Here is a 57671-nt window from a genome sequence, read left to right on the forward strand (position 1 = left end):
ACGGTTCCTGAGGGGCGCCCGCGACGAAGGAGCCAGCGCCCACGAAGGACGGTTCCTGAGGGGCGCCCGCGAGGGGGCGCTGGGCCCGCCGTCGTCTGGCGGCTCTGAGTTGACTGCGGGATTTGTCGGCGTCCACGCCGAAGAATCCCGCAGCTCGTCACGGGGCCAGGTTCCAGTGCGGGATTTGTCGGCATGGACGCCGAAGAATCCCGCAGCCGCGCCGACGACGTCCCTGAGCCGGGCGCCCAGCGCCCGGTGGAAGGGCCCCAGGCGACACGACGACGTTGACCGTGACCTTGCTGGTCCTTCGACCGCTCGTAGAACTCGCGGCTCAGGAAACGGCGGCACCCGGAACGGGTCCTCAGATGGTGGCCAAGCCCACGTTGCTCAGCGCGCCGTTGTAGTGCTTGCTGATCTCCAGCTTTCGCTCCAGGTCCTCGATCACCGCCACGGCGAAGTGTTCGTCGTACAGCGCAGCGCAGGAGCCGAGGCCGCCGGGGCTGAACACGTTGACCTCCATCAGCTTGTCGCCCACGATGTCGAGGCCGACGAGGAACATGCCATCTGCCACCAGCTTCGGCCGCACCACGTCGACCATCGCCAGCATCTCGTCGGTCACCTTCACGGCCACGGCCTTGCCGCCGGCCGACATGTTCGAGCGCATGTCGGAGCCGCTCGCCTTGCGGCGGAACGCGGCGTACTTGCCGTTCATCATCAGCGGCTTGCCGTTCATCACGAACATGCGCACGTCGCCGTTCTTCGCCTCCTCGAGGTACTCCTGCACCACGACGTAGCCGTCGCGGGAGATGGCCTCGATGATCTGGTTCATGTTCGGCGACTCGTCGGTGTTGACCAGGAACACACCGCTGCCGCCCGAACCCTGCAGCGGCTTGAGCACGGCGCGGCCGCCGAGTTCCTTGACGAAGTCGACGATCTGCTCCTGGTCACGCGAGATCAGGGTGGTGGGCCGCACGATCTCGGGGAAGTGCTGGAAGTACGCCTTCGACAGCGCGTTGGCCAGGCTGGAGGGGTCGTTGACCACCAGCACGCCGGTGGAGGCGATGAGCTGCCCGAAGGCGACCCCGGCGTTGTTCGCCCACGCGGCACCCTGCGCGTCGTCGGCCGGGTCGGAGCGCAGCATGACGACGTCGAACTCGCTCAGCGGCAGACGCTCCTCGGCCGTGGGCTTCTGCACGTCCTCGATGTAGCGCTCCAACGAGCGGTAGTTCTTCCCGTCGCCGGCGCGCGCCCGGGCGCTGAGCGAGCCGTCGGGTTCGTAGGCGAAGTTGCCCATGCCCATCAGCCACGCCTCGTGGCCCATGTTCGTGGCGTGCATCGCCAACCGGGTGGTGGTGTACTCCGCCTTCTCGGTCATGACGTCGTTGACGACGAATCCGATCTTCATGCTGCAACTCCTTGGATGAGTTCGGTCGGGTCGGTGGAACGGGCGGCGGCCAGCAGCCGCTGGCGGCCGGAGTCCTCGTCGAACCACCTGGGCAGCACGACGGGGTCGCTGAGCACCCCTCGGGCGCTCAGCTCCTCGATGAGTGGGAGGTCCTCGAGCGCGAACTTGCCGAGGAAGAAGGCGCCGAGCTGCCCCCCTGCGCGGAGGTGGCCGAGGAGGTCGATGAGGCCCCGCAGGTAGCAGGCGTCCTTCGTGAGGCCCCCGGAACGGAAGATGCGCATCACGGTGGAGAACGCGCCGCCGGGATGGAAGCCCTCGTCGACCAACGCCCCCCAGCACTCCCGGAACGACGCGCCGCCGAGCATGCGCGACACCGTCAGCACGCGCCCCGCCAGCTGCCGCAGCCGGCCGGCGGTCAGCTCACCGCAGGCGACTTCGGCCAGCACGGCCAGCCCCTCCTGCGTCTCGTCGTAGCCCGCCAGCCCGGTGCCCAACACCTGCAGCGGCTGGTGCGAGCCGTTGACCTGCGTGACCAGGTGCGTGCCCACCTCGTGCTGGATCAGCGCGTTAGCCCGGTCCGCCGACACCGACGCCTCGGGGCCGATGAGCAGCAGGTTGCCCGACACCATCACGCCCGTCGAGTCCGGCCGGATCTCGGCATGGATGTCGACGTCGGGCTCCAAGCCGCGGTAGTAGTCGAGCTCCTCGTTCGCCAACGCCAGGAACTCCTCGGCCGTGAGGCGCTCACCGGCCCACGTCGACGCCTCGACCCGCGCGAGGATGGCCTCCGCCGCCGTCACCAGGTCCTGCCGGACGCCGCCGAACAACTCGATCGACAGGTTGCGGAAGTCCTGCGACCCGCGGCAGCGCAGCATCGACAACTGCAGGTCCAGCTCGCGGTGCTTGTTGCGCAGCAGCGCGGCCACCGTCGTGTCCTGCACGCGTGTCACGTCGATGCTGTGCAGCACCGTGTGCAGCACCTCGGGCTCAATGACGTAGTCGCGGTAGGTGAACTCCGGCTCACGGACGTCTCCGGCGAGGAACGCGTCCTTCACGTCCTCGGCGTCGATGGGGGTCACGTCGAGGATGAACCGGAAGCTGGTGCTCAACTGCGACAGCTGCAGGTCGATGGCCTGGTCCACCATCGCCAGGGGGTTGGGGCTCACGCGCCCTCCTCCACGGGCTCCTCCTCCGGGTCGCGCAGGCGGGGGATGTGCCGTTCGGGGATCTGCGCCAACGCCTCCAGCACCGGCCCCTGGGTCTGCTCCAGCGCGGCGGCCAGCCGCTCGATGTGGCCGTGGTCCGGCTCGCCGGTCCACTCGTCCATGAACGTCTTCTTGAACTCGATGGCCAGCACGCAGCCCACGCCGGGATAGCGGTCATGGATGAACCACGCCAGGTTCTGGCCCTTGAACTTCACGTTCTCGCGCAGGTCGAAGCCCTGGTCCAGCATCGACTGCCGGAACGCGCCCACGACCCCACCGAACGTGTCGTGGTTCACCGAGCCGGTACCGAGGTTGACCTCCGGGTTCTCCTCGAACGGCTCATCGGGTGCATCGGCGCCGTGACGTCGGTGGTTGTAGGAGTGCACGTCGTAGACGACGAACGGGCCGCGCTCGGCGAGCACGTCGAGGCGCTTGGCGAGTTCGCCGAAGAAGTCGTCATAGCCGTTGAGGGCGAGCTCCACGGCGTCGTCGGGCAGCTCGTCGGTCGCCCACACCTGCAGGCCCCAGCAGTCCTCCGGCGCCCGGTAGACGGCCTTGCTGCGGATGCGGTTCAGATCCGATTCGAAGCGGGATCGGTTGACGTTGACCCGCGCCGGGATGCGGGCGGCGATCAGGTCGGTGAAGGGATCCTCCTCGCGGAGCCGCACGTCCTCGTCGAGGATCATCAACTCCGCGATCTCGGGGCTCAGGTCGTGCCCGGCGTGGATGGAGGTGGCCACCAGTTGGCCGGACCAGTCTCCGAGGAACTCATAGGCCGTCATGCACCATTCCTACCCGACGGCCGGTTCGCGCGCGGCGGAATCGGTGCAGCGCGACGCCTACGAGCCGGGCTGCACCAGCCCCGATTCGTAGGCCGCGACGGCGATCTGCACGCGGTCGCGCAGGTCGAGCTTCGCCAGCACCCGGGAGACGTAGGTCTTCACGGTGGTCTCGCTGAGGTACAGCCGCGACCCGATCTCCGCGTTCGACAGGCCGCGGGCCACCAGCCGCACGACGTCGACCTCCCGCTCGCTCAACAGGCCCAGCTCCGCGGGTGTCGTGCCCGGGGCGGGGCGGCGCGCGAACTGCACGAGCAGCTGGCACCGGCCATCGCCGCCATCTACGAGAGCCCCCACCTGCTGCCCTACCTGGCCATGGGCATGCTGGGGCTGGTGCTGGGCATGATCCTGCTCGGAGCCACGCTGCTGAGTGCGCGCTTCGGGCCGCGCTGGCTGGGCGTGGCACCCATCCTGTTCGTGGTGGCCGAGTTCGGGCTCAGCTCACTGAGCGTATGGGCCTTCTACACCGCCGGGCTGCTGTTCGCCGCCTCGATGGTGGGCATGGCCGTGGTGACCCTACGCTCCCGCGTGCTGCTCGATGATGGCGCGCACCGCGGCCGCGTCGTTGGGGGCGTCGACGACGTGCCGGGGCAGGTCCTCGATCCCCTCGAAGCGCGCGGGGCGTGACGGCACGACGCCGATGGCCTCGACGATGGTGTCGGCGAACTTCACCGGCAGCGCGGTCTCCAGCACGATGACCGCGCCGTCGACCCCGGAGTTCGCCGCCACCTGCACGCCGTCGGCCGTGTGCGGGTCGATGACCACGCCGTCGGCCTCAAAGACGCGGCGGATCTGCGCCAGCCTGTCCCGGTGCGTGGAGGTGCCGGCCACGAAGCCGAACTGCTCGGCCTGGGCGCGGAACTCGGGGGTGTCGCTCAGGTCGAAGGCGCCGTGGGTGCCCAACTCCTCGACGAACAACTGGCGCACGCGCGCAGCGTCGCGGCCGAGGAGGTCGAAGACGAAGCGCTCGAAGTTGGACGCCTTGGAGATGTCCATCGACGGCGAACTCGTCGCCAGCGTCTCGGCACCGGCCCGCACCCGGTAGACGCCGGTGCGGAAGAACTCCTCCAGCACGTTGTTCTCGTTGGTGGCGAGGATGAGGCGGTGGATGGGCAGCCCCATCTGGCGCGCGATGTGGCCGGCGGCGATGTTGCCGAAGTTGCCCGACGGGACGGCGAAGCTCACGGCTCCTTCGACCTGACGCGACCCTCGCTCCTCGGGTGCATCAGGCTCAGGAACCACCGCCGACCCTCGTTCCTCGGGTGCGACAGGCTCAGGAACCACCTGGAGCCAGGCGGCGAAGTAGTACACGACCTGGGCCAGCAGGCGGGCCCAGTTGATGGAGTTGACGGCGCCGAGCTTGTGGCGGGCCTTGAAGTCGGCGTCGGCGTTGATGGCCTTGACGATGTCCTGGCAGTCGTCGAAGACGCCCTCGACGGCGATGTTGACGATGTCCGGGTCGTCGATCGAGAACATCTGCGCCTGCTGGAACGGCGTCATGCGGCCCTTGGGCGAGAGCATGAACACCTTCACGCCCGGTTTGCCCTGCAACGCGTACATGGCCGACGAGCCGGTGTCGCCACTGGTGGCGCCCAGGATGGTGATGCTCTCACCGCGACGGGCCAGCTCGTAGGCGAACAGTTCGCCCAGCAGCTGCATGGCCATGTCCTTGAAGGCCACCGACGGCCCGTTGCTGAGGTGCGCCAGCCACAGGCCGTCGCTCAGCTGCGTCACCGGCACGACGGCGGGGTCGAGGAACTTCGACGGCTCGTAGGCGCGCTCGACGATGCCGCGCAGGTCTGCGGGCGGGATGTCGTCGATGAACAGCGAGATGATCTCGTACGCGAGCGCCGCGTAGCCCTCCTCGGCCAGCAGCGTGCGCCACGCGTCGAGCTGCTCGGCGGAGACCTGCGGGTAGCTCTCCGGCAGGTAGAGCCCGCCGTCGGCGGAGAGGCCCTCGAGCAGGATGTCGCTGAACCGCTTGCCGGGCGCGCCCGAGGTGTCGCGGGTGGAGACGTAACGCATGGGGTGGAGTCTAGTGTCCTCCGCTCCCGGGGCCCGCTGCCCGCCGACCCGCAGGACGCTCAGTTCTTGACGTCGCGGCGCCGGAAGGTCACGGCGGCCAACGCCGCGCTGATGGCGATCAGCACCAGGAAGTACGTCAGCGACTCCGTGCGCGACAGGGTCTCCCCCCGCACGAGGGGGTACTGCTCGTAGCCGCGCTCGGCCAACCCCACCACGAGCGACTCCGCGTGCCGCGTGGGCGTGGCGTGGAAGACCCAGTGCGGGGCGCCGTCCCACCCGAGCACCTCCACCAGGAGGCTGGCCAGCAGCACCACCGCCACCACGGCCCCGGCCACGGCACCGCTGTGGAAGAGGAACACCGCCAGCGCGGCCACCATGCCGACGACCATCCCGAGGACCACGGCGCCGATCAGCGCACCGAGCAGCCCGGAGCCGGGCGCGAGGTCGGCGTAGCCGCGCAGCGCCACGAACCACACGACGCTCACCGTGCCCGACGCGATGCCCGCCACCGCCATCAGCACCGCGCCGAGCAGCCCCGCCACCAGCGTGCGGGCGCTCAGCAGCTTCAGCCGCGCGGGAGTGAACGTCAGCTGGGTGGTGATGGCGCCCGACTGGAAGTCGGCCCCCGCGTAGACCAGGACGAGGATCAGCACGAACACCGCCACCAGCAGCAGCCACGGGGCCACGCCGATGTGCACCACCTCGTTGAGGCCCCACACGTCCGGCAAGTACTGCTCGAGCGTGCACTCGGGGCAGCGGGGCAGGTCCTCCTCGAAGGCCTGCACCGCCTCGGTGACCTCCTGGTCGGTGTACGGGCGGGCATTGCTCATCCACAGCGCCGGCCCGATCAGCCCGAGCAGCAGCACCGACACCAGGCCGACGACGACCCGCGGCCGGTACTGCAGCCGAGACACCTCGGCCCTCAGCAGGTGCACGAACCTCACCGCAGCACCGCCCGCCTGCGGCCCTGCGCGGCGATGAGGTCCTCGCCCGCCGTGAGCTCGAGGAAGACCGATTCCAGCGAGCCCTGCTCGACGGCGATCCGGTGCGGCCACAGCTCGTGGCGGCCCAGCGCCTCGGCGATCGCCGCACCGTCGGGCGCGAGCCCGGTGTGCGTGGTGACCTTGAGCCCGCCGTCGTGTGGTTCCACGCGCCAGCCGCCGGCGCGCAGGACGTCGGCGGCGATCACGGCCCGGTCGATGCCGACGACGACGTGGGGCTGGGCGCCGCCGATCAGCTCGCACATGGCGCCCTCGGCGAGGACGCGACCGCGGCCGATGACGCTGACCGAGTCGGCCATCTGCTCGATCTCGGACAGGATGTGCGAGGACACGACGACGGTGCGGCCGGCGTCGGCCAGCTGGCGCATGGTGGCGCGGATGTCGTGGATGCCGACGGGGTCGAGCCCGTTGGCCGGCTCGTCGAAGATGAGCAGTTCCGGGCTCTTCAGCAGGGTGGCGGCGATCGCGAGCCGCTGGCGCATGCCCAGCGAGTAGCTGCCGAACAGCCGGTCTGCATCGTCGGCCAGGCCCACCTCCAGCAGCACCTCAGTGACCCGACGGCGGCGCACCGCGATGGAATCGGCCAGCACGTCGAGGTTGTGGCGCCCACTCATGCGGGGCGCGAACTTCGGCGACTCCACGACGGCGCCCACCCGCCCGATGACCGCGCCCAACTCCTTCGGGATGCGGTGCCCCAGCACCGTCACGACGCCGGCGTCGGCGCGGACCAGGCCCAGCAGGATGCGGATCGAGGTGGTCTTGCCGGAGCCGTTGGGGCCCAGCAGGCCGTGCACGCCGCCGCGGGGGACGTGCAGGTCGAGGCCCCTCAGGACGGGCTTGTCGCCGAGGCTCTTCGTGAGCCCCTCGGTGTGCACGGCCCACTCGGTGGCGCGCCCTGACCACGGGACACTCGGCATGCGTTACTCCTATGTCAAGCGGCGGTCTGGACGCAAGTCCGGGCCGCTGCTGTGGTGGTGGGTTTGAGGGTGTTGAACACGATGCGGATGAGTCGTCGTTTGAGGCAGCGCAGCGCTTCTGTGGTGCTCTTGCCTTCGGCCTTCTTCTTTTCGTAGCAGATGGAGACCAGGATCGGTACCCGGGTGCGTCAGGAGGCCCCCCAGTTGTTGGAGATCCCCCGGCTGCGGCGAGCTGACCGCAGCGAAACTGCTCGGCGAGATCGCCGGCATCGACCGTTTCCCCGACGAAGCGAAACTGGCCCGGCACGCGAGTTGGCGACCCACTTCGTCTACAGCGACGAATGTGTGGGTCCGCTTGTGAACATCAGCACCAACGACAATCATGGTGATTGCCTCCTTCACTTGACGTAGTGACTGGACGGTTGGGCCGGTCGGCGGACACATCTCAGTGGGGGCGGAGCCACGCCCCTATCACGTCACGCCGGCCGGTCCTTCACATCAGCTGCCGACATAACGCATGAACGCCACACAGCGGGCACCGAGCCCAAGAATCAGACAGCCGATGATCAGGATCCAACCACCACAACCGAGATCGTGGTGCCATCAACCCTGACACTGAGACCCGAACCTAACGGAGCGCGCCCGGGCGGCGGATCAGCCCCTGGTCTTCGCCCGAATCAGCCGCCGGGCCCATCTCCATCCAACGCCACACCCACCACAGGGGCACCGCGACGATGGGCATGGCCACGTACGGCGGCAGCGTGTCCTGCAACGCCGGGAGGAGCGCGAACGCGGCCACCATGATCAACCAGACGCGGTCTGCCACGACGGTGCGTGGGCAGAACACGTACAGCGGCAGCAGCCAGGTGAGGTACCAGGGCTGCAGCGCGGGCGCGAAGACCATGAACGCCACGAGGACCGCGAGGGTGAACAGCCAGGGCCGGTCCGCCGTCGTCCGCCCCTTGGGGCCCCACCGGACCCACAGCCAGATGACGGCGGCGCCGATCAACAGCGTCGAGACGAGGTTGATGCCCCGATCGGAGACGCCCTCCGGGAAGACCTCGTGGTAGCGGAAGAAGGAGGCCACCCACGACAGGGGCGAGTTGCTGGTGGCGCCGATGGGGTTGCCCGCCGTCGGGTTGCGCCAGCCGAGGCCCCAGGTGAACGAGGTGGCGAGGAAGGTCAGCACGGTGACCGCCCCGGGCACCGCGGCCACCAGCGCCAACCGCCACCACGACGGCCCGCGGCCCCGACGGAGGCTCCAGGCCACCGCCACCACGCCCAGCCCGTACAGCGCAGCCGACTGCTTGATGCCCATCGCGGTGCCCAGCAGCAGGCCGGCGACGACGAGGCCGCGCCAGCCGCGCCAGCCGAGGTCGGTCACGGCCAGGAACGCGGCCACGCCCAGCGCCACCATCAGGGCGTCGTTGTGGGCGCCGCCGATCCACTGCACCAGGATCACCGGGTTGAGCACGCCTGCCCACAATGCCAGCTGTTCGTCGACCCCGAAGCGGCGCGCCAGCCTCGGCAGCACCCAGGACAGGATGACCAGCGCCAGCACGCTCTGCGCGCGCATCGCCATGGGGGTGGCGAGGACGTCGCCGTCCGTGAGTCGGGAGACGAGGCCGAACAGGTCGAGCTGCAGCGACGGGTACACCGAGGTGGTGGTGTGCCAGTGGGTGCCGACGAGCAGGCCCGCCTGGCCGGCCTCGCCCAGCGCGTTCTCGTAGGGGTTGATCCTGCGCGCCACCTGCCAGCCCGTGGCGGCGTAGGCGTACGCGTCGCGCGAGTGCAGCGGCAGCGCCACCAGCATGGGCAGCGACCACAGGGCCGCCGTCGCCAGCGGCCGGTGCCAGCGAGGCCCCAGCTGCCACCATGCGAGGAGCAGCATGGCGTGGCCGGTGAACGAGACCCCCACCCGCCACCACGACGCCGGACCCTCCAGCAGGCCGGGCGCGTCGAGGTAGGCGGCACCGGCGACGAGGAGCACGGCGGACAGCCCGATCGTCACCCACAGCCAGTTGCGCACCGCGCCAGAGTAGACCACCGAGACCCCGAGCCATTTTCGCGCCGAACTCCTTGCGATTACTCTTGAGCAATGCATCGTGTCGTCATCATCGGATCCGGGTTCGGCGGGCTGTTCGCTGCCAAGGCACTGAAACACACGGACGTCGACATCACCATCATCGCCAAGACCAACACCCACCTGTTCCAGCCGTTGCTGTACCAGGTGGCCACCGGCGTGCTCAGCGAGGGCGAGATCGCCCCGCCCACCCGCGAGATCCTGCGCCGCCAGAAGAACGTGCGCGTGCTGCTCGGCCTCGTCGAGGACATCGACCTGGCCGGGCGCGCCGTCAAGTGGCGCTTCCACAACAACCACTTCGAGACGCCCTACGACACGCTCATCGTGGCCGCAGGCGCCGGGCAGAGCTACTTCGGCAACGACCACTTCCGCACGTTCGCGCCGGGCATGAAGTCGATCGACGACGCGCTGGAGCTGCGGGCCCGCATCCTGAAGGCGTTCGAGGTCGCCGAGTTCACCGTCGACCCCGACGAGCGGCGCAGGCTGCTGACGTTCGCCGTGGTGGGCGCCGGCCCCACCGGTGTCGAGATGGCCGGGCAGATCCGCGAGCTCGCCAGCGCCACGCTGCGCAACGAGTTCCGCTCGTTCGACCCGTCTGACGCCCGGGTGGTGTTGATCGACGGGGCCGACCAGGTGCTGCCGCCGTTCGGCCCCAAGCTCGGCAAGAAGACGCAGGACACGCTCGAGAAGCTGGGCGTCGAAGTGCAGCTGGGCGCCATCGTGACCGACCTCGACGACGACGGGCTCACCTTCCGGCGCAAGGACGGCACCAGCGAACGCATCGAGGCGTCGTGCAAGGTGTGGGCAGCCGGCGTGCAGGGCAGCGAGTTGGGCAAGACGCTGGCGGAGCAGTCAGGTGCCGAGCTCGACCGCTCCGGGCGCGTCGTCGTGACCGACCGGCTCACCCTGCCCGCGCACCCCGAGGTGTTCGTCGTGGGCGACATGGCCGCGGTCCCCGGGGTGCCGGGTGTCGCGCAGGGCGCCATCCAGGGCGCGCGCTATGCCGCGAAGGCCATCCAGGCCCGGGTGTCCGGCGGCGGCGAGCCGGGACCGTTCGCCTACAAGGACAAGGGGTCGATGGCGACGATCTCGAAGTTCGCGGCCGTCACGCAGATCGGCAAGCTGCAGCTCACCGGCTTCGTCGCATGGCTGGCGTGGCTGTTCCTGCACCTGCTGTACATCGCCGGCTTCAAGCAGCGCATCACCACGCTGCTGAGCTGGTTCATCACGTTCGTCACCAACGGTCGCGCACAGCGAGTGGTCACCAACCAGCAAATGGTGGCACGTCTCGCGTTGGAGCGCCTCGGCGCCGGCTCTTCTGGCAAGCTGATCCACGGCGAGGAGCTCGCTGAGGAGTAGGAGCTTGTGGATGGATGCCTTCCTGCACGTGGTGCGTGACCTCGCGCTGCTCGTGGCCAGGCTGGTGGCCGGCGTGACGCTGATGGCGCACGGCTGGTACCGCTGGAACATCACGGGGCTCGAGGACCAGGCAAACATCCTGGAGGGCGTCGGCCTGCCGAGCGCGGAGGGCCTCGTCATCGCAACCATCGCCTTCGAACTCATCGGTGGCGCGCTGCTGGTGTTCGGGCTCGCGACCCCGCTGGTGGGGCTCGGCATGATCGTCCAGAACGGCGCGGTCATCCTCACCACGCGCATGGATGCGGGGTTCTACCAACACGACGGCGGCTGGGAGTACAACGCCGTGCTCGGCGTCGTTGGCCTGCTGTTCCTGGCGATGGGCTCCGGCCGGGCCGGCCTCGACCACCTGTTCCTGCGCCCCCGCGACGAGGGCGGCGGCCAGCTGATCGAGACCGACCCACGCGACCACGCCCGGGAACGCCCGCCGTCGTACCCGGAACCGACCCCGCCTCACAGGAATCCCACAGGAACCCCATAGCATTCCCCCACCGTGCGGTGGGAGAGTGGTGGCATGGCCCATGCTGATCCGCTGACCCGACCGGACGGGACCCCCATCCGCGTGCTCACCGTCGACGACGAGCCCAGCCTGATCGAGCTGCTCTCGATGGCGATGCGCTATGAGGGCTGGGACGTGTACACGGCCGCCTCGGGCGCCGAGGCCGTCAAGGTGGCGCGCGAGGCGCAGCCGGACGCGTTGGTGCTCGACATGATGCTGCCCGACTTCGACGGGCTCGAGGTGATGCGCCGCATCCGCACCGAGGATCCCGACGTGCCGGTGATCTTCCTCACCGCGAAGGACGGCGTCTCCGACCGCATCGCGGGCCTCACGGCCGGTGGGGACGACTACGTCACCAAGCCGTTCTCGCTGGAGGAGGTCATCGCGCGGCTGCGGGGGCTGCTGCGCCGCTCGGGTGCCACGTCGATCCGCCCGGAGACCCAGATCGTCGTCGGCGACCTCATCCTCGACGAGGAGTCGCACGAGGTCACGCGGGCCGGGGAACACATCAACCTCACCGCCACGGAGTTCGAACTGCTGCGCTTCCTGATGCGCAATCCCAAGCGCGTGCTGTCGAAGGCGCAGATCCTGGACCGCGTGTGGAACTACGACTTCGGCGGCCAGGCCAACGTCGTCGAGCTGTACATCTCCTACCTGCGCAAGAAGATCGACGCCAACCGCGAACCCATGATCCACACCATGCGCGGCGCCGGCTACGTGTTGCGCCCGGCGGCCGGATGAGCCCCCAGCGACGCGGCTCGCTGGCTGCACAGATCCAACCGCGGGTGGTGATCACCGTCGCGGTGCTGGCGCTCGTGGTCAGCATGGTCACGGTGATCGCGGCCGCCACCATCCTGTACAGCCAGCTCGACCGCGAACTCGACGGCGCCCAGGTGCGGCAGGGTCGTGGCCCCGGCCACGTGAGCGGTGACCTGGTGCCCGGCATCCAGACGCCCGGCATGCGGGTGGGCACGGTCATCGCGGTGGACTTCCCCGACGGCAGCGCCGCCGGGAGCGTCATCGAGGACGGCGAGGTGGACAGGGTGACGCCTGAGGCCCTGCTGCTCCTGGTCGAGCTGCCCGCCGACGGCGTGAAGCGCGCCGTGGACCTGCCCGGCATGGGCCGGTACCGCGTCGAGGCGCGGGAGACGCGGCTGGGCAAGGTGTCGGTGGGGCTGCCGATGGGCGACATCGACCGCTCACTGATGTGGCTGACGCTGTTCGCGGCCGGGATCTCGTTGACCGCCGTGGCCGTGACCGCGCTGGTGACCCGAGAGGTGCTGGGCAGGGCGACGGGGCCGCTGGTGGCGCTGACGAACACCGCTGACCAGGTGAGCCACCTCCAGCTGGAGCGGGGCCGCGTCGAGGTGCCTCGCGTGCCCGTGGGCGCGCTGCCGGAGAACAACGAGGTGACGCGCCTGGCCACCGCGTTCAACGAGATGCTCGACCGCGTCGAGAGCGCACTGTCGGCGCGCGAGGCCTCCGAGGTCAAGCTGCGCCGCTTCGTCGCCGACGCGTCGCACGAACTGCGCAACCCCTTGGCCGCCATCCGTGGGTACAGCGAGCTCGCGGAGCGGGCGCCGGAGGGTGAGAAGTCGTTCGCGCTGCAGCGGATCGACTCGGAGTCGCAGCGCATGACCAAGTTGGTCAACGACCTGCTGTTGCTGGCCCGGCTCGACGCCGACGCCCAAGTCGAGGCGAAGCCCGTGGACGCCGTCGAGGTGGTGGTCAACGCGGTGAGCGACGCCCAGGCGTCGGGTCGCGAGCACCAGTGGCGGTTGTTGCTGCCGGAGCCCGAGATCGTCGTGATGGCGGATGCCGACCAGCTGCACCAGGTGATGATCAACCTGCTGAGCAACGCCCGGGCGCACACTCCCCCCGGCACGGTCGTGCAGACGTGCGTGCGGCGCCATGGCGACAGGGCGGTGATCGAGGTCGCCGACAACGGCCCGGGCATCCCGCCCGAGACGCTGCCGCGGGTGTTCGAGCGGTTCACGAAGGCCGACGACACGCGCGCCCACTCCACCATCCCGTCGACGGGCCTGGGCCTGGCGATCGTGCGTGCGATCGCCGAGGGCTTCGGGGGCTCCGCGATGGTGTCGAGCCGCCCCGGGAGGACGGCGTTCACCGTGACGCTCCCGCTCGCCCCAGGTCCCTGAGCGTGACGCGTGCGAGGAACCGGTCCCTGAGCGTGACGCGTGCGAGGAACGAGCACCGTGTCACGACGAAGGGCGTTCCCTGAGCGTGACGCGTGCGAGGAACCGGTCCCTGAGCGTGACGCGTGCGAGGAACGAGCACCGTGTCACTACGAAGGGCGGGTAACGAGCAGCCCAGCTGGAATGGCCCCCGACAAGCTGCAGCCGCCAAGCCGACGGCGGCCCCAGCCGACCTGACGCGGTAGCTGCCCCCGCCCACCGCAACCATCGACCGCCCGCAGCTGACAACGCCCAACCCAAGACACCCCGGACACGCCGGAGGCCCCGGAGCCTTTCGACTCCGGGGCCTCCATCAGGTGGACCTCAGGTCACCCGCCCTGCGTCGTGACGCGGTGGAGGAGCCCACCGCGGCACGACCACGGCCGGGTCATCGCTTCTCGGGGGCTCCGAACATCACGATGTTGTTGAACACCCACTGGTTGCTCTGCGAGAAGGCGTAGCCGCCGTCAGGCTTCGCGGTGGCGGCGTACACCGTCGTCAGCGTGTACGAGCGGCATGCGCCACGACCGGTGGCAGCCGTGTCGCACTCGGTGCGCCACTGGCGGCCGGCCGAGGTGAACAGCCCCTCCTTGGTGGAGGCCAGGTCACCCAGCGGGTTGCCCTTCCACGCCTCACGCGTCATGTACGGCAGGTACGTCAGGTTGTTGAACGCCCAACCCGACTTCCGCACGAACTTGCCGTCCTCGACCAGGACCACGGTGGCCCAGATCTCGGTGCGGCAGCGTTCGGTCTGCGAGTACGCCTCACACGTGGTCATCCAGTCACGCCCGTTCAGCGTGAACTTGCCGGGCTTCGTGTACGGAGGCGCGGGGATGAACTTGTCCGGGGTGCTCGGAGTCACCGAAGGCTTGACCGAAGGCTTCACCGACGGGGTCACCGAAGGCTTCACCGACGGGGTCACCGACGGAGAGGCGGAGGGCGACGGCGAGGCCTTCTTGGCCACCACCAGGGTGAAGGCCGAGTCGGTCTCGTTGCCCTTGGCGTCGGTCACCGTCACCGTGACGTTGAACGTACCGTCCACCGTGGGGGTGCCGGAGATGACACCGGTGGTGGCGTTGATCGTCACGCCGGCCGGGAGGCCGGTGGCGGCGTAGGTCAGCGGGGTCGACGCGTCGGTCGCCTTGACGGCGATGTTCAGCGCCTTGCCCACCTGGGCGTCGGTCGGGGCCGTGATCGTGTCGACCACGGGGCCGGTGACGTCCTCGACCGGGTTGCAGGTGACGCGGGCCTCAGCCCAGTCGGCGTGGTCGTTGCCCACGCCGTCGTCCGTCGGATCGGCCTGGAGCGTCAGCTCGCGCACGCCGGTGATGTCGAGGTCCTTGATCTCGGCGACCGGGCTGTTGTACCGCAGCGTCTCGGAGCGGTACAGCTCCTCGCCGTCGCCCAGGACCACGAACTGCACGGTGCCGCGCGCGGGCTGGACGTCGTCGATGCCGATGAACGCGTTGAAGGCCTGGCACTCCCCGGCAAGGCCGAACGTCACGCTCGCCGCAGCGTGCATGCCGATGCCCTTCTGGTAGACGTTGCCGTCGATCTTCAGCGGGCCACCGTCGCCGGCGCCCTGCTCACCGTTGGAGATGTCCCATTCCATCGGACCCCAACCGTTGGTGGGGGTGCCGACGATCCGGTCGCGCATGTCCGACAGGTAGATTTGGCCACCGGGCAGCGGCTGGATCACCGTGACGTTGGCGGAACGGGTCACGACGGCAGTGCTGGCGCCCTGCTTGAACGTGCCGCGGAACGCCAAGGTGGCGTCCTCGGCGCCCTCGGGCACCGTGACCGTCCAGACCTGCGTGGAGACGCCGCCCTCGGCCAGCTCCGTCGCACCAGCGGTGGCGACGGCCTTGGTCCAGCCCTCGGGGACGGTCAGCTCGTGGGCAACCTCGGTGGCGTCACCGAGCACCGCGACCACCGTGGTGGTGACGGTCAGCTCACGACCGGCTTGCGGGGTGCCGGACACGCTCAGCGAACCGTTGATGCAGGCACCGGACTCGGACACGCCGAGGTCCTCGACGCGGAGGTCGTCCAGCGTCATGTTGTGCTGAGTGTTCGCGCCGGCGAGCTTGTCGATCGCGATGTACGCGTTCGGGCCACAGACGGTGTCGAACTCCGCCGAGAAGGTGGCCGTCGTGCGCTGCTCCGGCAGCACGGTCGACACGGCGTTGATGGCGCTCGTGCCGGTGGCGGTCACCACGTCGCTACCGATCCGCACGCGGTACTGGTCCGCGTAGGTGGTCTGGTAGTCGAACGACACCCGGTAGGTGTGGCCGGGCTTGAACGGGATCGCACCGGGCGCGGTCTTGAGGACCTCACCGGAGTTCTCGTTGTTCAGCATCAGCGACCAGTCGCCACGCAGGACGTTGTCGTTCAGCTTGCCGTTCTCGACGACGGTGTTGGTGGAGTTGACGCCCCACCAGCCCTTCTGCGAGTAGGGCTCGTGGCGCTCGGCCAGCTGGGTACGGGCGTCGCCACCGCGGTTGGTGGCGCCGGTCACGAACGGGAAGTAGCCCGTGTCGATGTTCTCGTAGTCCTCGAAGAAGACCGTCTTCGCCTTGACGTCGGCCGCGGCCGGGTCGTCGGAGGCGACGAAGTCCACGATGCGGAGGTCGTCGATGAGGATGCGAGCATCGCCGGCACCGGCCTTGAGCGCCAGGGTCACGTCGCCACCGGTGGTGGTGAACGTCACGCGATGACGCTGGTGGAAGAAGTTGAGCTTCTGGTCCGACGCGGTCGAGTTCGGCACGGTGGAGGCGGAGATGGTGTTGGACACCTTCCCGTCGACCGTCTCGGCGTAACCAGCCTTGGTGACGCCCGCGCCCGACGCCTCGATGGTGAGGTCGCGGGACTTGCCCTGCTCGATCTCGACCCATGCCCACGCGGAGTAGCTGCCCGCCGGCAGGGTCACGGTCTGCGCCAGGGTGGCCTCACCAGCGCCGACGACCGCCTCGTAGTTGCGGCGGGCGTTGTAGGCAACGGTGACGTCGCCGGTCACCTCGTACGCATCGAGGGTGCCGGAGAAGAAGCCCGGGTCGACGATGCCGGTGCCCTGGCCCCAGTTCGGCTCCTGGACGGTGAGCACCGCGGAGGTCGGGTACAGCACGTAGGCGGTGCCCGGCTCGGCGGTCAGGGTGACCTTGCCGCCCACGACCGGGACGTCGTCGAGCGCCACGCGGCCGGTGTCGGTCAGCTTGAACAGCTTCAGGGAGGTCTGGTCCTTCCACGCGTTCGTCAGCGTCCACTGGGTGGTGCCGCCGCCGATCTTGTAGTGGTACAGACGATCCGATCCGCCGTCGCTCCACGGCAGGAGGTAGCCGCCGTCGGTGTAGACGTCAGCGCCATCGAAGGTGATGGTGCGGTTCGTCGGGACGACGGTGCCGCCGATGCTGGTCAGCGGGGAGGTGGCCACGATGCCGTTGGCGAACGCGATCCGGTTGGTCTCCCACTTGACGATGTCGGACTGCTGCAGGAACTTCACGGGGAGGTTGCGCTCCCACACGTTCTTGATGAAGGCGTTGTAGTTGTTGTGGCCGGTCCAGCCCTCGAAGTCGACCAGGTTGGAGTTCGAGAGGATGGGGTGCGGGTTCCACGTGTCGCGCTTGGCGTTCAGGACGAAGCGGGCCACCTGGGACTGGATGCCCTTGTTGGCCGAGCCGCCGTAGCTCTCCTCCTGCGACCAGTGCGACCAGGTGGTCTGCGACGGGAAGCGGTCGGACCATTCGGAGGCAAGGCCCCAGCCCTGCTCCTTCAGTTCGTCGGAGAAGCGCTCCATCTCCCAGCCGAAGGGGTAGTAGACGTCGACGTAGAGCCAGCTCAGGTTGGCCGGGACCTCATCGCGGAACTCCTGGAAGCGGCGCAGCACCTCACCGGTGGCGAGGTCCTTGGGGCCGTCGATGTAGTAGGACTGGTTCATCCAGCCCCAGGCCTTCTTCGGGGGCATCTGCAGGAGGTCCTCGGAGAACGCGTACGCCTCGGAGTAGCTCTCCGTGGCGTTGACGTGCACGCCGAAGGTGGAGTTGTAGTTGAGGCCCTCGTTCACCAGGGTCTTGAGGTCGGCCAGGCCGCCGGCGCGCTCGTTGTAGTGGCCGGCGTAGTCCGGGTGGGCGGCGTCGTGGCCCTCGGCCTGGTAGCCCTTCAGCAGCACCTTCTGGCCGAGGTTGTCAGTGGCCAGGGAGATGCGCTTGGTGTCGTCCAGCGTGCGCAGGAACGGGTGGGTGGCCTGCGAGACGATGTTGAACGGAATGCGGGAGACGACCCGGTTCTTCACCTCGTCGGCGTCCAGCCCGACCTCGAAGATCTCGCGGGTGGCGATGGCGCCGTCCTGCCAGTCGACCTTGCTGTCGGAGTTGCGGTCACCGGTGATGCGGACCTCGACGTAAGGATCGGCGTCGCGGCCGATGCTGCCGAGCGCGTTGTCCTTGTGCAGGTCGATGGCCTCGCCCATCCAGGTCCAGGTGCCCGACGAGACGGTGCCGAGCTTCTCGCCGCCCACCTCGGTGATCTGGCGCAGCAGGCGGTTGTTGCCGACGCCGACACGGCCCTTGGTGGTGGCGGGGCCGGTGTTGTCCTCGGTGGCGTTGCTGTCGAACGCGGCGGCGAGGTTGGCGTCGTTGGCGATCGCCATCCAGGAGCCCTGCACGTTGCCGGCGGGCGTGGTGGCGAGCGGCTCGAAGCGGTCGCCCGACACGTTGCGGTCGACGTTGATCATGCCGGCGGTCAGCTGGGCCTGCGCTCCGCGGACGGTCACCAGGTCGTGGCCGGGGATGCGGATGCGCTTGACCGAGTAGTCGTCGGCGGGGATGTTGGTGAGGGTGAACTTCAGGGTGTCGTCGGCGACCGAGACGACGGCGTCGAACGACACGTTGTCCAGGTTGGGCAGCGTCAGCTCGTAGGTGGCCGACTTGCCGTCAGCGGCGACGACGGGGGTGCCGACGGTGACGGGCTGCTCGACCTCGTTGACCAGGATGGTGGTCAACGCGGCGCCCATGCGGCCGGCCAGCTGCTGGGTGGCGAGGCGGTAGTCGACGACCTGCGGGAAGTCGGGGTGCAGGCGGACCTTGAAGTCGCCGTCGACCAGTTCGATGGCGCCCTCGGGGATGACGATCTCTGCGGGCGGGGCCGTCGGGGTGGTGACGGTGGGCGTCGGCGTGGGTGCGTCACCCGTGGCGGTGTCGGCGTTGAACTCGGCCAGCGAGCCCACGTTCTCCACGCGGGAGGTCTCCTCGCCGGCGACGTGGCCGCCCCAGGTGGAGAGGTAGACGACCTTCACGCAGGTGGCGTCCACCGGCGGGAAGGTGATCTCGCGCTCGATCTTGTTGTTGACCACCAGGCCGTCGAAGCTGCCCTCGGCGCGCTTGACGAAGTCGCTGGTGTCAGCCGTGCAGGCGCTGGCGGAGGTCCAGAGCTCGTAGGCGTTGACGCGGCCCGAACCGTTCGACGACTGGCGCGGCGTCAGGCGCACGCGACCCAGCTGCACGGGGATGTCGGAGATCTTCACCGTCAGGTGGTGCGGCGGGTCGACGACGGTGCCGGACCACTGGGTGTGCCAGTAGGTGTCGATGTTGCCGTCGAGCACCAGTGCGGCGGGGCCGTTGGTGTCCTCGCCGGTGGTCTCGACGGAGTTGACGTCGACGACCGACATCTGCGTCTGGGGAATGGCTGTGTATTCGTACGCTGCCGTCGCTGCCTGCGGGAATACCAACCCGCCGAACGCCAACGCACCGGTGGCAATCCCTGCCACCACGTGTCGTGTTGTCACTGTGGACATCCGAGTCCCTTCTTGTTGGTGGGCTCCTCGACGACGCCCACACCTCTTCGGCACCATAACCGTCTGTCCTTGTAGGGGTCCCTTTGGCATGTCCAAGTGCGCGCTCGCATTGCGCGACACCCGTCCAAATGGACAGCTACGATGCAAGAAGACGAAAGGAACGCCATGCAGATCACCCGCTCGGCCCTGGCCCAGATGATCGATCACACACTGCTGAAGACCGATGCGACCCGCGCCCAGGTGGCGGCGCTCGTGGCAGAGGCCCGCCAACTGGGCACGTTCTCCGTCTGCGTGTCCCCGTCGATGCTGCCGATCACGGAGGAGCTCGGCGACGTGAAGGTGGCCACCGTCTGCGGCTTCCCCTCCGGCAACCACACGCCGGCGGCCAAGGCGGCCGAGGCCGCGGAATCGGCCAGCCTCGGCGCGCACGAGATCGACATGGTCATCAACATCGGCCTGCTGAAGGAGGGACGCGAGGACCTCGTCGAGGAGGAGGTCCGCGCCGTCCGCCAGGCCGCGCCCGACGTGCTACTGAAGGTGATCATCGAGTCGGCCGCGCTGAGCGACGACGAGATCATCGCCGCCTGCAGGGCCTCGGAGGCTGCGGGCGCCGACTACGTCAAGACCTCCACGGGCTTCCACCCCAGCGGCGGCGCTTCCGTGCACGCCGTGTCACTGATGGCGCACACCGTCGGCGACCGCCTCGGCGTGAAGGCCAGCGGCGGCATCCGCGACTACGCCACCGCCAACGCGATGGTCGAAGCGGGCGCCACCCGGCTCGGCCTCAGCGGCAGCTCCACCGTGCTGGCCGGCGCCGAGGGCGTCGAGGAGGGTGAGCCCGTCGAGGCCCCCGTCGAGACGAACGACGAATACTGACGGGGTTCCCGATCGTCCTGCCGTGACAGATCCCCCCTCAACGACGGTGCCCAGCGCGGATTCACGCTGGGCACCCTCGTTGAGGGGGGATCTGTCACGCGCGGGCTAGCTGCCCGCTGGTCAGTTGGTGCGGAACAGCACCAGGTTGTTGAAGACCCACTGGTTGCGCTGACCGAACGCGTACCCGCCGTCGGCCTTCGGGGTGGCCGAGTACACCGTCGTCATGGTGTAGCTGCGGCAGGCGCCCCGCCCGGTGGCCGCGGTGTCGCACTCGGTGCGCCACTGGCGCCCGCCGGAGGTGAACTCCCCTGCCGCGCCGAGCGGGTTGCCCGCCCAGGCCTCGCGCTTCATCAACGGGAGGTAGGTGAGGTTGTTGAACGCCCAGCCGGTGGTGCGCACGAACTGGCCGTCGACGACCTTCACCACCGTGGCCCAGATCTCGGTGCGGCAGCGCTCCGTCTGCGAGTAGGGCTCGCAGGTGGTGTTCCAGTCGCGGCCGCCCAGGTTCCGGTGCACGCCCGGCTTCGTGTAGGGAGCCGTGCGGACGAACCCGGGTGCTGCCGTCACGCTCTGCGAGGGCGCGACGGTGGGCTCAGGCGACTTCGTCGGCTCGGGCGACACGCTGGGCTCCGGCGACGTCACTCCCCCGGTGACGGGCACCACGAAGCGGACCTCGCTGATGGCCTCGCCACCGAAGTCGTCCCGGGTCACGACGTACCAGCCGGCGCCGTCGGCCCCGGGCTCCGCCCACGTGGCGGTGACGGTGGAGCCCGACTCGGCGTCGGTGAACGACCCGATGACCTGCGAGGTGAGGATGTCGGCGGTGAGCGCCGTGGTGGTCAGCGACTTGGTGGCCGGCGAGATGCCCAGCGTGTCGTAGCTGATCTCGAAGCTCTGGTGCTCCGGCTCGAGGGTGGCGTCGTCGCCGTTGAACTGCTGCAGGGTCGGCGAGTAGGTGCGCACCAGCAGCTGGCGGCCGACGTTGTCGAAGTGCTGCAGGCGCACGAAGCCCTGGCCGCCCTCCGGCAGGCCCTGGTAGTCGAACAGCATGGACACGACGGTGCGGTCGTCGACGCCGTCACCGTCGTCGTCGAACGCGTCGAGGCGCGTGAACGCGTCGTGGTAGTGGCCGGACTGGACCATGCGCACGTTCGGGTTGACGGCGATGACCTCGTCGAAGATCCGCTGCGGGATGGCGCCGAGGCCGCCGGTGGTCAGCATGTACTCGTGGAGGTTCAGCACGGCGATGCGCTCCGGGTGGGCGCGCAGCACCTGGTTGAGCCACTCGATCTGCTCGTCGCCGGCTCCCCAGCCCATGTAGAGGTGCAGGAAGTCGATGCCACCGGCCGAGATGAGGTCGTAGTGGCCGCGGTTGTCGAGGTGGGAGCCGCCGTACCACGGGTTGTCCTCGAAGCGGGCCGCGCCGAAGTGCTGCGAGTACTCGGTGTAGTCGTTGGCGGCCTGCGACACGTCGTGGTTGCCCGCGAGCACGCCGTAGGGAAGGGCCGCGTCGTCGAACTTCCGGTACTGCGGGTTGGCCCGCTCCCACTGCACGGGGATCTCGTTGTTGTCGACGATGTCGCCGGTGTGCACGACGTACTGCAGGTTGAGGTTGTCGCGCTCTGCCAGCAGGAAGTCGTTGATGCCCACCTGGTGGCGGTGGTAGTCGGCGTTGGCGTTGTAGTACTGCGTGTCGCTCATGTGGGCGATCGTGAAGTCGTAGGCCGAGCGGTCGACGGCGTCGGCGTGGTACTTCGTCACCTCGGCGCCACGCTCGGTGGCGTTGCCGCCGGCCCAACCGTCGGTGTGCTGGATGAGGACGGTGAGCGTGCCGTCGACGGCGTGGCCCTCGGCCGGCACGATCGCGGTGAGCTCCGCCGCGCCGTCGGCGACGGTGTCCGCCACGCGGTCCCAGGTGCCGTCGGTGCGCTGGACGCTCATCGAGACCCTGGAGCCGGCGTTGACCTCGCCGGCCCAGGTGAGGCGTGCGCGGTAGTCGGCGCCGGCGGCGGCCGGGACGTCGACGGTGGCGAGCTGGTACGGCAGCAGCGTCTCGCTGGTGATGGCCGTGCCGAGTTCGGCGGGCGCGGCCTCGCGGTCGGTGGCCGAGGAGTCGGTGGTGGTGCCGCCGGTGAGCGCGATGTCGTCGTCGGCCGCCGTCAGGGTGAAGCCGCGGTTGAACGAGCCGTCCTGCAGGTCGCGGGTCGGGTCGGTGATGCGGGCGCTGAGCTCGACGCCGGTGGCGGGCACCTCGGCGCCGTCGGCTGGGGTGAGCAGTTCGATGGCCGGGTGTTCGGCGGGGGTGCGGAACGTCACGGACTTCGTGGCGCGGTTGCCCAGCGCGTCGGTGGCGGTGACCTCGAACACGTGGCTGCCCGGTGCCATCGTCAGCGACGACGACTCGTACGGCAGCGCGACGGGTTCGCCGTCGAGGCGCGCGGTGAGCGTGCCGCCGCCCACGCCGGCGTCGGCGGCGGAGGCCATGAGGGCGAAGTCGCCCTTGACCTGCGTGCCTTCGCCGAGCGAGGTGGTGATGACGGGTGCCGTGTTGTCGACGGTGACCGTGCGGGTGAGGGAGACCTCACCCTGGGCGGCGGTGACGGGGTAGCGGCCGTCGGCCAGCGTCGTGGTGTCCCAGGTGTGGCCGAGCGCGGAGAAGGCGTCGGCGGGCACGGTGAACACCGCGTCGTAGAAGTCGAGCTTGCCGGTGGAGTCGCCGAGGCGGAGGATCGTCGACGAGTTGACGAAGTCGGCGGGGCGCAGCGTGCGGCCATCAGGCAGCACCAGGCGGACGTCGCGCACCTCGAAGTCGTCGTTGTTCTCGTTGAGGTCGATCTCCGGGGCCTTCTTGGTGCCGGCCCAGATGCCGACGGTGAGCGGCTCGCCCTGCGTGAGGTACTTCTCGTCGACGGGCACGGAGATGGTGTCCCAGTAACCCTGGACGTTGTCGTCGAAGATGCGCAGGACCTCGCCGTCGACGAGCACGCCGTTCTGGAAGTAGGCGTTGACGGAGGTGACGTCGAAGACGAACACGGGCTTGCCCTCGAGGGCGGGCGTCAGCGAGGAGGTCACGTCGGTGCCGGCGACGTCGAGCGTCAGCCCGGCGATGGGGCCCTCGGTGGCCGCGACGACCTGCGTGGCCCCGCCCACGAACTGCCCGTCGGTGAGGTTGAGGCGCACCGGGTCGGTGTTGACGCCGTCGAGGACGATGCGGCGCGAGGCGGTGCTGGTGGTGTGCGTGCCGTCGGTGGCGGTGAGCCAGTAGTCGAAGTAGCGCTTGCCGGTCAGGTCTGCCGCCGGGATGGTGAAGGTGTAGGTGTCGTCGGCGCCCACGAGCAGGTTGTACTCGGTGACGCCGGCGTCTACGTTGCTCTTCAGGTGCAGGGTGACGGTGCGCACCAGGCGGTCGTCGGTGGCGATGTGCGTGATGGGGAAGTCGGCGCCCTGCGGGATGACCGCCGCCGTGCGGTCGGTGACCGACGGCGCCTGCGGGTCGGGGGTGACCGGGGTGAGCGTGCCGGGCACCTGGCCTGCTGAGGTGACGCCCGGCGTGGCGGCGGCGAGGCCCGTCAGCTGGCGCGTGGCGTCGGTGCCGGGGCCGTACTGGATGCCCTGGTCTGCGACGGTGTGGTCGATGCCGTCGACGTTGTACAGCGCGCGGGAGATGGTGACGCCGGTGTTGGTGATGATGTCGACCCCGCGGATGCCGGAGTTGGCCATGCCACCGGAGGTGATCTCGACGATGCCCTCACCGCCGACGAGGCTCGTGCCCCACTTCAGGTTGAAGGCGTCAATGCCGAGGTGGGCGTTGCCGGCGTTCTTGATCCAGAACACCAGCGTGCCACCGCCGGGGATGACCACCGACTCGGGCACCGACGGCCACAGCGCCGTGTTGCCGATGGTGAGGTCGGCGTTCGGGTAGAGGTAGTTGACCTTGAAGTCGACGAAGTCGATGGGCTGGTCAGTGGTGTTGTGGACCTCGATGAACTCGTAGCCGTCGGCGCCGTTGACGTTGGAGGAGTCCGGAAGCAGTTCGGTGATGACCAGGGGCGGCGTGTCGCCTGACGGCGAGGGGTCCACGGTGGGCTGGGGCGACGTCGTCGGCTCGGCGCTGACGGACGGCTCCGGCGAGGGCTCTGCGGTGACGGACGGCTCGGCGGTGGCCGTGGGCTCGGCGGTGGCCGTGGGCTCGGCGCTGGGCGAGGGCGACGGCTCGGGCGTGGGCTCGGTGAGCTGCGCGGCGGTCACGCTGCCGGGGGTGCCGGCGTCGGAGAACAGGTAGCGCTGCGACTGCGCCGAGGAGACGCCGAAGTGGGCGGTCTTCGTGGTGCTGACGGAGCCGGCCGGGTAGAACGACCAGTTCACGCCACCGTCGGGCGCGGTCACGCGGATGCCGCGGTCTCCGCCGTTGGCCATGCCGGCCTGGCCGGTGGCCTTGAGCAGTTGGTAGGTGCTGGCCGCGTCGCCCCACTGCGCACGGAACTGCTCGTCGGTCTTGGAGAAGGAGTCGACGTTGGTGGCGGTGTACTGCAGCCAGACCGCCGCGGTGCCGCCGGCCGGGATCGCCGCGTCGTCGACGGTGAGCACGACGTCGCGGCTGGTGTCGGCGGAGTCGGCGTAGGTGTAGGCGAACTGGTAGCCCGCGAGGCTGACCGGCTCCGCAGTCGTGTTGGTGAGTTCGAAGAACTCGAAGTGGTCATAGCTGGCGTGGTCTGCGCCGATCTCCGTGACGAGGATCGCGGGCACCTGGGCGGCACGAGCTGGGCTGGCGAGAGTCGCGAACACGGTCACGACGAGGGACACTGCGGTGAGCAGCGCGACGAGCGTCTTGCGCACGGAAACCTCCACTGACTAGGGCGCAGACCATGCTGCCGCCTTCGGGTGAACGGAGGTGAGCACCTAGGCGAACACCAGGTGAACGGCCGGATACCCAGACTGATCACCGGTGATGGTCATGTCGCTCCACGAGCGCCGCTGCGCACCGGTCGGCGACTAGCGTCAGCTGCACATTGTCCCAACGAAGGGAATCAGACCGTGCGTCTCCGGCCTGCGGCGGTTGTCACCGCGCTCATCACGTCCCTGGGGCTCGCCCTCACACCCTCGGCGGCCCCCGCCGCCCCGACCGTGCCTGCGGAGGCCGGGGAGACCGTGATCTCCGTCACGTCCTTCGGTGCGGACCCCACGGGCGTCGAGGACTCGGCCGTAGCGGTCAAGGCCGCGGTGGCAGCGGCGAAGGACGCCGACGGGCCCGTACGCATCGTGTTCCCGCGCGGCGTCTACCAGCTGTACCCGGACCACGCGGAGCGGCGTGAGCTGTACTTCTCCAACACCATCGGCACGAACCTCGCCTACAAGGACAAGACGATCGCGGTCCTCCTCGAGGACATGACCGACGTCACCGTCGACGGCCAAGGCAGCGTGTTCATGATGCATGGGCAGCAATCGGTCTTCGGCATCCGCACCTCGCAGCAACTGCAGGGCACGACGTATCCGGAACCCGCTGCCGTCGCCTACACCACGACAGCCACGGGCACGTGGCCGAACTCGACCGCCGCGAAGACGGTCACGTTCGATGCACCGATCGAGGCCCGGTACGTGAAGCTGACGTCGACCTCCGCCGTCGGCGGCCAGGCTTGGGCCAGCGCCGCCGAGCTGCTGCCGGGTGGCGAGCCTGCCGGAGTTCCGGGCGAGCTGGCCGACGTGCCGCTCGTCCCGCGGTCCACTGCCAGCCCGAGCCCATCGGTGTCACCGACCCCGTCGAAGTCACCTTCCGCGAAGCCGTCGCTGACCCCGTCGGTGAAGCCCTCGGCGACCCCGACGACGGGGACCGGCAAGTTCGTCCGGACGGCGCCCTACACCAAGCCGGGCACGCACCTGCTCAACGGTCGCCAGTGGATGACGGTGTGTGAGGACTACTCGCAGACCGAGCGGTGCCGCACCGAGATCTGGGCCACGATCGTCGTGATCGAGGACGGCTCGTTCATGCGGAAGTCCGGGTGGGCGTTCAACAACCTCACCTACCTGCCGTACATGACCCGCGAGGCGTGGAACGGCAACCCACTGGGTGACCTGGGCTCGACCGCCAACGGCGTGTTCACCTCGGCCGGCCGGCAGTGGAAGACCGAGTGCGACACGGCGGCCACCGGCCGTGGTGCGTGCCGCTCCTACACGTGGACGACCGTGTATGCCGCCATCGCGAAGCCTGAGGGTGGTTACGCCTTCTCGCAGGGCAACCAGTGGATCTTCAACAACATCGTGATGTTCGAGAACTGAGCAACCACCGCACGGGGTTCACGGGGGGCGGGCGGATGGCCTGGGGCCTGCGACTGTTTGGGGCCGCTCAGGAGCCGGCGTCGGAGAACTGCGTGTAGTACAGCGTGGCGTACTGGCCGCCGGCCTGGAGGAGTTCGGCGTGCGTGCCGCGCTCGACGACGCGACCACCCTCGACCACCAGGATCTGGTCGGCGTGGCGGACGGTCGAGAGGCGGTGGGCGATCACGATCGACGTGCGGCCCTCCCGCGCGTTGTCCAACGCCTGCTGCACCAGGTGTTCCGACTCCGAATCGAGATGGGCCGTCGCCTCGTCCAGCACCAGGATCGGCGGGGCCTTCAGCAGCAGCCGCGCGATCGCGAACCGCTGCCGCTCCCCGCCGCTCAAGCGGTAGCCACGCTCGCCGACGACGGTGTCCATGCCGTCGGGCAGCCTCCGCACCAGCGCCGCGATCTGCGCCGACTCCAGCGCCGCCCACAGTTCGTCGTCGGTGGCCGACGGCTTCGCGTAGCGCAGGTTCGCGCCGATCGTGTCGTGGAACAGGTGCGCGTCCTGCGTGACGTAGCCGATCTCCCGCTGCAGCGACGACAGCGTCACCGTGCGCACGTCGGCCCCCGCGATCTCGACGGCGCCCGAGTCGACGTCGTAGAGCCGCGCCAGCAGGTGCGTGATCGTCGTCTTCCCCGCACCCGACGGCCCCACGAGCGCGACCGTCTGCCCCGGGGTGACCTCGAACGTCACGCCGCGCAGCACCGGTTCATTGGCCGACTCCCCCAGCGCCGCCGTCGGCTCCAACGACTCGATCGACACCTGCTGGGCGTCCGGGTACGTGAACCACACGTCGCGGAAGGCGACGCTCGGCGGCCCGGACAGCTCGCGAGCGTCGGGCGCGTCGACGATGAGGGGTTTCAGGTCCAGCACCTCGAACACGCGCTCGAAGCTCACCAACGCGGTCATCACGTCCACCCGCAACGAACTCAACTGGATCAGCGGCCCGTACAGCCGGGCGAGCAGCGCCACCAGCGCCGTCAGCGTGCCGAGGGTGAGCTGCTCCTGCACCACCGCGTAGCCGCCGAACCCGTAGAACAGTGCCGTGGCCAACGCGCCCACGAACGTCAAGGCGGTCATGAACACCCGCGAGGTCATCGCGATCTTCACGCCGCTGTCGGCCACCGCCCGCGCCTGCCCGGCGAAGACGGCGTTCTCCTGGCCGTGCTCGCCGAACAGCTTCACCAGCAGCGCGCCGGACACCGAGAACCGCTCGGTCATCGTCGCCGACATCTCGGCCTGCTGCTGCATCCGGTCGCGCGAGAGGTCCGCCAACCGCCGCCCCACCAGCTGGGCCGGCACCATGAAGATCGGCAACAGCACCAGCGCCCCCAGCGTCAACGGCCACGACAGCGCCAGCATCGAACCCAGCACGAGCAGCAGCGTCACCCCGTTGGACACCAGCGACGACAGCGTCGACGTGAACGCCTGCTGCGCGCCGTTGACGTCGGAGTGCAACCGCGATACCAGCTTGCCGGTGTGCGAACGGCTGAAGAAGGCGATCGGCATCCGCAGCACGTGGTCGAAGATCTGCGTGCGCATCGAGTAGATCAGCCCCTCGCCGATCCGCGCGGAGCACCAGCGCTCCGCGATCGACAGCGCCGCCGACCCCACCGCCATGCCTGCGACGGCGAGCGACAGCACGACGATCAGCCGGACGTTGCCGCCGAGCACGCCGTCGTCGATGATCCGCTGGAACAGCAGCAGCGGCACGACCGACAGCGCGCTGCCGAGCGTCACCGTGAGCAGGAACAGCAGGATGAGCCCCTTGAACGGCGCCCCGTAGGCCAGCACGCGGCGGGCGGTGCCACGGTCCAGCTTGTGGTCGCGGATCTCCGACCCGGTGGCGAGCCGGCCGAGCACCCGGCCGCCGCCCATCCCCATGCCGCCCCTACCGACGCTCATGGGCGGCTCACACCTGGGTGCGGTGGAAGTTGACGTGCGAACGCGACGGCGTGGGGCCACGCTGCCCCTGGTACCGCGAGCCGTACTTCTCGGAGCCGTACGCGTGCTCAGCTGGCGAGCTGAGCTGGAAGAAGCAGAACTGGCCGATCTTCATGCCCGGCCACAGCTTGATCGGCAGCGTCGCCATGTTCGACAGTTCGAGCGTCACGTGGCCGGAGAAGCCAGGGTCGATGAAGCCCGCCGTCGAGTGCGTCAACAGGCCGAGCCGCCCCAGCGACGACTTGCCCTCCAGCCTGGCGGCCACGCCCTGCCCGAGGGTGATCTTCTCGTAGGTCGACGCCAGCGCGAACTCACCCGGGTGCAGCACGAACGGCTCGCCCTCCGCCACCTCGATCATCCGGGTCAGCTCGGGCTGCTCCATGGAGGGATCGATCGACGGGTAGCGGTGGTTCTCGAACACGCGGAACAGCTTGTCGAGGCGCACGTCGACGGAGGCGGGTTGCACCATCACCGGATCCCACGGGTCGAGCAGGATGTTTCCGGCGTGCACTTCGGCCAGGATGTCGCGGTCGCTCAGCAGCATGTCGTCGATCCTAATGCCGGCGAAGACCGCCGCACTGGCTCAGCCAGCGATCACCGGGCGGCGCAGCACGGTGAACCACCGGTTGCCGTAGCTGACCTGCTGCCCCTCCCGCACCCGCACCTGCGTGCCCGCGGGGCACGGCTCCAACCGGCCGCCCTGCGTGACGAGCGCGGTGCCGTTCGTCGACCCGCGGTCCACGACGTACACGCCGCGGGGGTCCGTGCCGATCAGCACGTGGGTGCGTGAGATCATCCGCCCGTCGCCGGACGCGGGCACCAGGTGCACCTCCGGGTCCTCCGGCGACTTCTGCGGGTTGCGGCCCAGCAGCACGGTGACGCTCAGTTCGACCTCGCGGCCGTCGTCGAGCCGCACGTACCAGCCCTCGTCGCCTGCGCGGCCGGCCTGCGCCGGCAGGTTGGCGATGCGGGTGCCGTCGGCCTCCTCCACCTCACCGAAGCTGCGCTGGCGCACCTTCACCGACGGTTCGATCACCGAGGTGGGGGTGGGCAGCGGGATCCAGGCCCGCGGCGGGGTGGGCGGGTCCGCCGACGCGGCTTCCGGCCGCACCGGGGACGCGAACGGCTGGGGCTGCTGCCGCGCAGGGGGCTGCTGCTGGAACTGTGCGGGCGGCTGCCACTGGCCCGTCGCCTGGTAGGGCGCCTGCTGGTGCTGCGCCGGCTGCACGGGCTCCGACTGGACACCGGGCAGCCAGTCCGGCGCCGACGGCTGCATGCCCGGGTGACGAGCAGGCTGCGCGGCCGGGGCCCCGTGGGGCGAGGGATGGTGCCCACCCTGCGGGCCGAACGCATCCCAGTTCTGCGTGGAGGTGGTGCCCGGCTGTGGGCTGAAGGTGCTGGAGAGGTGCGGCGGGAGGCCTACCGTGCTTGCCTGCGCCACCTTCCGCTGCGCACGGGGCGCGGTGCGCGCCTCGGCCGCCTTGGGCTGCACGACGATGGAGCCGGCCGCCATGTCGTGCCAGCCCTGCCGGCGCTCGTGGATGACCAGGAAGACCAGCAGCGCCACGCCGCCGACGCCGGAGGCCATGAGCGCGCTGAACACGAGGTTGCGGAGGAACACGCACCACCAGCCGATGGGCTCGCCGTCCTTCAGCGACACCAGCCGCAGGCCCATCGCCTGCGCCCCGATGCCGGCACCCCGCACCGCGTAGGCCCACCACTGGTACAGCGCGTAGGCCAGCGACAGCACCGCGGCGGCGGTCCCGGTGACCAACACCACCGTCGGTTCGCTCGACAGCCGCCCAGCCAGCGTGCTGAGCCCGCCGATGACGAGGAACGGCAGCATGTCGATCACCGCGGCGAGGAAACGCTTCCCCAGACCAGCGACGACCGCTCCGCGTGGAATCAGCCGACTCACCTAGTTCCTCCTAGACCAGATACATGCCGAGAATACCGCCGTCAGCGCCGGCGGGCGTCCCGGGCAACGGGCTGAGACGACGATCACCTGATCCGCCGGAACGACTTCGTCGACAGGTAACTGCCGAGCCACCGCAACCAGTTGACCGAGCGGCGCATGCCGCGGTGGATGCCCGCCGAGGAGCGCCAGTACTCGCGGGTGGTCTGCTCGCTCGGGTCACCGGGCGCGAAGACCAGCCAGTCGGCCTCCTTCGCCAGGGCGATCGGGTCCGACACCTCGCCCACTCGGCGGAAACTGTCGACGAAGGCCTCCGCCTGCTCCGAACGCGTGGCCGACACCGACGGCGAGCGGCCGACGTCACGGGCCCTGTCCACCAACTCCGACCAGGCCCCAGCGATGCGGTTCGCGAGCACCGGGTCGTTGCGGCGCCGCGACCGGCGGCGCAGCTTCAGGCCGATGATCAGCGCGACGGGCACCACGATGGTCAACAGCGGGATGCCGGTGAGCGCGGCAATCGCGCCGATCTGCGCCCAGTCGATCCGGGTCTCCGGCTCGGGTGCCTCGCCCGGTTCGATGGGCAGCAGCTCGTCCGGCGGCGGCACCTCCGGGCGCTGCGGCGGCGGGGGCGGGTTCTCGACGAACGGCAGTTGCTCGGGCGGGGTGCGCTGGTCGTCCTCCGGCGGCACCCTGTCCGCCGGCGGCGTGGGGTTGAACACTACCCAGCCCAGGTCCTCGAGGTACACCTCGGTCCACGCCCCCACCTGGCCGCCGGCGATCGACGCCGTGGCCTCCACCTGGTAGCCGTAGATCACGCGGGCGGGGATGCCCAGCTCGCGCGCCATGAGCGCCATCGCGACGGCGTACTGCTCGTGGTCGCCCACCATCATCTCGGGGTCTGCCAGCAGCTCGATCAGCCGCCGCTCCGAGTGCCCCGACAGCGAGGCGACCTCGTCGGCCTGGCCGTGGCTGAAGTAGCCGTTGCTGAGCCGCTGCTCGAGCGTCAGCGCGATCTGCCCGGCGGTGCCGCCGTTGTCGGCCCAGGCCCGGGCGGCGGCGATGAGTTCGTCGGGCACGCCGCTGGTCTCCGGCAGTTCGAACCGCCCTGCGCGAGCCTTGGCGATCTCCTCGTCCGCCGGCCGCGGCGCCACCCGGGCGCCCAGCTCATAGCTGTCGCCCTCCCGCAGGCCCGCCACGTTGAGGCCTGTCCCGGAGCTGCGGTTGTAGAAGAAGTTCTCCCCCAACTCGATGCGGCGCGCCCCCTCGAAGGCCACCTTCGTGCTGCGGCCCACCGTCGGCGTCCACACGCCCTCGTAGCCGCGCACCGTGACCCGCACGGGGAAGTCCTGGCCGCGCGTGTCGTCGGCGATCCACTGCCCCACCCGCGTGAAGGTCGTGGCCTCCACCGCCGCGTCGTCGAGCGTCGAGACGCTGTAGCTGATGCCGTCGTACCTGTCGAGCGTCGCGAGGCGGACGATGTCGCCCTCGCGGGCGCCCACCACGTCAAACAGCACGTCGGTGCGGTGCTGCGTGATGTTGGCCCGGAAGCCCTGCAGCGGCGAGGCGAACTGCTCGAGGTCGATGGGCGGCTCCATCGCCGAGCGCAGCGTCTCGCGCTCCGGCGCGGGCGCCAGCAGCGGCACGGCGACGAGCGCGGCGGCCACGGCCACCGCGAGCACGCCGGCGCCCATCAAGGCCCGCAACGGCTTCAACCGGTTGCCGCTGCCGCCGAGTTGGGTGCGCACCACCGCGCGACGGTGGCTGGTCCACACCAGCACCACCACGAACGCCGCGGCGCCGACGAGGAACGGCTGGAACGCCACCTGCGAACCCACCACGACCCCGACAAGGTAGGCGGTCAGGGGCGGCAGCCACGCCATCGACGGGCGCTTCGAGCGCAGCGAGATCGCCATGGCGAGCAGGCCGGCAGCCAACCCCATGAGGCCCGGCACCGTCAACAGGTTGTACGTCTCGCCGATCGGCGGGTCCAGCGTGAGCATGTCGCGCCACGCGGTGACCGGCCCCACGAGGAGCCCGAACAGCACACGCGGGGTCGGCACCACGAACCACAGGCTCGACGACGGCATGGTCAGCAGGCCGCCGAACAGGAACCACGCGCCCACCGCGACCAACGCCGTCCCGCCCGAGGACCAGCGGCGCAGCGCCGAGGCCACCCCCACGGCCATGCCGACGGCGCCGAACCCGAGGACGGAGACGAACAACCACGCGGTGCCGTACACCGGGAAGAAGGCGAGCGCCACCAGCGCGAGCAGGGCCAGCACCGCGGTGGCGTCGACGGCCACCCAGCGCCACCGTCGCGACACGTCGAACGGCGTGGCGTCGTGCGGCGCCAACGCCCTGCGTGCGGCCGCCATCACTGCATCGCCTTGCGCATGGCCCGCGGCAGGTCGTCGAGCGAGCCCACCTGCAGGACGGTCACGTTGCCGGCCGACCGGGCGCGCATCTCGGCGCCGTCGGCCACTCGGATGCCCACCACGCGGGTGTCGACGTCGAAGCGCGAGCACGCGCGCCGCAGGTCCGACAGCGTCGCCGACGAGCCGGTGACGCACACCGCCACCGACGATGACGACTCACGCCTGATCGTGGTGTGCACCAGGTCGGCGATGCCGCCGCGGGTGGTCTGCTCCACCAGCGACAACTCGTCGAGCGAGCGGGCGGGCGTGACGGTCACGAGCGTGTCGTGCGTGGTCAGCACCGCCAGCGGCGACTCGGAGTACAGCGTCTGCAGCACGACGGAGGCGGCGCAGGAGACGCCCAGCTCGAACTCCGCCTCGTCGAGGTAGGAGCCCCGGCCGGTGTCCAGCGCCACGACGACGCGCGACATCCGCGACTCCTCGAACTGCCGCACCATCAGCTCGCCCGCCCGGGCGGTGGAGCGCCAGTGCACGTGCCGCCGGTCGTCGCCGGCGACGTAGGGGCGCAGGGCGTGGAAGTTCATGTCCGCCGACGAGATGTGGGAGCTGGCGTGCCCCTCGAGGTCGTGCACGAAACCGGTCTGGCGCCCGGGCAGCGCGACGGTGCGCGGATGCACGTACAGCTCCAGCGCCTCCGTCCACGTGGTGGAGCGCCCGGCGAGGGAGAACGGGTCGCCCTGCACGGTCTGGGCGGGGCCCACGGTGATCAGCCCCCGCCTGTCGGTGGGGATGCGGAACGTGTTGTGCGACACCTCGCCCGAGGTCAGCGACGGCAGCGAGAAGCTCGTCGACACCGGCCCCACCGGGAGGTCGAGCCGCGACCCCCAGTGCCGGCGCGCCGCGGAGTTGCGCACGAGCAGCCCGCCGCGGGCCGGGTCACCGACCACGACCGACCGGCCCGCCAGCCGCAGCCCCACCTCCAGCGACGGCCGGCCGAGGGTGAACAGCAGGCAGAGCCCGACGGTGACCACCGCTAGGACCCCGACGACGGTGTACTCGAGCCAGCCGAACACCAGCCCCACCACCAGCGAGCCGAGCCCGAAGGCCAGCGCCATCCAGCCGCTGGTACGCAGGCCGGTGACGTCACGCAGGCGGTCGTAGAACCTGCGGACACCGTCGAACGTGGGCGGGTCGACGACCTCGGGGGCCTCCCACCGGGCGGGCGTAGCTGTCATCAGGCCGACTGACGCTCCGTCGGGGGCTGGACGGAACCGACGACCTGGGCCATCACGTCGACGGCCTGCACGCCGTTGAACTCGGCCTCGGGGTCGAGGATGAGGCGGTGCGCCAGGCACGGGATGGCCAGCATCTTCACGTCGTCGGGCACCACGAAGTGGCGGCCCAGCGACGCGGCCCACACGCGGGTGGAGCGCACCAGCGCCAGCGCACCGCGCACGGAGACGCCCAGACGGACGTCCTCCGCGTGCCGCGTGGCCTCGGTCAGGCGTGCGATGTAGTCGAACACCGACGACTCGATGTGCACCGACGCCGCGAGCTGGCTCATCTCCGCCACCTGGGAGGTCGACAGCACGGCCGGCAGCGCCGTCGAACGCGGGCGGCTACCGCCGGTCGCCAGGATCCGCATGGTGGCGTCGTGGTCCGGGTAGCCCAGCGTGGTCTTCATCAGGAAGCGGTCCAGCTGCGCCTCGGGCAGCCGGTAGGTGCCTGCCTGCTCGATGGGGTTCTGGGTGGCGATCACCATGAACGGCTGGCCCACGTTGTAGGACTGCCCGTCGACGGTGACCCTGGACTCCTCCATCACCTCGAGCAGCGCCGACTGCGTCTTGGGCGACGCCCGGTTGATCTCGTCGGCAAGCACGATCGACGCGAAGATGGGGCCCTGATGGAACTCGAACTCGCCCGACTTCTGGTCGAAGATCGTCACGCCCGTCACGTCGGAGGGCAGCAGGTCGGGCGTGAACTGGATGCGGCTGTTCGTGCCCTGCACCGACTGCGCGATCGCCCGCGCCAGGGTCGTCTTGCCAGTGCCCGGGTAGTCCTCGAGCAGCAGGTGGCCCTCGGCGAGCATGCAGGTCACCGCGAGGCGCACCGCCTCCGTCTTGCCCATGATGACGCGTTCGATGTTGGCGACGATGTTGGCGAAGTTCTCGCCGAACCATCGGGCTTGTTCGGGATTCACTGGCGACTGCTTCCTTCGTTCGGGATCACTTGAGCTTCCACCGCAGGGACGTGCTGTTGATGTCGCAGGTCACGACGACGTCGTTGGCCTGCTCCGGCGGCGGCTGCGACACGACGGGGTCTGGTGTCGGACCGCCCGGCTCCGACGGGCTCGGCGTGACCGTCACCGGGTCGCCCTGCACCGTGGTGGCGATGGGCGGCTGGTAGATGACGCCGTCGCCGCTGGGGTTCTGGGTGACCGTGTCGGAGTCTCCGCCGCGGCTGAACACCGCCACGCACTGCGAGTTCGAGCCCAGGTAGGAGAACCGGTACGACAGCCGTCCGCTCGAGTCGAGCCAGGGTTCCTCCGGCGGGCTGGCGTTCGACGGGATGGGTCCGGGCGAGTCGAACGTCTGGCCGCCGGCGCGCCAGCGGATCACCTGTTCGCCGTACGGAACGGGGCCGGAGCGTTCCTTCGTCCAGGAGCAGCGCAACCCGCCGCCGTAGCAGAACTCGAACGAGTTCGGGTCCCACCCGTTGGTGGCCTCCCAGTCGTTCAGGTCGCCGCCGAGGGTGGCGCGCACGGTGTTGGCGTCGAGCGCGTAGTAGGAGGCCACGCTGGGTGGCGTGGGGCGGGCGCCCTTGGGCCGCAGCCCCGTGCGGGTCTCGACGGCGGACTCCATCGAGTCGAGCACCGCCTTGACCTGCACCTGGTACAGGCGGCCGTTGACCAGCGGGGCGATCACGCCGTCGGCCGGCAGCTGGGCCCAGCCGTCGCCGACGGAGTACTGCACCACGCCGGGAGAGTTGCGGGGCATGGAGTGGCTCACGCTGACCGTCAACTGGCCGTCGCCCGGGGTCACCTCGAGAGCGGTGATCTTGGGGCGGGCCCACGACACCATCGGGGTGGGCGAGATGCCCAGCGCCACTTCGCTGTGCCGGTTGGTGGCGTAGACGCGGAACTGCGTGGCCTCCGTGCCCATCCCGTGGATGGTGGTCTGGAGCGTGGTGGCACCGGTGTTGACGACCACCGCCTGGCGGTCGGTGCGTTCGCGGTTGCCGGAGGTGACGGGCACCACCCGGTACTGCGAGATCGACGGGTCACCGTTGGCGTCGACCTGCGAGGTGTCGAACGAGACCCGGAAGCCGCCGCCGATGTCGTCCTGGATGGTGGTGGGCGTCACGGTGATGCTGCCGGTGGGGGCGCCCACCGGGTACTCGGCGTTGGACAACTCCGACGGGTCCGAGTCGAAGTTGCCGGCCTGCGCGACGACGGCGTGGTCGCTGAGCGCCTGCACCCGGAACTGCGACGTCTGGCCGTTGGTGAGGTTGCCCCACCAGTAGGCCCGCGAGTCCGCGCCGACCTCCTTCGGGCTGTCCGGCTGCTCGACGCCGGCGACGTAGCGGTGGATCCGGTAGCCCCGCACGCGGCTGGAGCCGTTGGCGGAATCGGTGATCCGGTTGTGCACCCACGACACGGTCAGGCCCCGGTCGCCCGTGGCGGCCTGCACCACCTGCGGCGGCAGCAGCTTCGCGTCGGGGTAGAACAGTGCCGACGGCAGCGACATCTCGGAGGGCCCGACGGAGTTGTGCTCGGTGACGGTGGCGGTGTAGGCGCGGCCGTTCTGCAGGCCGCGGATGGTGCAGATGCCGCGGGAGCAGGTGCCCTCGGCCGGCGGCGCGCCCGCGCCCGTCGCCAGCGCGGTGCCGGTCACGTTGGCGGCGTTGTCGCCGCCGGTGCCGGTGGAGTTGTACTTGAACGTCACCGTGCCGTCGCCCGGCATGATGTCGTAGGGGTGCCCGGGCTGGCCGGGGACGTCGCGCACCCGCACCTGGATGACGCCGTTGACCACCCGGTCGGGGTCGCGCAGCGCGTCGTTGACGGAATAACTGACCACCATCGTGCCGTGCCAGCCCGGCGCGGGCGCGACGGTCACGGTGCCCGACCCGGTATCGGCAGTGACGCTGCCGCCCCCGCTGACGAGCCGGGCGCCCTCGAGGAAGACCTGCTTGTCGTGCGGGAGGTAGGACACCACGTTGTCGCCCAGCACGGGCACCGGTAGCGAGCTGCCGGCGTTGACCTCGACGACGACCTCCTTGGCCGAGACCTTCTGGAAGCGGGAGGCCACCACGAGGATGGTGAGCTCGAACGGCGCCTCGTTGGCGTCGACCGAGCCGTCGAGCACGCGGCCCGACAGCACGATCGACTGGCCCTTGCGCGCCGTGTCGAGGGCACGCGCCACGATGCGGTTGCCGCGCTCCTCCCACTGGATGGGGGCGTCGCCGCGGATCTGGCGGGGCCGCTCGAGCAGCCGGATGCTGTCACCCTCCGGGTCACGGAAGAACGCGGTCACGTCGATGGACTGTTCCTCCTCGGCCGCGCCCACCTCCAGCACCGGGTTCTGCGTGAGCAGCACCGGGGGCTGGTTGACGAAGTAGTCGGGGTCGTTGGGGTTCTGGCTGCCGCTGACGCGGGCGCGCAGGACGGTGACCGGGATGGAGATGAACGCCGAGCGCGGGGTGCTGGTCTCCGACGCCGGCAGGACGTCGCGCACCTCGAACACGACGGCGGCGGGGCCCTGGTACTGCAGCAGCGGCTGGAACTCCACCACGCCGTTGCCGACCGCGACGGCGCTGCCGGCCACGTCCGGGCGGGCGGAGATGTGCTCGACGTTGGCCAGCTCGACCTCGCGGCCGTCGGTGCCCTGGACCACCTCGTTGATGGTGATCTGCAGGTTCTCGCCGGCCCGCACCGTCATCTCGAGCGACGGGTCCTTCAGCGTGGGCGCGACATCGCCGCGGCCCGGCACGGTGATGACGGCGCTGGTGCCCAGACCCTCCTCGTCGACCGCCACGTAGCGCACCTGCTGCATGGTGTCGCGCACGCCGATCGACACCTTGCCCTCCTCGGTGATGCGGGGGGCGAGGTCGTCGTCGGGGTCCTCACCGGGCAGTTCGACGGTGAGCGCCTCGCGGGGGCCGTCGGGGTCGTAGTCGTTGGCGAGCGGGTCGATCTCGACGTACTGCTGCTCGGCCAGCTGCGCCACGTCGACGAGGTCGTCGCGGGCCACGGGCGGCAGCAGCGGCGCGTCCTCGTCCACCGTCAGGCGGATGAGGCCGGAGTTGGGCTCGCCGCGCAGGTCGACGATGTCGTAGGTGCCGTCGTAGTCGCCCTCCTCCTCGGGCGCGGTCAGCACGAGCTCGCGGTCGTCGACCAGCTGCACCGGGATGTCGTCGCGCATGCGCGCCGGCTCCTCGCTGGCGAACTTGATGGGGTCACCGTCGAGGTCGTAGTCGTTGGCCAGCGGGTCGAGCTGCACCTGCCGCCCGGGGCGGGTGCTGATCTCGTCCATCACGGCGATGGGCTTGTTGTTGGTCTTCGAGGGCTGCGCCACGCCGATGCGCACCTCGCCGCGCGCCTCCACCCCGTGGCTGTCGACGACGACGTAGCTGAACGTGTCGGTGCCGGCCGACGCGAGGAACGCCTCGTACTCGAAGTAGCGCTCCCCGACCTTCAGCACGCGGCCGTGCGACGGGATCGAGCCCAGGCCCACGAGCCGGACGGCGTCGCCCTGCGGGTCGATGCCGTCGAGCGGGATGGGGATGCGGGTGGTGGTGCCGGCCAGCACGCGGTCGATGACCTGGCGCGGCTGCGGCGGCTCCGCGTTGGACGCCTCCTCCGACACGACGGTGACGCGCACGATGCCGTCGGTCGCCTCGCCGGTGGAGTCGACGGCGCGGTAGCGGACCTGGCTCACGCCGGGCGGGGAGCCGGCGGGCACGCTGACGCGGACGGTGTCGCCCTCGACCCAGGCGTCGTCGCCGAACGGGTTGTCGACCAGCTCTGGGGCGATCGTCAGGTCGCGGCCGTCAGGTGAGGTGTCGTTCTCGAGCACCTTGACCGAGCCCGTGGCCCCCGCCCGGACGCGGAGGGTGTCGTCCTCGACGCGCGGGCCGATCTGCCCCGATGCCTCGGTGGCGACCACCTGGATGGTGCCGCGGCGGGACTCGCTGCCGTCGGAGACGTGGTAGTAGAACTTCTCCGTGCCGGTCAGGTCTGCCGTGGCCTCGATGGTGAGCAGCGTGCGGCGCTCCATCGTGACGTTGAGGGTGGGCGGCACGTCGGTGATGGTCTGGATCACGAGCACGTCGCCGTCGGGATCCGTGTCGTTGAGCAGCGGGTCGATGGTGACCGAGCCCATCGCGGGCAGGTGCGCCACGTCGTCGACCGGGACCGGCGGGCGGTTCGTCAGGCTGGGCAGCACGTCGACGCGCACCAGCCCGCTGGCGCCGTTGTTGACGCTGTACTTGACGTAGTGGGCGCCCACCGCGTCGGAGGTGAACGTGAATCGGTTGTCGGCGAGCGAGGTCTCGACGCACTCGGTGCAGTCGCCCGCGTCGACCTCGGTGAGGTTGATGGCGCGGATGTCGTTGGCCAGCGGCTCGACGGTGACGGACTCGCCCTGCATGGTGGTGGCGAAGTCGCCGTACGTGGTGGGCGGGATGACCTCCTCGTGGACCATCACCTGCAACTCGTCGGTGGTGGAGTTGCCGTGCCTGTCGGCCACCTCGACGTGGATGGTCTTGAGGCCGAACGACGTGCCGACGTCGGTGTAGGTGATCTCGCCGTTGGGGCGGAACTGCACGATGTCGTCGAACTGCGGGTCCATCCACGCCTTCACGAGCACCAGCGGGTCGCCCTCGGGGTCGCGCCAGTCGAGCAGTGCGCGGTAGGTGACGTCGGCGTCGCCCATCGTGACCCGCAGCGGCTGCGGGGCAGGCACGTCCGCGTCGACCTTGCCGCGCAGCACGGGCGGCTGGTTGCCGGCCCCCGGCTCGGCGGGGTGCACGGTCACGTGGGCGGTGGCGGTGGCGGTGCCGTCGCGGCCGTCGTCGATGATGTACGGCACGGCCAGTTCACCGGTGGCGCTCGGGTCGATCGTGATCTGGAGGCCCGCGCCGCCGCGCACCGGCTGGACGGTGGCGCCGTCGAGCTGGAGGTCGTTCGGCACGGAGATGGTCAACAGGTCGCCGTCGGGATCCGTGTCGTTGTCGAGCACCGGCAGGACGGTGGCGGCGCCGGCCCTCGCGCCGAGCCGGTCGTCCTTGGCGATGGGCGGACGGTTGTCGGGCGTGCGCTCGGGCAGCACGGTGGGGTCGCCCTCGGTGTACTCGCTGTCCTCGCGTTCGACGACGGGGCGGACGTCCGACCAGTCCTCCGGCAGGATGACCGTGCCCTTGTCCACCAGCCACACGGTGCCGTTGGCCATGTCGTTGAGGGCGACGGTGGTGCGGTTGACCTGGAACTGCAGGCTGGTGCCGTCGGTGGTGAGGTGCTCGAGTTCGGTGACGACCGGCTCCTCCCCCTTGCAGCGCTTCACGAACGTGCCCTCGCCCGGGCCGCCGTAGAACGCGCCGTAGAGGCACCCGGCCACCTGGACGGGCCGCACCGGCACCATCCGGATGTTGCCCGACATCGAGCGGAAGCCGTCGGGCGTGATGGCGCCGAGGCCGGCCGCGTTGGCGAACAGCGCGCGGGCGCCGTCCTCGCCGCCGAGCACGTCGGCCACCGGCGGGAGCAGCAGCGCCTGCGACTGGCCGCTGATCGCGAACGCCTTCGGCATGCCCTCCACCCAGATCTGGCCGCGGTTGCGGTCCAGCACGACGGCGTTGTCGCCGACGGCGGAGATCTCGAAGTTGCGCCGCTCGGCGTCGAAGGCGATCGGCACCGGCGTGGTCACCACGGCCTCGCCCTCGAGCCGCACCAGGGTCTGCGTGTTCGGGTTGAGGCCGATGGCGTCGCCGTCGACGGTCAACGTGGCGACGCCGAACTCGCCCACCTCGAGGTTTGGCTTGTCCCGCAGGAAGTCGACGTCCAGCATGTCGTCGAGCGTCCCGTACCAGACGCGGCCGTTCTCCTGGTCGTAGACCAGCATCGAGCCCTCCACCTGCTGCACCACGGCGTTGGGCGGCATCTTCGTGGCCCGCTCGAGGATGTTGCGCCCCGGCAGGTACGGGTGGAGGTTCGACGACTGCGGCAGGAACGCCTGCACGTCGTCCTGGTGCTGGTACAGCTGGAACTGCGAGTCGCCGGTGGGCGTGGCGGCCGACAACTCGTCGATCTGGGCGTTGACGGTGCCCATGAGGCTGCCGTCGCGCTTCCCGACGAACACCATGCCCTCGTCGAGGTGCACGTCTGCCTGCACGAGGCCGGGGCTCAGGTACGCCGCGACGCCGAGGGCGATGGCGAGGACGACCACCAGGATCGCCTGCCAGGACCGCCGGAGGAAACGGGCGATGATACGGATCGGACGGGCAGCCTGCCTGGTCTGCCCGAGATCAACGTCCGTCACGGCGATGAGTCCTCCCCTACTGGCCGCGAGGCGGCTCGATCCGCAGCGAGACCCCGTCACCGAGGTCCAGCACCGTGCCGATACCCACCTGGACCGAGGCCCCGTCACGCAGCGTGAACGGCGGCTCGCCGGCGGGCAGCACGGTGGTGCCGTTGGTGGAGTGCAGGTCCGTGACGTGCACGTTCCAGTCCTGCGTGGTGATCAGCACGTGGTTGCGCGAGATGTCGTTGCTGGGGCTGGCCACGCGCATGAGGTGCGCGCCCGCCGGGCCCTGGCTGGAGTCGGGCGCGCGGCCCACGACGATGCCCGCCACGATGTCGGCGAAGTCGCCGCGGTTGGTGTGCACGCCGGCCAGCACGGGGCGGCGGATCAGGCGCGGGTTCGACGAGTCCACCGGGTACTGGCAGATGCGGCAGGTGCGGCTGCCGGGCGCGTTGGGGTGGTTGTTGACGCACGGCACGGCCAGGACCTGCGGGTCCGGGCGCTCGTCGGCCGGCGGCGCGGGCTTGTGCGTGGCGGCCAGGCCCGTGGAGAAGATCGTGCCGCCCTCGTCCTCGACCTCGCCGAAGCTGCGCTGCACGACGACGTGCGGCTGGCGATCTGCGGGCGACGACAGCGACGCGGGCTCCGGCAGCGGCGGCACCGTGATGTCGGGCTCCACCGGCGGGGCGACCGGTGGGGCGATCGGGATGCCGCCGAGCGCCGCGGCGATCTCGTCCGCGCCGGCCTCGAGGGTGTCGTGCTCGAACTCCTGCGACGGCGGCGCCTCCAAGACCAGCTCGTCGCCGAAGTCGTCATCGGCGGGGGCACTGACCGGGGCGGGGTCGCCGTCTGAGAGGTGGGATGCCGTGGGCACCGACTCGGGCGCGGTCGCAGCGACGGGCTGCGCGCCAGCGTCGGCTCCGGCGGGGAACCGGACGAGGGCGGCCGGGTCCGTGGTGAGGAAGATGGCCGACACCGTGGCCGCGCCGACCACCAGCGGCAACTGGAGGGCATCGCCGGCGTCGAACTCCTCGAGCGTGATGCCGAGGTTGCGTTCGCGGCCCAGGCGCTCCTCGCGCCACGTGACGGAGCCCTCACCGCGCAGGACGACGTCGCCCGAATCGGTGTCGACCACCTGCACGCGACCACGGGCGATGCCGTGGAGCCCCTCGTCGTCCCAGTGGAACGCGCCCAGGTCCGGCATGGCGTCCAGGCCCACTTCGGAGACCAGCTTCAGGAGGGCGTCGAGCGAACCTGCGGACACGACGCTGCGCCACAGTTCGTTGACCGTGGCTGCTGCGTGCGCGGGAGGAGGCGTCATGACCACCAGGGTGGTGGGCCCCGTCAGGGCCAGCCACGCACCCGGCGTGTAGGTGGTGCGCCAGGCAGCCACGGGTCGCGTCATCGTCATCTCCTCGGTTGGCATTTAGGCAGAAGGTTATGCGGTCTCGCGCCGCGAAACTAGTTGATCGACGTGGCCATCCGCCTGATGCCCTCGGCGATGATCTCACGCGACGAGGCCAGGTTCGCCCGGACGAATTGCACCGACCCGGGGTCGAAATCGGACCCGAAGTTGAACCGCACCCGGCCCACCTCGTGGAAGTGGCGCCCGGGGTGCTCGAGCCCCAGCGGCGAACAGTCCAGCCACGCCAGGTAGGTGCCCTCGGACGGCACGTACCTGAGCTGCGGGATCTCGCGGGCGAGTTCCTCGGCGAAGAACACCTTGTTCGCGTCGACCTCGCGCGAGGCGGCCTGCAGCCAGTCGCGGGCCTCGTTGAGCGCCGTCGAGTGCGCGAGGATGCCGAAGTAGGACGCGGAATCCGACGCCACGGGGTTGATGCGGGCGCGCAGCCTGGCCGGGCCGATGACCAGGGCGGCCTTGAGTGCGGCCAGGTTCCAGCACTTCGACGCCGAGGTGATGATGACGGCGTCCGCACCGGGCGCGGCCTTCAGGTAGGGGGTGTGCCTGGCGCCGGCCAGCGGGGCGTGGATCTCGTTGGAGGCGACGATGACGCCGTACCGCTCTGCCAGGTCTGCCAGCGCCCGCAACTCGTCGATGGTGTGCACCGCGCCGGTGGGGTTGTGCGGCGAGCACAGCAGGTGGAGGGCGGGCCGGTGCTCGGCGAACGCCTGCTCGAGCGCGGGCAGGTCGAGGCGGCCGCCGTCCGACATGGGCACCTCGACGGTTTCCCGGCCCTGCGACACGCTGCGGAACGGCGGGTAGATCGGCGGGTTGATGACGACCTTGTCGCCGGGCTCGGTGAAGGCCAGCACCGCCTCGCGCATGCCCGAGACGACGTCGGCCACCAGCATCGCCTCGGTCACGTCGAAGTGCCACCCCCACTGCCACTGCGCGTAGTCCGCCATGGCCTCCTGGTAGGCGGGCAGCTCGGGGTAGCCGGTGTCGGATTCGCGGACGGCGCGCTTGAGCCTGTCGCGGACGGGTTCGGCGACCTCGGCGTCCATCTCGGCGACGAACATCGGCAGCACGTCGGGCTCGAAGCGGCGCCACTTGATGCTGCCGCGTTGGCGCAGCTCCTCGAGCGGCACGTTGAAGATCGTCATGACCGCGAGTCTAGGGGCGCCGCCCGGGTAGCGCTCAGCCGTTGTCTACGTTGTGGGCGACGGCGCCGATGATGTCGTGGAGGAAGCGCAGGTACCCGTCGACCTGTTCGCGCGGCGCCGGGCCGTCGATCACGACGGCGGCCACCTCCCGCTCGAGCCACAGCTGGCTGAAGGCAGGTGTCGTGGGTGCGGTGAAGAACCGCCACACGGCTGGGCCGAGTTGGCGGCGCGCCGCGTCGGCGTCGGAGGAGGTGACGCGCCAGCGGGCGTCGAACGTGGGGTCGCCGACCTCGATGTCGCTGGCGCCCATCAGCTCGCTGAGCAGCTCGTCCTCCAGCGTCACCCGCACCGGGTGCATGGCCAGGCCGGGGTGGCGCACGCACAGCACCTGCCGGATCCTGGCGCCGGTCTCGGGTGGCGAGACCCATTGCCAACCGAAGCACGGGAGGCTGCCGAAGCGGCCGACGAAGCCGTGCGCGAACCTGCCCGCCGGCACGGGGCCGTGGTTGAAGCGCTCGACGATCTCGCGGGCGTTGGCGTAGTAGAGCCAGCCACGCAGGCCCGCCCACTCCTGCCAGGTGGTGCCGCGCCGCACCACCGGCCGGGGCTGGACGGTGCGGATGGCAGGCGTCGGCGCGGCGAGGTACGCCGGCAGCGCGCGCTGGAAGGGCCGCGGGCGGATGGCGTCGAGCACGCGGGAGTCGACGGCGTCCACCAGCCGACGCAGCAGGTCGAGGTAGCGGTCCACGTGCTCGGGCTCGACGAGGCCCCGCGCGCAGAGCAGCACGGCGTCGTGCTCGAACCAGATCTCGGAGAAGTCGGCGGTGATCGGCGTGAGCAGCTGCCGGACCGCCTCGGTGAGCACGTCGCGCGCGAACTGCGGGTGCGCAGCGCTGACCCGCCACGCGAGGTCGAAGTCCGGCTCGATCGCGATGCCGGGGCCGGCCTGGGTGAAGTCGGCCACCTCGATGCTCAGCCACGGGAACCGCACGCCCGGCACCCTCAGCGCGACGACGTGGAGGTGGCCGGCCGGGTCCGTCCCCGCCGTCGCCCGGAAGCCGAAGCACGGCAGCCCCGCGTAGGTGCCGGACCAGCCCATCGTGATGCCGCGCCGCCCGCCCAGGTGCAGGCCGCCGCCGCGGAAGGTGCCGGCCATCGACTCCCAGGCGGGGAAGAAGCGCATGCGGCGGAGGGTGGCCCAGTGCAGCCAGGCATCGGCGTTGGCCATGGCGCCCCTCCCTCCGTCGTGTCCGCACCATCGTGCCACCCCCGGCTGGCTTGAGTCGACGGCGGCGTCGGCGCATAATGGCACGGACCGCACGGCGTGGATGGGGCAATCACCTCGGAGCCGCCGGAAGAACGGTGGGCCACCACTCAGTAGAACCGGCTGCGGCAGCGAACGAAGCGGGGCGCCCAGGCGCCCAAGAAGGGTGGTACCGCGGGCCACGGCTCGTCCCTTCGCCACTGCAGACGAAGAAGGAACCCACCCGATGAGCACCACTCCCGGTTACCGTGCCGTGCCCGCCCAGGTCGACTTCCCTGCGCTCGAGCACGACATCCTGAAGCTGTGGGCCGAGCGCGGCACGTTCGACCAGTCGCTCGAGCAGTCGCAGGGCGGCGAACCCTGGACGTTCTACGAGGGCCCGCCCACCGCCAACGGCATGCCCGGCACGCACCACATCGAGGCGCGCGTGTTCAAGGACGTGTTCCCCCGCTACAAGACGATGCGCGGCTACCACGTGGAGCGCAAGGCCGGTTGGGACTGCCACGGCCTGCCCGTCGAGCTGGCCGTCGAGAAGGAGCTGGGCTTCACCGGCAAGGCCGACATCGAGGCCTACGGGGTCGAGGCGTTCAACGCGAAGTGCCGCGAGTCGGTGCTGCGCCACGTCGACGCCTTCTCGGAGCTGACCGAACGCATGGGCTACTGGGTCAACCTCGACCAGGCCTACGTGACCATGACCCCCGAGTACGTGGAGTCGCTGTGGTGGGCGCTCAAGCAGATCCACTCGAAGGGGCTGCTCGAGGAGGACTACCGCGTGGCCCCGTACTGCCCGCGCTGCGGCACGGCCCTGTCGGACCACGAGCTGGCGCAGGGCTACGAGGACGTCACCGACCCGTCGATCTACGTGCGCTTCCCGCTGACCTCCGGCCCGCTGGCCGGCGAGGCGGACCTGTTGGTGTGGACGACGACGCCGTGGACGCTGGTGTCGAACACCGCCGTCGCGGTGCACCCCGAGGTGACCTACCGGGTGGCGTCGCACCCGGAGCAGAAGTCGCTGGTGATCGCGGAGCCCCTGGCCGAGCAGGTGCTGGGCGAGGAATGGACGCTGGGCCAGTCCTTCGTCGGGCGCGAACTGGAGCGCTGGGCCTACCAGCGCCCCCTCGAGCTGGTGGAGTTCCCGGCCGAGGCGCACTTCGTGGTGCTGGCCGACTACGTCACGACGGAGGACGGCTCCGGCCTGGTGCACCAGGCGCCGGCGTTCGGTGAGGACGACATGGCCGTGTGCCGCGCGTACGGGCTGCCGTTCGTCAACCCGGTCACCAAGGAGGGCACCTTCGAGGAGGGCCTCGACCTGGTGGGCGGCAAGTTCTTCAAGGACGCCGACGCCTACATCGTCGACGACCTCACCGCCCGCGGGCTGATGTTCCGCAAGCTCGACTACGTGCACAGCTACCCGCACTGCTGGCGCTGCCACACGGCGCTGCTCTACTACGCGATGCCGTCGTGGTACATCCGCACCACGCAGATCAAGGACCAGCTGCTCGCGGAGAACGAGGACACCAACTGGTACCCCGACAACATCAAGCACGGCCGGTTCGGTGACTGGCTGAACAACAACATCGACTGGGCGCTGTCGCGCACCCGCTACTGGGGCACCCCGCTGCCGATCTGGCGGTGTGAGGACGACCACCAGGTGTGCGTCGGCTCGCTGGCGGAGTTGTCGGAGCTGACCGGCACGGACCAGGGCGGACTCGACCCGCACCGGCCCTTCGTCGACGACGTCACGTTCGACTGCCCCACGTGCGGCAAGGAGTCGCGCCGCGTCCCCGAGGTGATCGACGCCTGGTTCGACTCCGGCTCGATGCCGTTCGCGCAGTGGGGCTACCCGCACGCCGAGGGCTCCGTCGAGGTGTTCAAGGAGCGCTACCCGGCTGATTTCATCTGCGAGGCGATCGACCAGACCCGCGGCTGGTTCTACTCGTTGATGGCGGTGGGCACGCTGGTGTTCGGCGAGTCGTCGTACCGCAACGTGGTGTGCCTGGGGCACATCCTCGCCGACGACGGCCGCAAGATGTCGAAGCACCTGGGCAACGTGCTGGAGCCCATCCCGCTGATGGACAAGCACGGTGCGGACGCGGTGCGCTGGTTCATGGCGTGCTCCGGCTCGCCGTGGTCGGCCCGCCGCGTGGGTGACGTGACCATCGGCGAGACGGTCCGCAAGGTGCTGCTCACCTACTGGAACACGGTGGCCTTCCATTCGCTGTACGCCCGTGCCGCCAGGTGGACCCCGACGGGCGCCGCGCCCGCCGTCGCGGACCGCCACGTGCTCGACCGGTGGCTGACGTCGACGACGCAGCAGCTGATCCTCGAGACCACCGACGCGCTGGAGAACTTCGACACGCAGCGCTACGGGCAGGCCCTCGCCGGGTTCATCGACGCCCTGTCGAACTGGCACGTGCGCCGCTCGCGCCGCCGGTTCTGGAACGGCGACGAGAGTGCGCTGTGGACGCTGCACGAGACGCTCGACACGCTGACGCGCCTGCTGGCGCCGATCATGCCGTTCGTCACCGAGCGCGTGTGGCAGGACCTGTTCCACGCGGCCGACCCGGAGGGCCCGGAGTCGGTGCACCTCGCGTCGTGGCCGGTGGCGGACGAGACGCTGATCATCCCGGAGCTCGCCGAGGCGATGCAGCTGGCCCAGCGCACCGTCGAACTGGGTCGCTCCGCGCGTGCGGAGTCGAAGATGAAGGTGCGTCAGGTGCTCGGCCGGATGCTGGTGCCGTCGCGCATCTTCGCGAAGCTGTCGCCGGAGCTGCAGGAGGAGGTCAAGGCAGAGCTGAACGTCGAGTCGATCGAGTCGTTCGAGTCGGCCGGCGACCTCGTGGACTTCTCCGCGAAGGGCAACTTCCGCAACCTCGGCAAGCGCTTCGCGAAGCGGACGCCGCTCGTGGCGAAGGTCATCGCCGAACTCGACGCCGCCTGGCTCGCCGGCCAGCTCCGCGACGCCGGGCGCGCCGTGATCGAGTTCGAGGGCGAGGACGTGGAGATCACCTCCGACGACGTGATCGTGACCGAACGCCCGCGCGAGGGCTGGTCGGTGGTCAACGAGCAGGGAGAGACGGTGGCGCTCGACCTCGAGCTGACGCCTGAGCTGGTGCTCGCCGGTCTCGCACGCGAGGTGATCCGGTTCGTCCAGGACTCACGGAAGCGCGCCGGGCTGGAGATCACCGACCGGATCCGCGTGACGGTGGAGGCCGACGGCCCGCTGGGCGACGCCGTCGACGAGCACCGTGAGCTGATCGCCGGCGAGGTGCTGGCCGTCGAGTTGACGCAAGCCCCGGTTGCCGAGGCCACCGATGTCGACGACGAGCTGGGCCTGAAGATCGCCCTGCGGCGCGCGTAGGGAGCGCGTGGCGGCCCCGACCCCCGGTGGGGGGTCGGGGCCGTTTGCGTGTGGCCCGTCGCCCTCCTGAGTGTCTAGGCCGGGACGCGGGGCGAACTCCCCGCAGCGGCGGGCTCGGGCGACCTCAGGCGAACAGCACCAGGTTGTTGAAGACCCACTCGCCGGTCTGCTTCACGACGAGCCCGCGGGTGGTCTTCGTCGCCTGGTACACCGTCGTGAAGGTGTAGCTGCGGCACGCGCCGCGGCCGGTCTGGGCGGTGTCGCACTCGGTGCGCCACTGGCGCCCACCCGACTCGAACCCGTTCATGTTGTGCACGGCGATCGGGTTCTTGCCCCACTGAGCGCGGGTCATGAACGGCAGGTACGTCAGGTTGTTGAAGGCCCACCCCTCCTTCTGCACGAAGCGATCGCCGTCCTGCACGACGATGGTCGCCCAGATGCTGGTGCGGCAGCGTTCGGTCTGGGAGTAGGACTCGCACGTCGTCTGCCAGTCGCGGCCGTTGAGGTTGCGGTGGATCCCGGGCAGCGTGTACGGCGCCGTGCGGGCGTAGGACAGGGAGTTCTTCGGCAGGGCGGTCGGGGACGCCGACTTGTTGCCGGTGGTGACCCAGATGGTCTGCGTCGGCGTCGGGCCCGAGGTGGTGGGCGCCGCGGTGGCGCCGCCTGCGGGGGCGTCGCCGTCGAACAGGCGCACGGTGTACGAGTGGCTCACGGTGGCGCCGTTGCGGACGATGCCGGTGACCTTGACGGTGTAGTTGTGGACGGCGGTGCCGGTGGGCTTGGGCAGGAGACCGGTGTCCCAGACGAGGGTGGAGTTGCCCATGCCGGTCGCCACGGGGTGCTGCGTCACGTTCACCGGGCCGCTGGGGCCGGTCATGGTGACGCGCGCGTTGTCGAACTTCACCGACGCGGAGTCGCCGGACAGCGACCAACGCCCGTTCGGCTGGATCTGCGAGGGGAAGTACCCGGCGGTGGGCCAGGGCAGCCACGTGGGGTTCGGGTTGGCGGTGTTGTCGTTGGGGGTGCCGACGACCCACAGGGCGTTGGAGTTGGTCGTCGAGCCGCTGCCCATCGTCGTGGTCTGCGGGCGCATCAGCCAACGACGGTGGCCCACGGTCTTGTTCGAATCGCCCGGCTCGGACATGTACAGCGCGATCGCGCCGGCGCCGGAACCGGACTTCACCGCGCCGAGCGCGATGTTGGAGCGGCCCGCGGCCTCACGGCCGCCGGACGTCACGCAGCGCCACGTCACCGGCGGGTAGTGGTTGAGCTGCTTGTTCGCGCTCATGATGAGGGCGGCCTGTTGGGCCTTCGCGGAGAGCATCGAGTTGAACGTCACGGGGGCGAGTCCGCCCATCCCGCGGAAGAAATTGACGGCATCCAAAGTTGCCTTGTGCGCCGCTGCGCTGGGTGAACCTGGAGTACAGGTTGAGAGGTCGCCGGTCCAGCCCTGCTCGATGGCCAGGGCGGGCTTGAGGCGCTGCTGGTACGCGGCGCGCACCGACTCGATGTTGGAGGGGTCTATGGACGTCGCCGCCTGGGCTGGCTGCAGCACGATCCCTGTGAGGATGAGCGCAGCCCCCAGGACTGACGAAATGAGGGCATGTAAACGCACGGGGGTTCCTTGGCGAAGGGTGAGGTTGCCTTGGGTGGGGAGGTCGCTCGACGGTAGGCACCTGGCTGCACCGCACGTGACAAAGTCAGCATTTCACGCAGTCAAGTTGCACATAGGATGTCTGGCGACCCGCGGGTAGGCTATTACCACACCCCCGTACGGTTGGAATCGGGGTCAAATAAGCACCCGTTGTGGCAACTTAGGATCCGGTCACACCGGCCCGATTTGTCAGCCCCTGCCCCGCCGTCGGAAAACGATTTTCAGACCAGGGTGAGTTCGGCGTCGCAGTGCTTGATCCCGGCCTGGCGCAGGCAGGACTCGAGCACGCGCATGACCTCGAGGGTGTCCTCGAGCGGCATCGTCGGCGACTCCGTGTGCCCCTCCCTGATGCGCTGGGTGACCTCGGCGAATTCGTGGCTGTAGCCGCGACCCGTGGGCATGGCCTCGATGATGCGCGGCAGCACGCCGTTGCGGTGGATCGTGATCATCGACGGGTGGTGGAACCGGGGCTCGACCTCGATCCATCCCTTCGTGCCGATGATGGCCATCCGGCCGGGCCCGTGGCCGTCGAAGCCCACGGCCAGCGACGACAGCCCACCGCCGGTGTGGGCGAGGCTGATGTTGGCGGCGCTGTCCACCCCCGAGGGGTAGAGGCGCGTGATGCAGTCCACCGACTTCACGTCGCCCAGGAACGCCTGTGCGAAGTTGACGACGTAGACGCCGAGGTCGAGGATCGCGCCGCCGCCGAGTTCCTTGGCGAACAGGCGATGCTCGGGCTGGAACTCGCGGTAGGCGTACAGGTCGCCCTGCACGGAGACGACGTCTCCGATGCGGCCCCACGCGACGACCTCACGTGCCGCGGCGACGACGGGCAGGAACCGCGTCCACATCGCCTCCATGGCGAACACGCCGTTCTCGCGGGCGGCCTTGACGATCTGACGGGCGCCGTCGAGGGTGGCGGTGAACGCCTTCTCGACCAGCACGGCCTTGCCGTTCGCGATGGCCGACAGCGCGACGTCGCGGTGCTGGGGATGCGGGGTGGCGATGTAGACGACGTCGATGTCGTCGGCCTGCAGCATCTCCGCGTAGGAGCCGTACGCACGCGGCACGCCGTGCTTGGTGGCGAACGCCTGCGCCTTCGATCTGGTGCGCGATGCGACGGCGGTCAGCTCGGCACCCGGGACGAACTGGAAGTCGCCCGCGACCCCATGTGCGATTGCCCCTGTACCAACGATGCCCCAGCGAACCGTGTTCATAGGCCTCAGGTTAGTCGCCGCCCAGCAGCACCGCCGGGGTTTCGGGCGCGACGCCGCTACCCAGCTGCGTTTTGGTTACTCGGGCTGCGCGATCAGGTAGAGCCGGTCGGGGCCTTCGTCGTCGGAGACGAGGAACGACTGGGCCTTCAGCCCGGCCGCTGCCACTGCGCGTCGGACCTCCGCGGGGTCGTGCAACACCAGCGGCACCGCGACCTCCTCCCCCTGCCACCGGGTCACGGGCTCGACGGCGTTGCCTACGTGGACCGCGAACGCCAGCACGCCGTCGGGCAGCAGCGTCTGCGCAAGGTGCTTCACCACGGCGGCGAACTCGCTGGGCGCGAGGTGGATGAACGCGTACCACGCGAGGATCGCGCCCCAGCCCGCGTCGTTGCCCGGCCGCAGCAGCTTGCGGAAATCGCCCACCTGGAACTCGACGTCCAGGTTGCGCTCCCTGGCCTGCTCGACCATGCGCGGCGAGAGGTCGAAACCGGTGGGCAGCGCGCCGGCCTCGGCGAGCAGGAGGGTGGTGTCGCCGAGGCCGCAGCCGACATCGGCGGTCTGGTGCGGGCCGGCGAGCTCGGCCACGTGCGTGATGAACCAGTCCTCGAACGCGGTGGTGGGCATCGGGTCGGGCTCGAGGTCTGCCAGTGCGTCGTAGGCGGCGATGAGGGCCTCGTCGCGGGCTTCCACGCCGTCGGTCAGGACCTGCTCGCGGTCCACTGCGACGGCGGGCCCCACCTCTGCGGGCACGTCGCCGAGGAGGTGGATCCACCGGTTGTCCTGTTGGCCCGGCTTGCGTTCAAGTTGCCGCACGAGGGGCTCGTCGCGCTGCGCCATGCGTTGCAGGACGGCCTCGACCTCGTCGCGCCCGCCGAATCCGTGCAGCCGGTCGGTGCGTGTCTTGAGCTCGCCCGGGGCTTGGGCGCCGCGCAGCAGCAGGACGGTCAGCAGGGCGCGTTCGTCGTCGGGGAGGTCCAGGACCTCGACGGCGGCCTGCGAATATTTCAGCGTGCGCTTCCCGTAGTCCATCCACGTGACGCGCACCAGCCCGCGGTCCTTGAGGGCACGCACGGCGTCCTGGACCTGGCGTTCGTCGTAGTCGACGACGGGCTCGCGGCTGCTGGACTGGTTGCAGGCGGTGCGCAGCGCGTTGAGCGTCAGCGGGTAGCTGGCCGGGACGGTGACCTCCTTCTCGAGGAGGCAGCCCAGCACGCGCTGTTCTTCGGCGGTGAGGATGGGGAGCGCGGTCACGATCCCGACATTACCCGCCGGGATGGGGCCACGTCGCCGGGCCCTGCCTTGGGCGGCCCCCGCCCCTCGACCCGACGGCGGACGAGCCTCGCATCCGGCCCCCGGGCGAACTATCCTGATACGCGGTCCTCAGGAGGTTTACGTACATGGGTCGCATCGTTCAGAAGTTCGGCGGGAGCTCCGTCCAGGACGCGGAGTCCATCAAGCGCGTCGCCCGCCGCATCGCGCGCACCCGTGGCGAGGGGCACGACGTCATCATCGTCATCTCCGCGATGGGCGACACCACGGACGAGCTGATGGACCTGGCGCTCAAGGTCTCCCCCAGCCCGAAGTCGCGTGAACTCGACATGCTGCTGACCACGGGCGAACGCCAGTCGGCCGCGCTGCTGGCCATGGCGCTGTCGGACCTCGGCATCGACGCGGTGTCCTACACGGGCTCGCAGGCCGGCATCATCACCACTCCGACGCACGGCAACGCGCGCATCATCGACATCACCCCGGGCCGCGTCGTGAAGTCGCTCGACGAGGGCAGCGTCGTGATCGTCGCCGGCTTCCAGGGCGTCGCGCAGACCAGCAAGGACGTCACGACGCTGGGCCGGGGCGCGTCGGACACCACCGCCGTCGCGCTCGCCGCGGCGCTGGGCGCCGACTACTGCGAGATCTACTCCGACGTCGACGGCGTCTACACGGCGGACCCGCGCATCGTGAAGTCGGCGCGCCACATCAGCCAGATCGGCTACGAGGACATGATGGAGATGGCCGCCAGCGGCGCCAAGATCCTGCACCTGCGCTGCGTCGAGTACGCGCGCCGCGAGGGCGTGCCCGTGCACGTGCGTTCCTCGTTCACAGACAAGCCCGGCACCTGGGTCAGGAGCCAGGACGAGATCACGAAAGACGGAGCCATGGAAGAAGCCATCATCACCGGTGTCGCCCACGACCGCACCGAAGCCAAGATCACGATCGTCAACGTGCCGGACCGCGTCGGCGAGGCCGCCCGCATCTTCCGCGCGATCGCCGAGGCCGACATCAACATCGACATGATCGTGCAGAACATCTCGCGCCTGTCCGACGCCGCCACCGACATCTCGTTCACGCTGCCCATGGACTCCGGCGCCAAGGCCATCGCGGCCCTCGACGCCATCAAGGACGAGGTGGGCTACGAGGAGGTGCTCTACGACGACCAGATCGGCAAGGTCTCCGTCGTGGGCGTCGGCATGCGTTCGCACCCGGGCGTGTCCGCCACCTTCTTCGACGCCTTGGCGAGGGCCGACGTCAACCTGCAGATGATCTCCACCTCGGAGATCCGCATCTCCGTGATCGTGGGCGCCGACGATGTCGACGACGCCGTGCGCGCCGCCCACAGCGCGTTCGGCCTCGACGCGGCAGACGAGGCCACGGTCTACGCCGGCACCGGCCGCTGACCGCCGCTGCGCCGTTCGACGGCGGGGCTAGAGTTCGGGGCATGACACTCGGGCGCCGACACTTCCTGGCTGCAGCCGCCGTCGCGCCGTTGGCCGCCTGCGTCACGCAGCCCGGGCCCGCGCCCAGCGGGGAGGTGTCCAGTACCAGCGCCACGCCGTCGCCGAGCCCCACCGCAACGGAGTCGCTGCCGTTCGGGCTGGAGGTGCCCGGCGACGTGCACGCGGTGGTGTTCGACGGCGCGTTCGGCGTCGCCTACGTCCGTGACGCCGCGCGCACCATGCGCGAGAACCATCCCGGGTTGCGCGTCACCGTCGAGTCGAGCGACGACATCACGGCCGACGTCAGCGCCCTGTTCGAGGAGGGTGAGACGCCGCCAGACCTGGTGGACAACTCCGGCAGCCACCAGCTCGCCGTCGCCGACATCGCCGACCGGCTGCTGCCGCTCGACGACCTCATGGCCGCCGAGAACCTCGAGGGCGAGACCATCGCGGAGACGCTGTACAGCGGCGTGGTGCAGGCCGGCACCTTCAACGGGCGCCATGTCGCGCTCGACTACGCACTGAGCGTCTTCGGCCTGTGGCACTCGGCAAGCCACTTCGCCGCCCAGGGGTGGGCGGTGCCCACGGCGTGGGACGAGTTGCTGGAACTGGGCGAGCAGGCCAAGGGCCTCGGGCAGCACCTGTTCGTGTGGGGCGACGAGGCCGCGTCGTACTACGCCGAGCTGGCGATCTCGTCCGCCATCAAGGAGGGTGGCCACGAGGTGCGCCGGGCCCTCGACAACCTGGAGGCCGACGGCTGGCGCCACCCCGCCGTCGCCGGCGTGTTGCAGGCCATGGAGGCGTGCGTCGAGGCGGGTTTCGTGCTGCACGGCGGGGCTTACATCGAGGCGCAGGCCGAGTGGTCGCTGCAGCAGAGGGCGCTGTTCTACCCGTCGGGGTCGTGGATCGCCAGGGAGATGGACAGCCGCACCACGCAGGGTTTCGAGATGACGGTGGCGCCGGTGCCGACGTTGACCGCGGCACCCACCCTGCCGCCGGCGGCCGTGCACGCCCAGCCGGTCGAGCAGTTCATCGTGCCGGAGGACGCGGACAACCCGGCCGGTGGCTTGGAGTTGCTGCGGGTGATGCTGTCGCGGCAGGCCGCAGAGGCGTTCGCGCGGACCAACCTGGTGCCCACCGTCGTGCGCACCACGGTGCCCGCCGACCTGGAGTCGACGGCGCTGGTGGCGCAGACACGGTTGCTCGCCGACGCCGGGGAGGACGTCTACTCGTGGCGGTTCGTCTCCCACTACGGGTTGACCGAGGACTACAACCGGCTCTGGGGACGGTTCCTCTCCGGCGACCTCGGCGCCGCCGCGCTCGGTGATGAACTGCAGTCGCTGTCCGACGCCGTGCGCGAGGACCCCAGCATCCGGCGCTACACCGTCGACTGAGGCGGGACGTCGCAGACCTGGGCCCGACGTCGCAGACCTGGGCCCGACGTCGCAGACCGCGGACGTCCTCGCAGACAGTCCTCTGTCTGCGACACCATCGCCCGTCTGCGAAGTCACCGGAAGTCTGCGAAGACCGGCCGAGATCGGCGGCAGGTGCGAGGGCCTCGGCCGTCGTCGCAGACCTGGGCCCGACGTTGCAGACCGCGGACGTCCTCGCAGACAGTCCTCTGTCTGCGACACCATCGCCCGTCTGCGAAGTCACCGGAAGTCTGCGAAGACCGGCCGAGATCGGCGGCAGGTGCGAGGGCCTCGGCCGTCGTCGCAGACCTGGGCCCGACGTTGCAGATCGCGGACGTCCTCGCAGACAGTCCTCTGTCTGCGACACCGTCGCCCGTCTGCGAAGTCACGGCAGGTCTGCGACACCGTCGCCCGTCTGCGAAGTCACGGCAGGTCTGCGACACCATCGCCCGTCTGTGAAGTCACCCGCAAGTCTGCGACGACGGGCCGGGCGACGTCGACAGCCTCCGGGAGCCGCGACCCAAGCAGCCGCTACGCGGGCACCTTGCCGCGACCCAAGCAGCGCCAACGTGGGCATCTGCGGCGACAAACCACCCCAGGCGACTCCCAAGCCAAGCGGTCAGCGCCCCCGGCGCCCGGTACCGAAGATGCTCCTCACGATCTCGCGGCCCGCGGTCCTCATGATGTCCTTGAACACAGGCGACTTCGTCACCTGCTCCACCAACGACGGGTTCTCCCGCTCGTACCGACGCCGCTCGGCCTCGGCCTGTTTCCGCTCCCGTTCCAGGCGGGCCAGCTCACGCTCGTTGTCGCGCTGCTGCTTGTCCCACTCCTTCTGGAGCCGTTCCTCTTCCTTCTTCGCCGCCGCCTCGGCCTCTGCGCGCTGCGCCTCGAGCCGTTCAGCCTCCGCCTCCGCAGCCCCCTCCGCCAGGCGGCGGGTCAGGATCTCGTACGCCGACTCCCTGTCCACGGCCTGCCCGTACCGAGCCGACAACGGCGACGCGTCGACGGCGGCGCGCAGCCGGTCCTCAGGCGTGGGCGACATCGACGACTCCGGCGCCCACACCCGAGTCCACGCCACCGGCGTCGGCGCGCCCTTCTCACTCATCACCGTGACGATCGCCTCGCCGATCCCCAGTTGCTGCAGCACCTGCTCGAGGTCGTAGTGGGAGTGCGGGTAGGTGTCGACGGTGGCCTTCAGCGCCTTCGCATCGTTGGGCGTGTGCGCCCTGAGCTGGTGTTGGACGCGCGATCCCAGCTGCGCCAGCACGTCGTCGGGCACGTCCTTGGGCGTCTGCGTCACGAAGAACACGCCGATGCCCTTGGACCGGATCAGCCGCACGGTCTGCGTGATGGCCTGCAGGAACGCCTTCGATGCGTCGTTGAACAGCAGGTGCGCCTCGTCGAAGAAGAACACGAGCTTCGGCTTGTCGACGTCGCCCACCTCGGGCAGTGACGTGAACAGGTCTGCCAGCAGCCACATCAGGAACGTGGAGAACAGCGCCGGTTGCGTGGCCAGCTGCGGCAGTTCCAGCAGCGACACGATGCCGCGCCCATCTGCGGCCACCCGCATCAGTTCCGACGGCTCGAACTCGGGCTCCCCGAAGAACACGTCGCCGCCCTGGTCCGCCAGCGTCACGAGCGAGCGCAGGATCACGCCCGCCGTCGCCGTCGAGACGCCGCCGATGCCCTTCAGCTCGGGCTTGCCCTCGTCGGAGGTGAGCCACTTGAGCAGTTCGATGAGGTCGTTGAGGTCGAGCAGGAGCAGGCCGTTCTTGTCCGCGTAGTGGAACACCAGCCCCAGCGACGACTCCTGCACCTGGTTGAGCCCCAACACCTTCGACAGCAGGATGGGCCCGAACGACGACACGGCCGCCCGCACCGGCACCCCGATGCCCTGCCCGCCCAGGGCGTAGAACTCGGTGGGGAACGCCGTCGGCTCCCACGCCTGGCCCTGCGCCTCCGCCCGAGCGCGGATCTTCTCGGTGGACTCGCCGGCCGAGGCCATGCCGCTGAGGTCGCCCTTGATGTCGGCGGCGAACACCGGCACGCCGGCCGCGGACAGCTCCTCCGCCATCACCTGCAGCGTCTTCGTCTTGCCCGTGCCCGTGGCGCCGGCCACCAGGCCGTGCCGGTTGAACATCGACAACGGGATGCGGATGGGCGCGTCGACGA

Annotated in this window: 34 protein-coding genes (1 of these 34 running past the window's edge); 10 read left to right on the forward strand and 24 right to left on the reverse strand. The window is 70.0% G+C overall.

Annotated features, from left to right (window positions below; all coding sequences use genetic code 11):
- Nucleotides 1-361 precede the first annotated feature (361 nt).
- The 4 genes from ABEA30_RS07495 to ABEA30_RS07510 are packed head-to-tail and all read right to left on the reverse strand — an operon-like array spanning nt 362 to nt 3746.
- The gene (locus ABEA30_RS07495; protein WP_345581342.1) at nt 362-1405 is read right to left on the reverse strand and encodes a glutathione synthetase; all 1044 of its coding nucleotides are present in this window, start codon (nt 1403-1405) and stop codon (nt 362-364) included.
- The gene (locus ABEA30_RS07500; RefSeq protein WP_345581345.1) at nt 1402-2571 is read right to left on the reverse strand and encodes a flavohemoglobin expression-modulating QEGLA motif protein; all 1170 of its coding nucleotides are present in this window, start codon (nt 2569-2571) and stop codon (nt 1402-1404) included. The genes ABEA30_RS07495 and ABEA30_RS07500 overlap by 4 nt, the downstream gene beginning before the upstream one ends.
- The gene (locus tag ABEA30_RS07505) at nt 2568-3392 is read right to left on the reverse strand and encodes an N-formylglutamate amidohydrolase (protein WP_345581348.1); all 825 of its coding nucleotides are present in this window, start codon (nt 3390-3392) and stop codon (nt 2568-2570) included. The genes ABEA30_RS07500 and ABEA30_RS07505 overlap by 4 nt, the downstream gene beginning before the upstream one ends.
- A gap of 57 nt (nt 3393-3449) precedes the next feature.
- Entirely contained in the window at nt 3450-3746 is a 297-nt protein-coding gene (locus tag ABEA30_RS07510; RefSeq protein ID WP_345581351.1) for a response regulator transcription factor, read from the reverse strand.
- An 18-nt stretch (nt 3747-3764) separates the two neighbouring features.
- Here ABEA30_RS07510 and ABEA30_RS07515 point away from each other — a divergent pair, with 18 nt between their 5' ends.
- On the forward strand, nt 3765-4076 hold the full coding sequence (locus ABEA30_RS07515; protein WP_345581354.1) for a hypothetical protein: 312 nt from the start codon (nt 3765-3767) through the stop codon (nt 4074-4076).
- Here ABEA30_RS07515 and ABEA30_RS07520 read toward each other — a convergent pair.
- The 4 genes from ABEA30_RS07520 to mptB all read right to left on the reverse strand — a co-directional run bounded on the left by ABEA30_RS07520 (nt 3966) and on the right by mptB (nt 9421).
- Nucleotides 3966-5474 carry a threonine synthase gene (locus ABEA30_RS07520; protein WP_345581357.1) on the reverse strand — a complete coding sequence of 503 codons (1509 nt, stop codon included), beginning with the start codon at nt 5472-5474 and terminating at the stop codon, nt 3966-3968. The genes ABEA30_RS07515 and ABEA30_RS07520 overlap by 111 nt on opposite strands.
- A gap of 59 nt (nt 5475-5533) precedes the next feature.
- Complete coding sequence (locus ABEA30_RS07525) at nt 5534-6418, reverse strand: hypothetical protein (RefSeq protein WP_345581360.1); 885 nt, start codon at nt 6416-6418, stop codon at nt 5534-5536.
- Nucleotides 6415-7392 carry an ABC transporter ATP-binding protein gene (locus tag ABEA30_RS07530; protein WP_345581362.1) on the reverse strand — a complete coding sequence of 326 codons (978 nt, stop codon included), beginning with the start codon at nt 7390-7392 and terminating at the stop codon, nt 6415-6417. Before ABEA30_RS07530 ends, ABEA30_RS07525 begins: the two co-directional genes overlap by 4 nt.
- A 628-nt stretch (nt 7393-8020) precedes the next feature.
- Nucleotides 8021-9421 carry a polyprenol phosphomannose-dependent alpha 1,6 mannosyltransferase MptB gene (mptB, locus tag ABEA30_RS07540; protein WP_345581365.1) on the reverse strand — a complete coding sequence of 467 codons (1401 nt, stop codon included), beginning with the start codon at nt 9419-9421 and terminating at the stop codon, nt 8021-8023.
- Between the two features lie 69 nt (nt 9422-9490).
- On the opposite strand from mptB, the gene ABEA30_RS07545 reads away from it, so the two are divergent.
- Genes ABEA30_RS07545 through ABEA30_RS07560 form a run of 4 tightly spaced genes read left to right on the forward strand, consistent with a single transcriptional unit; the run spans nt 9491 to nt 13549 of the window.
- Complete coding sequence (locus ABEA30_RS07545) at nt 9491-10834, forward strand: NAD(P)/FAD-dependent oxidoreductase (RefSeq protein WP_345581368.1); 1344 nt, start codon at nt 9491-9493, stop codon at nt 10832-10834.
- Nucleotides 10835-10844: 10 nt separating this feature from the next.
- Nucleotides 10845-11372 carry a DoxX family protein gene (locus tag ABEA30_RS07550; RefSeq protein ID WP_345581371.1) on the forward strand — a complete coding sequence of 176 codons (528 nt, stop codon included), beginning with the start codon at nt 10845-10847 and terminating at the stop codon, nt 11370-11372.
- Between the two features lie 33 nt (nt 11373-11405).
- Nucleotides 11406-12131, forward strand: coding sequence for a response regulator transcription factor (locus ABEA30_RS07555; protein WP_345581374.1), 726 nt, complete (start codon nt 11406-11408; stop codon nt 12129-12131).
- Nucleotides 12128-13549 carry a sensor histidine kinase gene (locus ABEA30_RS07560; protein WP_345581377.1) on the forward strand — a complete coding sequence of 474 codons (1422 nt, stop codon included), beginning with the start codon at nt 12128-12130 and terminating at the stop codon, nt 13547-13549. Before ABEA30_RS07555 ends, ABEA30_RS07560 begins: the two co-directional genes overlap by 4 nt.
- 424 nt (nt 13550-13973) lie before the next feature.
- Here the strand turns inward: ABEA30_RS07560 and ABEA30_RS07565 are convergent, their stop codons facing one another.
- A complete protein-coding gene (locus tag ABEA30_RS07565) occupies nt 13974-19370 on the reverse strand; it encodes an endo-alpha-N-acetylgalactosaminidase family protein (RefSeq protein WP_345581380.1) in 5397 nt (1798 codons plus the stop codon).
- Nucleotides 19371-19535: 165 nt separating this feature from the next.
- Between ABEA30_RS07565 and deoC the strand changes: the two genes are divergently transcribed.
- On the forward strand, nt 19536-20246 hold the full coding sequence (gene deoC, locus ABEA30_RS07570) for a deoxyribose-phosphate aldolase (protein ID WP_345581383.1): 711 nt from the start codon (nt 19536-19538) through the stop codon (nt 20244-20246).
- 120 nt (nt 20247-20366) lie between these two features.
- Here deoC and ABEA30_RS07575 read toward each other — a convergent pair whose 3' ends face one another.
- Nucleotides 20367-25082 (reverse strand): lamin tail domain-containing protein, encoded by a 4716-nt coding sequence (locus ABEA30_RS07575; protein ID WP_345581385.1) that lies wholly within the window; start codon nt 25080-25082, stop codon nt 20367-20369.
- 198 nt (nt 25083-25280) lie between these two features.
- Here ABEA30_RS07575 and ABEA30_RS07580 point away from each other — a divergent pair, with 198 nt between their 5' ends.
- Nucleotides 25281-26519, forward strand: coding sequence for a discoidin domain-containing protein (locus ABEA30_RS07580; protein WP_345581387.1), 1239 nt, complete (start codon nt 25281-25283; stop codon nt 26517-26519).
- Between the two features lie 67 nt (nt 26520-26586).
- Here ABEA30_RS07580 and ABEA30_RS07585 read toward each other — a convergent pair whose 3' ends face one another.
- From ABEA30_RS07585 to ABEA30_RS07630, 10 genes are all read right to left on the reverse strand, one after another.
- On the reverse strand, nt 26587-28470 hold the full coding sequence (locus ABEA30_RS07585; RefSeq protein WP_345581390.1) for an ABC transporter ATP-binding protein: 1884 nt from the start codon (nt 28468-28470) through the stop codon (nt 26587-26589).
- Between the two features lie 7 nt (nt 28471-28477).
- Nucleotides 28478-29053, reverse strand: coding sequence for a dCTP deaminase (gene dcd, locus ABEA30_RS07590; protein ID WP_345581393.1), 576 nt, complete (start codon nt 29051-29053; stop codon nt 28478-28480).
- 39 nt (nt 29054-29092) lie between these two features.
- Entirely contained in the window at nt 29093-30427 is a 1335-nt protein-coding gene (locus tag ABEA30_RS07595) for an RDD family protein (protein ID WP_345581396.1), read from the reverse strand.
- 83 nt (nt 30428-30510) lie between these two features.
- Complete coding sequence (locus ABEA30_RS07600; protein ID WP_345581399.1) at nt 30511-32799, reverse strand: transglutaminase family protein; 2289 nt, start codon at nt 32797-32799, stop codon at nt 30511-30513.
- Entirely contained in the window at nt 32799-34034 is a 1236-nt protein-coding gene (locus ABEA30_RS07605; protein ID WP_345581402.1) for a DUF58 domain-containing protein, read from the reverse strand. Before ABEA30_RS07605 ends, ABEA30_RS07600 begins: the two co-directional genes overlap by 1 nt.
- Complete coding sequence (locus ABEA30_RS07610) at nt 34034-34999, reverse strand: AAA family ATPase (protein WP_345581405.1); 966 nt, start codon at nt 34997-34999, stop codon at nt 34034-34036. The genes ABEA30_RS07605 and ABEA30_RS07610 overlap by 1 nt, the downstream gene beginning before the upstream one ends.
- A 25-nt stretch (nt 35000-35024) precedes the next feature.
- Nucleotides 35025-41330 carry an Ig-like domain-containing protein gene (locus tag ABEA30_RS07615; RefSeq protein WP_345581408.1) on the reverse strand — a complete coding sequence of 2102 codons (6306 nt, stop codon included), beginning with the start codon at nt 41328-41330 and terminating at the stop codon, nt 35025-35027.
- A gap of 16 nt (nt 41331-41346) precedes the next feature.
- Entirely contained in the window at nt 41347-42717 is a 1371-nt protein-coding gene (locus tag ABEA30_RS07620) for an FHA domain-containing protein (RefSeq protein WP_345581411.1), read from the reverse strand.
- 56 nt (nt 42718-42773) lie between these two features.
- Nucleotides 42774-43877 carry a MalY/PatB family protein gene (locus ABEA30_RS07625; protein ID WP_345581414.1) on the reverse strand — a complete coding sequence of 368 codons (1104 nt, stop codon included), beginning with the start codon at nt 43875-43877 and terminating at the stop codon, nt 42774-42776.
- Between the two features lie 34 nt (nt 43878-43911).
- Entirely contained in the window at nt 43912-45105 is a 1194-nt protein-coding gene (locus ABEA30_RS07630; RefSeq protein ID WP_345581417.1) for a hypothetical protein, read from the reverse strand.
- Between the two features lie 262 nt (nt 45106-45367).
- Here ABEA30_RS07630 and ileS point away from each other — a divergent pair, with 262 nt between their 5' ends.
- On the forward strand, nt 45368-48502 hold the full coding sequence (gene ileS / locus ABEA30_RS07635) for an isoleucine--tRNA ligase (protein WP_345581420.1): 3135 nt from the start codon (nt 45368-45370) through the stop codon (nt 48500-48502).
- Nucleotides 48503-48626: 124 nt separating this feature from the next.
- Here ileS and ABEA30_RS07640 read toward each other — a convergent pair whose 3' ends face one another.
- The 3 genes from ABEA30_RS07640 to ABEA30_RS07650 all read right to left on the reverse strand — a co-directional run bounded on the left by ABEA30_RS07640 (nt 48627) and on the right by ABEA30_RS07650 (nt 52624).
- Entirely contained in the window at nt 48627-50117 is a 1491-nt protein-coding gene (locus ABEA30_RS07640; protein WP_345581423.1) for a CAP domain-containing protein, read from the reverse strand.
- Between the two features lie 260 nt (nt 50118-50377).
- Entirely contained in the window at nt 50378-51382 is a 1005-nt protein-coding gene (locus ABEA30_RS07645; protein ID WP_386085895.1) for a Gfo/Idh/MocA family protein, read from the reverse strand.
- A gap of 66 nt (nt 51383-51448) precedes the next feature.
- Entirely contained in the window at nt 51449-52624 is a 1176-nt protein-coding gene (locus ABEA30_RS07650) for a DUF480 domain-containing protein (protein ID WP_345581429.1), read from the reverse strand.
- Between the two features lie 146 nt (nt 52625-52770).
- On the opposite strand from ABEA30_RS07650, the gene ABEA30_RS07655 reads away from it, so the two are divergent.
- Nucleotides 52771-54045 carry an aspartate kinase gene (locus ABEA30_RS07655; RefSeq protein WP_345581432.1) on the forward strand — a complete coding sequence of 425 codons (1275 nt, stop codon included), beginning with the start codon at nt 52771-52773 and terminating at the stop codon, nt 54043-54045.
- 41 nt (nt 54046-54086) lie between these two features.
- Nucleotides 54087-55478 (forward strand): N-acetylglucosamine/diacetylchitobiose ABC transporter substrate-binding protein, encoded by a 1392-nt coding sequence (gene ngcE / locus ABEA30_RS07660; RefSeq protein ID WP_345581435.1) that lies wholly within the window; start codon nt 54087-54089, stop codon nt 55476-55478.
- Nucleotides 55479-56115: 637 nt separating this feature from the next.
- Here the strand turns inward: ngcE and ABEA30_RS07665 are convergent.
- Nucleotides 56116-57671 carry the 3' portion of a helicase HerA-like domain-containing protein gene (locus ABEA30_RS07665; protein ID WP_345581438.1) on the reverse strand. 94 nt of this gene lie beyond the right edge of the window, so only the last 1556 of its 1650 coding nucleotides appear in the window; its start codon lies off the right edge, out of view; the stop codon is at nt 56116-56118.

The organism is Tessaracoccus lubricantis (genome assembly GCF_039544535.1).
In the GTDB taxonomy this organism is placed as follows: domain Bacteria; phylum Actinomycetota; class Actinomycetes; order Propionibacteriales; family Propionibacteriaceae; genus Arachnia; species Arachnia lubricantis.

Excerpts from the sequence above, each read along its gene's own strand:
- ABEA30_RS07495 (WP_345581342.1), bottom strand. The coding sequence starts at position 1,405 with ATGAAGATCGGATTCGTCGTCAACGACGTCATGACCGAGAAGGCGGAG.
- ABEA30_RS07505 (WP_345581348.1), bottom strand. The coding sequence starts at position 3,392 with ATGACGGCCTATGAGTTCCTCGGAGACTGGTCCGGCCAACTGGTGGCC.
- ABEA30_RS07515 (WP_345581354.1), top strand. The coding sequence starts at position 3,765 with ATGGGCATGCTGGGGCTGGTGCTGGGCATGATCCTGCTCGGAGCCACG.
- ABEA30_RS07520 (WP_345581357.1), bottom strand. The coding sequence starts at position 5,474 with ATGCGTTACGTCTCCACCCGCGACACCTCGGGCGCGCCCGGCAAGCGG.
- ABEA30_RS07530 (WP_345581362.1), bottom strand. The coding sequence starts at position 7,392 with ATGCCGAGTGTCCCGTGGTCAGGGCGCGCCACCGAGTGGGCCGTGCAC.
- ABEA30_RS07545 (WP_345581368.1), top strand. The coding sequence starts at position 9,491 with ATGCATCGTGTCGTCATCATCGGATCCGGGTTCGGCGGGCTGTTCGCT.
- ABEA30_RS07550 (WP_345581371.1), top strand. The coding sequence starts at position 10,845 with ATGGATGCCTTCCTGCACGTGGTGCGTGACCTCGCGCTGCTCGTGGCC.
- ABEA30_RS07555 (WP_345581374.1), top strand. The coding sequence starts at position 11,406 with ATGGCCCATGCTGATCCGCTGACCCGACCGGACGGGACCCCCATCCGC.
- ABEA30_RS07560 (WP_345581377.1), top strand. The coding sequence starts at position 12,128 with ATGAGCCCCCAGCGACGCGGCTCGCTGGCTGCACAGATCCAACCGCGG.
- ABEA30_RS07565 (WP_345581380.1), bottom strand. The coding sequence starts at position 19,370 with ATGTCCACAGTGACAACACGACACGTGGTGGCAGGGATTGCCACCGGT.
- deoC (WP_345581383.1), top strand. The coding sequence starts at position 19,536 with ATGCAGATCACCCGCTCGGCCCTGGCCCAGATGATCGATCACACACTG.
- ABEA30_RS07585 (WP_345581390.1), bottom strand. The coding sequence starts at position 28,470 with ATGAGCGTCGGTAGGGGCGGCATGGGGATGGGCGGCGGCCGGGTGCTC.
- dcd (WP_345581393.1), bottom strand. The coding sequence starts at position 29,053 with ATGCTGCTGAGCGACCGCGACATCCTGGCCGAAGTGCACGCCGGAAAC.
- ABEA30_RS07600 (WP_345581399.1), bottom strand. The coding sequence starts at position 32,799 with ATGGCGGCCGCACGCAGGGCGTTGGCGCCGCACGACGCCACGCCGTTC.
- ABEA30_RS07605 (WP_345581402.1), bottom strand. The coding sequence starts at position 34,034 with ATGACAGCTACGCCCGCCCGGTGGGAGGCCCCCGAGGTCGTCGACCCG.
- ABEA30_RS07620 (WP_345581411.1), bottom strand. The coding sequence starts at position 42,717 with ATGACGCGACCCGTGGCTGCCTGGCGCACCACCTACACGCCGGGTGCG.
- ABEA30_RS07625 (WP_345581414.1), bottom strand. The coding sequence starts at position 43,877 with ATGACGATCTTCAACGTGCCGCTCGAGGAGCTGCGCCAACGCGGCAGC.
- ABEA30_RS07630 (WP_345581417.1), bottom strand. The coding sequence starts at position 45,105 with ATGGCCAACGCCGATGCCTGGCTGCACTGGGCCACCCTCCGCCGCATG.
- ileS (WP_345581420.1), top strand. The coding sequence starts at position 45,368 with ATGAGCACCACTCCCGGTTACCGTGCCGTGCCCGCCCAGGTCGACTTC.
- ABEA30_RS07655 (WP_345581432.1), top strand. The coding sequence starts at position 52,771 with ATGGGTCGCATCGTTCAGAAGTTCGGCGGGAGCTCCGTCCAGGACGCG.
- ngcE (WP_345581435.1), top strand. The coding sequence starts at position 54,087 with ATGACACTCGGGCGCCGACACTTCCTGGCTGCAGCCGCCGTCGCGCCG.